The sequence below is a fragment of the Massilia sp. NBRC 108631 genome, from assembly GCF_059704565.1.
The window spans coordinates 1-56,451 of sequence record NZ_BAAKJE010000224.1; the positions used below are offsets into that span (position 1 = coordinate 1).

Below are 56,451 nucleotides of genomic sequence, written 5' to 3' on the forward strand. Positions count from 1 at the left end.
GGCGGCGCCGTTCACCAGGTTGGCGCCGCCGCGCCGCAGGGTCTCCTGCAGCACCTGCGGATTGGTCGCTACGAAATTGGACGGCGCCATCATGTCCAGCAGCTGGCGGGTGGTGAAATTGACCACGTTCTCGTGGTGCGGCGACACCCCGCGCACGCCGGTGGTGGCGCAATGCCACCATTGCTGCTGCAGCAGGAAGCCCTGCACCAGCACCGAGTAGGGCCACTGGCGCCAGGCCGGGTCAGTGAAGCGCTTGTCTTGCGGCAGCGGCGCGATGCAGGCGTGCGGCTGCGGCGCTTCCTCCTGGCTGGCCTGCAGCGCGTGCTGCTGCCAGCGCGCCAGCTGCTGCCAGGCGCGCTGCGCCAGGCGGGAAACGTGGGATGGCGACAGCGCGAGGTGGCCCAGCCAGTCCGCGTAGGCCATGCCCAGTGCCACTGGCGACACGTAGCCGGTCAGCTTGCCCAGGCCGGCGTTCAGCAGCAGGTCCAGCGGCGCCGGCTCGGCCGGGGCGGAGCGGTCCGTTTCGCCCTGCCAGGCGCTGGCGCGGCGTTCGCCGGGGGCGCGGCGGCCGGCGGGGGGCCGGGAGGGGAAGGCCGCCAGGGCCATGCTACTGGGAGAGGTGTTCATGCGGGCGCTCCGGCTGAGGAAGCTGGCAGTGTGGGCCAGGCGCGGCGGGCGCGCCATGACCTGGATCAAATGGCACGGAAATGCGGCACAAGTTGGCCGAATTTGATCTAGATCGGAGAATTGGCGCGCCGGGCGGCGTACAACAACTACAGGCAGCCGCCGGCCGCCGCCATTTTTAACGTCGAGAGGCAGCAATCATGGATACCGACTTTCATTTGAAGCGCCAGGTCGAGAGCGAACTGGCATGGGACCCGGAGATCGGGCACGGCACGATGGCCGTGGCGGTCTCGGACGGCACGGTCATGCTGAGCGGCTTTGCGGCCAGCTACGCCCAGAAGCTGGCCGCCGAGCGGGCCGTCAAGCGGGTGGCGGGCGTGCGCGCGGTGGCTAACGAGCTGGTGGTGCAGCTGGGCACGGGTGAGCGGCCCGACCCCGAGATCGCCGCCGACGCGGTGACCGCGCTGCGCCTGCAGTTGCCATCCGCCGCGACCGAGTTGCGCACGGTGGTCGACCACGGCCACCTCAAGCTGGAGGGCTGCGTGCAATGGCACTACCAGCGCGAGCGGGCAGAGCAGGCAGTGCGCCACCTGATCGGCGTTAAGAGCGTGCTGAACCAGATCCGCGTGGTGCCCCCGGCCCAGCCTGGCCAGGTGCAGCACCAGATACTGGCCGCCTTCCACCGCGACGCCACGCTTGACGCCAAGCGCGTGCACGTGGAGGCGAACGGGCACGAGGTAGTGCTGAGCGGCGCGGTGCGCTCGTGGAGCGAGCGCCAGAGTGCCGAGCGCGCGGCCTGGCAGGCGCCCGGCGTGTCCTCGGTGGACAATCGCATTGCCGTTCTTTGACTGCAGCGTTTCCCCCCAACTGCATAGGAGTACATCATGTTCCAGCACATCCTTCTGCCCACCGACGGCTCTGACATCGCCGCCGCCATGACCGCCAAGACGCTGGCCTTCGCGCGCAGCTGCGGCGCGCGCGTCACAGCCCTGCACGTGGTGCTCGACTTTCACACGCTGACCTATCACACCGACATGCTAGCCGACACCCGCCAGCGCTATGAACAGGAGAGCGCCGCGCACGCGCGCGCGCTGCTCGACGATGTCTGCAAGGCGGCGCGCGAGCAGGGCGTACCCTGCGAGAGTCTTGTGGTGCAGGCCGCGCAGCCGCACGAGGCGATCGTGCGGACCGCCCGCGACCGGGGCTGCGACCTGATCTGCATTGCCACGCATGGCCGGCATGGCATCAAGGGATTGCTGTTGGGCAGCGAAACCCAGAAAGTGCTAGCCCACAGCGAGATCCCGGTGCTGGTGCTGCGCTGAGGACGTGGCCATCCACAACCTGAGAGCGAAGGGGCTTAAATGACAACAAAGATCTTGCCGTCTGTTCCGGTGCTGGGCCAGCCCGCCATCGACACCGCCCACCTGGCCCTGGCCGGGCGCGTTGTACAGATGACGGCAGGCAGCGACGGCGAGCTGGAAGCCGGGCTGCCGGCGCTGGTAGACGAGATCGAGGCCGATTTCCGCGCCGAGGATGCGCTGATGGAGGAGATCGCGTTTCCTGGCATCCAGGCGCACCGCGAACAGCATGCGCGCGTGCTGGCCGCCCTGCATCACGTCGACCCGCGCGATCCGGCGGCTGCGCGCAGAGCGCTGGGGCTGCTGATGGAATGGTTCCAGCTGCATGTGGCCACCATGGACAACGTGCTGGCCATTGCGCTGGAACTGGCCGCGTGCGAGCCAGCGCAGTTCAGCGCCGCCAGGAACGCGGACGGCGTCCAGTCCCAGCCGGGCGCCGCACCGGACCGGTGAGCCCCCGCCGGCAGGCCGCCGCTAGCCAGCGCTCAGCACAGTATGGCCGCCGGCATACAGGGCCTCCACCAGCGCCGCGCGGCGGCTCAGCACGACGCGCTGGTTGATCGAGCCCTTGTCGGTCTGCTCGCCGGCCGCCACGGACGGCGCTTCCTCCAGCAGCAGTATGCGCTCGATGCGCGAGGCCGAACCGGTGGCCTTGGCGTTTAGCTGCGCCAGCAACTGCTGGAAGTGGCGGCGCACGGCCGCGCTGGACAGAATAGCGGCGGCGTCGGCCTCCGCCCCCAGGCCGGACAGCGCCAGGCACTGGTCCAGGCGCGGGAACACCAGCAAGCCTATGCTGTCGCGGTCGATGCCGGCCACCACCACGTCCTGGATGTAGGGTGCGCCGGCGCTGATCACGCGCGCCCGCAGCGGCCCCACGCTGACAAAGGTGCCGCTGCTGAGCTTGAAGTCCTCGGCGATGCGGCCGTCGAACATCAATCCCAGTTCCGGCAGGTCCGGATCGACGAAGCGCACCGCGTCGCCGCTGCAGTAGTAGCCCTCCTCATCGAAGGCGGCGGCGGTGGCTTCAGGCGCGCGCCAGTAGCCGGGCATCACGTGCGGGCCTCGGAAGCGCGCCTCGTACTTGCCGTCCAGCGGCGCCAGCTTGACTTCGCAGGCCGGCGCCGGCAGGCCGACGTAGCCCGCCATCATCACCGGACCGGTGGTGAAGGTGCAGGAGGGCGCCGTTTCCGTCATGCCCAGGCCGGCCATGATGCGGATGCGCTGGCCGCACTGCTGCTCGCTGACCTGCTCCAGCGCATCCCACGCCGCCTGCGACAGGCCGGCGCCGGCGAAGAAGAACAGTTCCATCTGCGAGAAAAAGTGGCGGCACAGCGCCGCATCGTCGCGCAGCGCGGCGGTGAGCAGCTCCCAGCCCTTGGGCACGTTGAAGAACACCGTTGGCGCGATATCCTTCAGATTGCGCACCGTGGTGGCGAAATCGCGCGGGGTGGGTTTGCCGTCGTCGATGTAGTAGCTGCCGCCGTTGTACAGCGCGATGCCCACGTTGTGGCTGCCGCCGAAGGTGTGGCTCCACGGCAGCCAGTCCAGCAGCACCGGCGGCCTGTCGCCGAAGGCCGGGAAGCTTTGCAGCAGCATCTGCTGGTTGGCGCACAGCATGCGCTGGGTGGTGGTGACGGCCTTGGGCAGCTTGGTCGAGCCGGAAGTGAACAGGAATTTGGCGATGCTATCCGGGCCGGTGGCGGCGTTGGCCGCGTCCACCGTGCCCGGAGCCGTCGCCAGCAGGCTGGCCAGCGGCGTGCTGGGACGGCCAGCGTCGCCATGTCCGGCGACAATCTCGACGCCGTCCGGCACCGTGGCGGCCAGCGCGGCGGCGCAGGCGCCGGCGTCGGTGGCGTAGATCATGCCGGGCGTCAGGTGGTGCACGAAGTGGGCCAGCTTGGTGTAATCGGAGCCTTGCAGCGAAGCGGCCGGCGACACCGGGCAATACGGTATGCCGGCGTACAGCGCTCCCAGCGCCAGTTGCAGGTGTGCCAGGTCGTTGCCGGACCAGATCATCAGCGGGCGCTCGGCCGACAGGCCGCGGTCGAGCAGGGCCTGGCCGACCGCGCGCGCCTGTTCCAGCATCTGCCGGTAGCTGATGTGGCGCCAGGCGCCGTCCGGGCCGCGCTGCGCGGCCAGCGTCCGCTCGGGGTGCTGTCCGGCGCCACGCACCAGGCAGTCGGTGATGCGGTCCGGGTAGGCCCCCAGCGGCTCCTGCGACGCCAGGCGCCAGACGCCATGCGGACCGGCTTCGATCCGCACCGGCGCGCTGCCGACGCGCACCGGGCGGTAGCGCGACAGGTCCAGCTCGGCGGTGGCGGCGGCAACGGCGGCGACAGGGAAGGACTGCGTCATGGCATGTCCCCCATTACACCGGGTAGTGGCGGTGGCCGCTCTGGATGGTGATCCAGCGCAGGTCGGTGAATTCGGCGATGCCGGCCTTGCCGCCGAAACGCCCGTAGCCGCTGGCCTTGACGCCGCCGAACGGCATTTGCGCCTCGTCGGCCACGGTGGAACTGTTGATATGGCAGATGCCAGATTCGACGCGGCGCGCCAGTGCCAGCGCGCGCGGGATGTTGCGGCTGAAGATGGCCGCCGACAGGCCGTATTCGCTGGCGTTGGCTTCGGCCAGCGCCGCCTCGTCGCCGCCGACCCGGATGATGCCGACAATGGGGCCGAACGATTCTTCCTGGTACACCGCCATGTCCGGCGTGATGTGGTCGATGATGGCAGGCTGCAGCACGTTGCCGTCGCTGGCGGCGGCGCCGCATACCAGCGTGGCGCCTTTGGCCAGGGCATCGGCCACCATGGCCGCCACGCGGGCCGCCGCGCCGGCATCGACCATGCCGCCCAGGACCGCGCCTTCCTGCCCCGGCTTGCCGGCGCGCAGGCCGGCGGTCTTGGCGCGCAGCTTGTCGACGAAGGCGTCGGCCACCTTGCGGTCGACGATGATGCGGTCGGTCGACATGCAGATCTGGCCCTGGTTGAAGAAGGCGCCGAAGGCGGCCGCCTGCACCGCCTCGTCGAGGTCGGCGTCGTCCAGCACCAGCAGCGGGTTCTTGCCGCCCAGTTCCAGCACCACCGGTTTCAGCTGCTGCGCCGCCTGTTGGGCGATGATGCGCCCGACCTTGGTTGAACCGGTGAAGTTGATGCGCTTGACGGCCGGATGGGCGATCAGGCGCGCCACCACGGCGGCGGCGTCCTGCGGCGCATTGCTGATGACGTTGACCACGCCGGCCGGGAAGCCTGCGTCCTCGAACACGGCGCCGATCAGGCGGTGCAGGGCAGGGCACACTTCGGACGATTTCAGCACCACCGTGTTGCCGCAGGCGAGCGGGGTGGCGATGGCGCGCGTACCGAGGATGACCGGCGCGTTCCACGGCGCGATGCCCAGTACCACGCCGCAGGCCTGGCGCACGCCCATGGCCATCAGGCCCGGCACGTCGGAGGGAATCACTTCGCCGGCGATCTGGGTGGTCAGCGAGGCCGCTTCGCGCAGCATGCCGGCCGCCAGCATCACGTTGAAGCCGTACCAGCCCGGCACGCCGCCTGCTTCGGCCACGCCGGCCGCGATGAATTCAGGGCCGCGCGCTTCCAGGCAGTCGGCCGCCTTGAGCAGCAGGCGGCGCCGCTCGCCCGGCGCGGTGGCGGACCAGCCGGGGAAGGCCGCCTGCGCCGCAGCCACGGCGGCGTCGGCGTCTTCCAGGGTGGCGGCGGCGGCCACCGAGGCGGTGTCGCCGGTGGCGGGGTTCAGGCGCTGGCAGGTGGCGCCGTTGGATGCGGCCTGCTCCAGGCCTCCAATCAGCAAGCGTGCTTCAAGCATGGCGTATCTCCTTTGTGTTGTGTGGGCGGGGGCTGCTGTGCGTCTTATGCGCGCTTGTAGGTTTGCAGGCCCGGCTTGATGGTCTTGTCGTCCAGGAACTGCTTGAGGCCCTGGGCGCGGCCTTTTTCCGGATCGCGGTAGTTGGACTGGTCAACCTTGGCATACAGATAGTCCTCGTTCTGCTCCCACGTCAGTTCGCGGCAGCGCTTGAAACCGTGCTTGGCGATGCGCAGCACCGTCGGCGACTTGGCCAGCAGCTTCTCCGCCAGCTCGATGGTGGCGGCGCGCAGCTCGGCCAGCGGCACGCTCTTGTTAACCAGCCCCATGGCGGCGGCCTCCTTGCCGGTGAAGGTGTCGCCGGTCATGATGTAGTGTAGCGCCTGGCGGTGGCCCATGGTGTCGGCGACGGCCTTGCTGACCAGGTTGCCCGGCGGGATGCCCCAGTTGATCTCGGACAGGCCGTACACCGCGTCGTCGGCGGAGATGGCCAGGTCGCAGGCCACCAGCGGCGAGAAGGCGCCGCCGAAGCACCAGCCGTTGACCATGGCGATGGTCGGCTTGCTGTACATGCGCAGCAGTTTCCATTGCCACTGCGAGCAGTCGCGGCGCAGCTTTTCCTGGAATATCTCCGGCTTGCCGTCGTTCTCGCGGAAATACTCCTTCAGGTCCATGCCGGCGGTCCAGCTGTCGCCGGCGCCGGTCAGCACCAGCACCTGCATCTCCGGGTCCAGCTCCAGGGTCTCCAGCACGTCGATCATTTCGCGGTTCAGCGTCGGGCTCATGGCGTTGCGCTTCTCCGGACGGTTCAGCGTCACCCAGCCGATGCCGGCGGCGACTTCGACTTTGACGGTGCTCCAGCGGTTCTCATATTGGCTCATCTCATACTCTCTTATGGTAGGTTAATATCAGGTTGCCTGATACGTGACTTATAATATATTCTGCTTGGCCTGGAATGCAAGCGCTTTCTTGAACGCTGTTTGAACTTGTTGAAGACCATGAAAAATGACCAGCCCGCCGCGCCCGGCAAACCCACCGGCATCGCCTACCTGATCGGCCGCATCGACCACGTGCTGAGCCGCCGCCTGCGCGACAGCCTGGGGCTGCTGGGACTGAGCGCCGCCCAGTACACGGCGCTGTCGGTGCTGGACACCCAGAAGCAGCTGTCGAACGCGCAGCTGGCCGAGCGTTCCATGATCTCGCCGCAGTCGGCCAACGAGATGGTGAAGGCGATGGAGGCGCGCGGCTGGATCGTGCGCCAGGCGGACGCCCACCATGGCCGCATCATCCATTTGCGCTTGAGCGACGAGGGCAGCGCCTTGCTGCGCCAGGGGCACGCCGCCGTGGCGCAGCTGGAGCAGGCCATGCTGGCCGAGCTGGGCGTGGACCAGCGCAGCGAGCTGCATGCGCAGCTGCGGGTGCTGTTGCGCTCATTGAGCGCCATTGTGCTTTGACGGACGCCATTCCAGGTGCTCCAGCCCGGAAGCGATGATGGCCGCCGCCGCGGTCGGCGGCCGGCACGCCGCTGCGGCGCAGCACCGCGCGCGCGGCCTCGAGGCCAAGATCGGTGGGCGACACGTGGCTGAAGGCGCCGCAGTAGTCGGCCATGGGTGTGCGCAGGCCGTCCAGCATCCACAGGTCTTCGACACTGCGGAAAAAGCCGGGTTTGGTGTGCGCGCTCATGGCCAGTAGCCGGGGCGCAGCTGCTCGGTGGGACCGGCATAGCCGTGCGCCAGGGCATAGGCGGCCAGCGCCTGCGGCGCCTCCTGGCCGCCGAAGATGGACCACAGGAACATGCGGCCAAACAGCTCGCAGCGTTCGCGCGGATTGCCGTCCAGCGCCGGGTCCTGCGCCAGCGCCGCCTTGAGTGCGGCCCGGCTGTTCTCGTGCACCACCATGCGGCTGCCGCCGCCGGCGCTGGTGTCGAACACCATCAGGCGCGGCTGGGAGGTGTCCTCGCTCCAGCGCCACCAGTCGGCCAGCATGCCGCCGGGGCCGCGCCCGGGCCGGCCGTGGCGGGCGAAGCCGGTCCAGTAGCCGGCCATGGCGTCCGAGACCTCCTTGCGGCCCGGCAGGTTGGCGCCCGTGAAGGAGCGGAAGGGATCGAACTCGCCGTCCAGGTCGCGGAACACGAAGGCCACGTCCAGCACGTGCGCCGCGCCCAGCAGCACGCGTGGCGCTATCAGCGGTATGGCCGGCTGTTCGTCCCAGTCGAAGCGGTAGACCCAGACGTCGCGATGGCCTGAGGCCAGCATGGCGTTGGCCGGCTCCAGCGCGCCCGCAGCCTGCCACAGGGCCGACATATAAGCGGCGTGGCGCTGGTAGCGGACGCGGTCGCGCATCAGGGGGATAGTGCCGAACACCTTGCGCACGTAGTCCGGGTTGTTGGACATGAAGAGCTTGTATTCGTCCCGGTTGGTGCCGATGATGACCGGCACCGCGTTGTAGCGGCGGCGGTCGGTGAACACCTCGGGCAGCGGCATGGCCGGCAGCACGTGGCCGTCCTGCAGCACGCAGGGCGCATCGTAGAAGCTCAGTGAACCCGGCTTGACAGGGGCCAGCAGTGCCTCCGGCGACAGGCCTCGCACGTAGGCCGCGATGTCGGCGGCCGGCATGGAGGCAATCAGCGCCTTGGCGGCGGCGCGGTCGGCTGCACGGCCGTCGCGCTGCAGCCATGCGCACAGCAGTTCGCGCGAACTGAGGGCGTGGCCGGGCGGCGCGCCTTCCGGGCCTTCTTCAGCGTAGTTGCGCGCCTGCGCCATGGTGTAGCTGGCTGTCAGCGGCGACTGCAGGATGGCGCGCTGGAACAGGCCCGTGGCCAGCGGGCTGGCCAGCATGGTGTAGGTGTTCAGGCCGCCGGCCGATTCGCCGAACACCGTGACGTTTCGCGGGTCGCCGCCGAAGGCCGCGATGTTGCTGCGCACCCATTGCAGCGCGGCGATCAGGTCCAGCGTGCCGAAGTTGCCCGAGCGGTCAGCGCCGGTGTCGCCGTCCTGGGCCAGTTCCTCCAGGCTGAACCAGCCGAGAATGCCGAGGCGGTAGTTGGCCGACACCACAATCATACGGTCCTGGCCGGCCAGGTTGCGCAGCGTGGTATAGGTGGCGGCGGTGCCGGCCGAGTTGGCGCCGCCGTGGATCCAGAACATCACCGGCAACGCGGCCGCTTGCGCCTCGGCGGCCGTCATCCGCGGGGCAAACACGTTCAGCGTCAGGCAATCTTCCGAACCGGCCAAGCGGCCCCATTGCGCGGGCGGCAGCTCCAGCGTGATGCCGCCCAGTTGCACGGCGGGCTGACTGAACGCCAGCGCCTCACGCACGCCGCTCCACCGCCCCGGTGGACGAGGCGCCTTCCAGCGCAGCGGGCCAACCGGCGGCTGCGCATACGGAAGGCCGAGCCAGGCGTGGGTCTGGTGGCGGTCGTCAAAGCCCAGCACGTCGCCCAGAGTAGTGCTGCGCAACGATCCAGGCGCGGGCACGGCAGCCGTCCGGGTCGCATGCGGTGCTGCGTTGGGCCCTGCGGCGGCTGGCGCCGGCGCGGACGGAGCATCGGCGGCGCTTGCAATGCGGCGTCTGCGGCGCCACAGCAGGGCGGCCGCCAAGCCCAGGGCTGCTGCGGAGTACAGCAAAATGTCAGGTATTATCGCGGGCATGATAGGCGTCCTTTTGGTGGGGGAGTAGGTGGTGTGACCGGGCGCGCGTGTCGTCCAGTTTGAAGGCGCGTACCAGCTGCGCCAGTTCGGCCGCCTGGCTGCGCATGCCGGCGGCGGCGCCGGTGGCATGCTCGACCAGTTCAGCGTTGCGCAGCGTGGCCCGCTCCATTGCCAGCAGGGCGGCGCCGGCCTGCTCGATGCCTGCCTGCTGCCGGGTGCTGACCGTCGCGATGCGGCCGATGATGGCGCTCACCTGCCGCACGCTGCCTACAACCTCCGCCATGGTGGCGCCAGCGCGCGCCACCAGCCGGTTGCCCGCTTCGACCTGTGCCACGGAGTGTTCAATCAGCGTGCGGATTTCGCGCGCGGCGGTGGCGGAACGCTGGGCCAGGCTGCGCACCTCGGCGGCTACGACGGCGAAGCCGCGTCCGTGTTCGCCCGCACGCGCCGCTTCCACCGCCGCGTTCAGGGCCAGGATGTTGGTCTGGAAGGCGATCCCGTCGATGACGCCGACGATTTCGCCGATGCGGCGCGCCGAAGCGGTGATCGAGTCCATGGTGCGTATCACCTCTGCCGCAGCCTGGCCGCCGTCCCCGGCTACTGTGGTGGCGCTGGCGGCAAGCGCGGTGGCTTGCCGGGCATGGCCGGCATTGTCGCGCACGGCCACGGCCAGCTGTTCCACGCAACCGGCAGTGGCGCGCAGCGACGCGCGCTGGCCATCGCTGCGGCGGGCCAGGTCCTGGTGGCCGCCGGCGATATCGTCCGCCGCGCCGGCGATGTGGTCGGCGCCCTGGCGCACCTTGCCGACCATGGCAGCCAGTTCGGTGCGCATGGTGTGCATGGCGAACAGCAGGCTGGATGCGTCGCCGCCGCGCAGCACAACGCCGCCCGCCAGGTCGCCGGCGGCGGTGCGGCCGGCGATGCTGACCGCATAAGCGGGTTCGCCGCCCAGCTGAGCGAGGATGCCGCGCGTAAGCCGCCAGCACAGCAGGCCGCCCAGCAGCAGGGCGCCAAGGCCCAGGCCCAGCATCCAGGACCGCGCCATGGCGTCGGAGGACCGGCTCTGGGAAGCTGCCTGCTCGTTCTGGCGGGCCTCCAGCGCCACCAGCTGTTCCAGCGCCGCCATCCAGCGTGACTGGACCGGCAGCAGGCGTTCCACCAGCACGGTGTAGATGCGGTCGGACTCGCTTGCCATGGCGAGGTCCACGGCTTGCAAGATCGGCGTGCGTGCTGCCGCATTGTGCTGGCTTATCTGCGCCAGCAGTGCGGTTTCCTCCGGCGTCGCCGTGGCGGCCAGCAGCCCGCGCAACTGCGCTTCGGCGGCTGCGTAGCGCCTGCCCTGGTCCTGCACCCGTTCGGCTTCCGGCTGCAGGTAGGACAGGGAACCGATCAGCGCCATATTGCGCAATGCGATCATGCGCTCGTACACGGTGTCGCGCATTTGCGTGGCGAGCCGGGTCTTGACGTTGCCGACCAGGGTGATCTGGTCGGTGCGGCGCTGCATCTGCGCCATGTGGCCCACGCCGAGCGCCACCACGGCAACCAGCAGTGCCAGGATCAGGCCGAAGCCCAGGCGCAGGCGGGAACCTATGCTCATGTCGAAAGCGCGCATGGGCTTAGTGGACCCCGGCCACGCTGGCTTGCTGCTCCGGCGCCGGCGCTTCATCCTGCGCTGCCTGTGGCGAGGCCCCGGCATGTTGCGCGGCCTTCTGCGGCATCAGGAAGTAGGCCAGCGCCGGTACCAGCACCAGCGCGCCCACCATATTCCACAGGAACATGAAGGCCAGCAGGATGCCCATGTCGGCCTGGAACTTGATGGGCGAGAACAGCCAGGTGGCGACCGCCACCGCCAGCGTCACGCCGGTCAGGATCACTACGCGCCCGGTGAAATGCAGCGCATGCAGGTAGGCGCTGGACAGGCTGGCGCCGGCGCGCATGCGGGTCAGCATCACGCTCAGCACGTAGAGCGCGTAGTCCACGCCGATACCGACGCCGAGCGCAATCACCGGCAGGGTGGCGACCTTGACGCCCAGGCCCAGCACCACCATCAGCACTTCGCACAGGATGGAAGTGAGCACCAGCGGGAGGATGGCCACCGCCACCGCGCGCCAGTCGCGGAAGGTGGCGTAGCACAGCAGGATCACCGCGCCGTAGACCCAGAACAGCATGTCGCGCATGGCTTTCTTGACGACGATGTTGGTGGCCGCTTCGATACCCGCGCTGCCGGCAGCGAGCTGGAACTGTACTTCCGGCGTGTGGTTGGCGGCGCTGAAAGCTTCCACCGCGTCTACCACGCGGCTTAGCGTGGCGGCCTTGTGGTCCTTCAGGTAAACATACAGTGACAGCAGCGAACAGCCCTGGTTGAACAGTTCGCGCGGGGCCCGCGTCTGCACCGCACCCAGCGCGCCGGCGTTGGGGATCAGGTCGAACCACTTGAAGCTGCCCTCGTTATAGCCGGTGGTGGCAAGCTTGCTCAGCGCCGCCATCGAATTGGTCGAGTCCACGCCGGGCAACTGCTCCAGTTGCCACGCCAGGGTGTCGACGCTGGCCAGCGTGTCGTAGCGGGTGCATTGGTCGGGCGCGGTCTTGACCATCACCACCAGGATGTCCGAGCTGGCCGCGTAGTTGGCGACCATGAAGCCGTTGTCGCGGTTGTAGCGGGAGTCGGCGCGCAGTTCGGGTGCGCCTGGATCGAGGTCGCCGACCTGCAGGTTCAGGCTGTACAGGTAGCCCAGGGCGCCCAGCAGGACGCTCGCGGCCACCGTGATGGCGGCCCAGCGGCGCCTTGTGAAGCGGTCCAGGAAGGTCCACAGCCAGGGCTGGGAGGCGCCGTCGGTGCCGGCGCTGTCGGCCTGCAGGCTGCGCACGGCGGCGCTGGCGCTGACGCCGGTGTAGGATAGCAGCACGGGCAGCAGCACCAGGTTGGTAAAGATCAGCACCGCCACGCCAATGCTGGCGACGATGGCCAGGTCCTGGATCACCTTGATCTGGATGCTGACCAGCACCGCGAAGCCGACCGCATCGCACAGCAGCGCGGTGAAACCGGCCGCGAACAGGCGCCGGAAGGTGTAGCGCGCGGCCACTACCTTATGGGTGCCGCGCCCTACGTCCTGCATGATGCCGTTCATTTTCTGGGCGCCGTGGCTCATGCCGATGGCGAACACCAGGAAGGGCACCAGCACCGAGTAGGGATCGAGTTCGTAGCCCAGCGTTGCCAGCAGGCCGCACTGCCACAGCACGGCCACCAGCGAACACGCCACCACCAGCGAAGTGCTGCGCCAGCAGCGTGTGTACCAGAACAGCACCGCGCCCGCGATGGCGATGGCCAGCAGGAAGAACAGCAGCACCTGCTGCAGGCCGTCGATCAGGTCGCCGACGATCTTGGCGAAGCCGGTGATGTGGATGCGCACGCCTTCCTGCTCGTACCTGGCGCGGATCTGTTCCAGCCGCGCCGACAGGTTGCCGTAGTCGAGCGCCTGGCCGGTCTGCGGGTTCTTTTCCAGCAGCGGCACGAAGACGATGCTGGACTTGAAGTCGGCCGCTACCAGCTGGCCGATTTCGCCGGAGCGGGCCACATTGGCGCGCAGCTGGGCCAGGCTCTCGTGTGAGCCATCGTAGCCGTCCGGGATGACGGTGCCGCCGTCCAGGCCATCCTCGGTAACGGAGGCCCAGCGCGTGCTGGGCGTCCAGAGCGACTTCATGAAGGGCCGGTCCACGCCCGGCAACAGGAACAGTTCATCGTTCAGGCGCTGCAGGGTGTCCATGTAGCTGCGCTCGTAGATGCTGCCGCTGCCCGTTGCCACGGCGATGCGCACCGAGTTGCCCAGGCCGTTCAGGTCAGACTTGTTGGCCAGGTAGTTCAGCACGTAGGGATGGGCGCTGGGGATCATCTTCTCGAAGCTGGCATTGAGCTTGATGCGGGTGGCCTGGTAGCCGAGCATGATGGTCGCGAGCAGGCATAGCAGGATGACCAGCGGCCGGTAGTTGAACAGTGCGCGTTCGCCCAGCTTGCCCGAGGCCGTGTCGAAGTCCTGCAGCCGTTTCACCACCGGCTGTTGTTGCAAATCTTGATCTGTGTGCATGATGATTCAACCGTGTTGGTATGGGGGAGGCGCTAGCGCGGGAGCGCCGGCGCCGATGCGGACGGGATGTCGACGCGGCGCAAGCCGCGCAGGCCGGCCAGCACCAGGGCGCCGCCGGGCGCCTGCGCCACGGCCGCCAGCGGCAGGGCCGGCGGCAGCGCGGGGCCGGCTTGCGGGGCGAAGCTGCGGCCCTGGTCCCGGCTGAGCAGGACGTCGCCGCCCTGGCTGACCAGCACCAGTGTGCCGTCCGCCAGCTCGGCGCCCCCGGCCAGCGCGGCCTGGACGCCGGTTTCCACCTTGCTCCAGCTGGCGCCCTGGTCTTCGGTCCGGAAGGCGTTGCCGCGCAGGCCGAAGGCAATCAGCGCACCGCCCCGTGCTGCCAGCAGTCCGAAGTAGCTGCCCTTGTAGGGCGTGGCGAGCGCGCTGAAGCTGGCGCCCTGGTCGGTCGAGCGCAGCAGCAGGCCTTGTTCTCCGGCGATGTAGAGCGCGCCGCCGGCGGCGCGCATGCCGTACAGGTGCAAGCCCTTCGGATTGGCGGTTCGGCCCTGCCATGGCTGCCAGGTGGCGCCGCCGTCGGCGGTTCTGAACAGCAGGTTGTAGGCGCCCAGCGCGTAGCCGTGGCGCGGGCCGTCGAAGTGGACGTCGAGGAAGGGCTTGTCGGGACCGTCATCGACCAGGCGCTGGGCGTCTGCCCGGACGCGCGCCTGATCCGGCCCCGTAGCTTCAGCAGCCGCACGCAGCGCCAGCTGGGCGGCCTGGATGCCGTCCAGCTGCTTGCTCCAGGTGGCGCCGCCGTCAGTGCTGTGCAGGACCACGCCCTGGTGGCCGACGGCCCAGCCGCGCTTGGCGTCGACGAACTGCAGCGCCGTCAGGCTGACGCTGACCGGCACGCTCGCCTGGCGCCACGTGGAGCCGGCGTCATCCGAATACAGGATGGTGCCGCGTTCGCCGGCCGCCACGATTCGATGGCCGGCAACGCCCACCGTCAGCATCGCCGCATGCAGCGCCTTGGGCGTGACCGGGGCCGGCTGCCGCAGCGCCGCCGTAACGGCAGTGGCTGCCGTTCCGGCTGCTCCGGCGGCAGCCGCCGGCACCCGGCCGCCGGCGCTGGCGGCGTGCGCGTCATCTGCGCGGGCGAACGGCGCCAGCGCCAGTGCCAGCACCAGCGCGGTGCACGCCGCCAGCGCTGCCGACGCTGTTCGTGCCGGCGGAGGTGCGGCGGCAGCCTTGGCCATCGTTGCGTGGCCGGCGCATGGGGTCAGTCTGTTCATCGAACGCTCTCCATTTAGCGCGAGCCCTGATTGGCCAGTTCTTCCGGGCCGAAGTAGCTGGCCGGCAGGCGCGGGATCATTTTGTACTGCGACGACAGCTCATTGGACGCCTCGTTCAGCAGGTAGGCGCCGGTCTGCACGTTGTAGGTGCCCCACATGACGTTGCCCACTACGGCCGGCACGTCCGGCGCCAGCAGCGTCAGTGTGTAGTTGCCGCGCCAGATCTGGCCCTGCGCGTCGTAGCCGTCGACCAGGATGATCTGCCAGGTGTCCTCATCGAGGTAGTAGCGGCGCTTGGCCACCACGTGGCGCTTGCCGGGGACCAGCGTCGCTTCCACTTCCCATACGCGGTGCAGCTCCCAGCGCACCAGGTCCGGGTTGAGGAACTGCGGTCCCACCAGGTCGCCGATCTTGGCCGACGCGGCGCGGTTGTTGTTGTACGGGATGTACATTTCCTTCTTGCCAATCAGCTTGAGCTCGTGGTGGTCCACCGGCCCGAACAGCATGAAAGCTTCGTCGAACAGGCCGATGCCGGAGGTGACCGAGTCCGGTGTGTCGTAGGACACCGACGGCGCCCGCCGCACGCGGCGCTGGCCCACCAGGTACTGCCAGATGGCGCGCGGCTGCGCCTCGCTGATGCCGTCATGGACCAGGATGCCTTCGCCCGCTTTGGAGGCCGGCGCGCGCGTGATCAGGCGGCCCATCTGGTAGATGCCGTCGAACTTCTCCAGGCTGCCGTCCTTGAAGTAGTAGGGCCGCATGATGGTCTGCTCGGCCTCGGTGGCGGTGGCGCGCTTGCCGTCCGGGGTGACAATGGTGGTCCGCAGCGGGAACACGGTGGTTTCGCCGGTCCAGGCCAGGCGGTGGTTCATCAGCGCCTCGTAGCCGGTCTTCGGAATGGGAAAGGGAATGCCGCCGAACGCGCCTTCCACGCCGAAGCCGCCGTCGATGGCCTTGGCGCGGGTGGCGTTCTTGAACGTGTTGTCATATACCCAGCCCGGTGCGCCGCCGGTGCGGTGGGTCGGGTACACGTCGAGCCGGTAGTTGGGGTACTTCTTCAGCAGCGCCACGGTGGCGGCCGACAGCCTGGCCGCGTGCTGGTCGACGTTGTTGCCGGTGATGGCCAGCGTCGGCTTCTCGCCGGAGAAGGGATCTGCGCGGAAGTCCCCGGCCTTGAAACCGGCGGGCACTTTGGCGTAGGCACCGTCCCAGGCCGGGATGGTGCCGTCCTTGTTGGCGGCCTTTTCGGCGCCCAGCGGCGTGAGCGTGGAGCGCAGCTTGGCCGCGTCTTCCGGCGAAACGGCGGCGCCGGCGTGCGGCAAGGCGAAGGCTAGCGACAGGGCGGCGGCTGCGAAAGTCAGGGTCGTCTTCATCATGGTCTTTTCCTTAGAATGCGCGTTTGATGTTGAAGGAGATGTAGTCGCGGTCGGCCAGCGACTGGGCGTAGCTCAGGACGGGCGTGTTGGTGGCTGGATTGTTCTTCAGGAAGGTGCCGCTGGAGCCGAGGAAGCGCACGTAGCTGATGCCGAACTTCCAGTCCTGGCGGTAGGTGCCGTTGACGCCGATGTTGAAGTCGCCGCCGTGCGAGCTGCCGCCGTTGAAATTGAACACCGCGCGCGAGCGGCCGTCGATGTTGTAGCCGAGGCCGATCGGGATCGAGATGTCCAGCCCGTCCATCACCTGGTAATAGGCCGGTTCGAAGATCACGCGGGCCGAGGTGGCGTCGCGCGTGGTGTTGGGGTCGAGCGAGCCCTGGAAAGCCACGCTGGTGGCGCGGTTCCACGCCAGTTCGCCCAGCAGCGACGCGCCCTGGAAGAAGGGATTGGTCGGCATCACGTAGATGGCGGACAGGTTCATGTGCGCCGTGTTGCCGACCGCGTAGGCCGGGTTGCCGCGGTTGTCGGCGAGCTGGCCGACGCCGGCGCGAGACAGGAAATCGGGCGTGGGATCGCTGACTAGCGGCGAGTTGCGGCGCACCGAGATCTCGGCCGCGACGTTGGCGCCCAGCAGCACGGTGCTGGCGCTGGCGCCGAAGGTGCGCACGCCCTGCGCGTACACCGCCTGCACGGTGGACGGCGCGCCGGGCGGAAACGCGGGGGCGAAGCCCAGGTAGAAGTATGGCGTCTTGTCGTGGTAGCGCGCGGCATACAAGCCGTATTCGACGTCCGAGCCGGCAGGGGTGTACTTAAGCTGCAGGCCTCCCTGGCCGGCGTTTTTCGCCTTCATGTCCGGCACGGTGCGGAAGGCCGGCGCGCCGCTGTCGGTGGGCGCCACCAGGAAGGCGGTGCTGCCGGCGCCGGCCGCGTCGTAGGAGCTGAGGTAGCTGCCCACGCCCGGAATCTGTGTGGCGCGCCATTCGAACTGGTAATAACCGCCCAGCGAGACGTTGGGCAGCAGCTGCAACTGGCCGGAAACCTGGTTCACCGGACGCAGGATCTCCTTGAACTGTGCGCCCGGCACACTGAGCAGCTTGACTAGGTCCACCGGCCCCTGCGCGTTGGCGATGCCGTTGGCCCCGAAGAACAGGCTTTCGCCGTACTGCAGCGTGTGGCGGCCCACCCGCACGGTGCCCGGCAGTGCGCCCAGCGAACCTTTGGCGAAGACGAAGGCGTCCAGCAGCTCGGCGTTGCGGCCATGCAGCAGGCGGGTCCCCTTGGCGAAGCTGTTGCCGCCCTGGCCGGCCAGCGCGACTGCGTTGCTGGCAGGGGAAGCGTTGCCGTTGCTGCGGTTGTAGACGCTGTCGTACCAGCCGGCCGCGCTGACGCGCATGCCCAGCGTGCGGGTGCCGGCGTCGAACTCGGACAGCCAGTCGATGCGGCTGGAGACTATGCCCTTGTTGCGGAAGTTCTGGTTGCCGTCATCCAGGTTGTAGCCGGTGAAGTCGCCGGGCCCGGCCGATGGATAGCCGCCCGCCAGCAGGCCGGCGTCGGCGTCCTTCAGGCGGTAGGCGGCGCTGTATTTGAAGGTGTTGTTCCAGCTGACCTTGAATTCGGGATTGCCGGTATCGAATTCGTGGGCATGGACCGGCAGGGCTGCCATCGCGGCCAGTGCCAGCAGGGTCGGGCTCAGGCGCGTCGTCGCGTGCCGTTTGTTCGCGTGCATGTTGTCTCCTGGTTATTGTTTTTATGGCCGCTGGCGCGCGGCCGGGCGTATCCTCAACGGATCAGATAAAGGTCGAAGCCAGCCCGCCATCCACCGCTAGGTTCACGCCGCTGATCCAGCGCGCGTCGTCGCTGCACAGGAAGCCGATGGCGGCTGCCACTTCGTCCGCGTAGGCCGGGCGTTTCATGCGGTGCGCGTCGCGCTGCACGCGCTCCTGGCCCAGCATGGTTATGAAGTCGCCCAGGATGGGTGTGAACACCGGGCCGGGCGCCACGCAGTTCATGCGCACCGAATGGGCCAGGAACCATTTCTGCGACTGGGCGGCGCTCCACACGATCAGCGCCTCCTTGAAGTACTGGTAGCAGGTGTCGGCCGGCACCGGGTGCGCGTCCAGCCATGCCTGGCCCTCCGCGTAGCCCTGCACGGCGGCCAGCTGCTTGTGCAGTTCCAGCCGCTGCGGCCACTCGGCGCCGAGAATGGAGGCCACGTTGACGATAGCGCCGCCGGCCGGCATGCGCGGCAGCACGGCTTCGGTCAGGTGGCGCAGGCCGAGGTAGTTGACCTTCGCCAGCAGCGCTGGATCGGCGGTGCCGGGCACGCCGGCGATATTGCACAGCGCGTCCACGCGCTGCGGCAGCTGGGCGGCGGCGGCATCGATGCTGGCGGTCGACGCCATGTCGACGGCGATAAATCCGTCCAGCGTGAGGCCGGCTTCGTTGCGGTCCATGCCGATCACGGTGGCGCCTTCGAAGCGCGCCAGGCGCGCCACTTCGGCGCCGATGCCGGAAGCGGCGCCGGTGACGACGATGGTCTTGTTGCGTAACTTCATATGCTCTCCTTGTTGGTGTGGTCTGTCGCTTCAGAACGGGTAGCGCGGCGCTTCGGTTTTCACCGTCATCCACTGCCACTGGGTGAACTCGTCCCAGTCGGACGTGCCGCCATGGCGGCCGCCGTTGCCCGAAGTGCCGCAGCCGCCGAAGGGCGCGTGCGCCTCGGCCAGCACGGTCTGGTCGTTGATGTGCACGTGGCCGGCCGGTACCCGGTCGGCGATGAACATGGCGCGCGCCAGCGACGGCGAGATCACGCCGAGCGCCAGGCAGCCGGTGGTGGCCGACGCCAGCGCGATGGCTTCCTGGTCTGTGTCGAACGCGGTGACCGAGGCCACCGGGCCGAACAGCTCTTCCTCGAAGCAGCGCATGCCGGGCCGCACGTTGGCCAGCACGGTTGGCCGGTAGAACTGGCGCTCGTAGCTGCCGCCGGCCAGCAGCGTGGCGCCGGCCGCCACGCTGTCTTCGACGATGGCGTGCAGCCGCTGCACCTGGCGCGCGTTGATCAGGGGCCCGAGCGCCACCTGGCCGCCCATCGGGTCGCCCACCGGCAGCGACCTGGCCTTGGCCAGCACGCGCTCGATCACGGCGTCGGCGATGCCGCGCTGGAGCAGGATGCGGCCGGCGGCCATGCAGATCTGGCCCTGGTGCAGATAGGCGCCCCAGGCCACGTTGGCGGCGGCGATGTCGGGATCGGCGTCGTCCAGCACGATCAGCGAGTTCTTGCCGCCCAGCTCCAGCGACATCTTTTTCAGGTTGCGCCCGGCCAGCTCGCCGATGCTGCGGCCCACGGCGGTCGAGCCGGTGAAGGCGATCATGGCGATGTCGGGATGGCTGCACATGGCCTGGCCCGCCTCGGCGGCGCCGGGCAGCACCTGCAGCACGCCCTTGGGCAGGCCGGCCGCTTCGAACACCCGGGCAATCAGCACGCCGCCGCTGATGGGCGTTTGCAGATCGGGCTTGTGCACCACGGCGTTGCCGGTGGCCAGGGCCGGCGCGATGGAACGGATCGACAGGATCAGCGGGAAGTTGAACGGCGAAATCACGCCGACCACGCCGTGCGGCATGCGCCGCGCAATGCTCATCTGGCCGGCGGCGGAGGCCAGCAGCTGGCCCTTGGGCTGGGTCAGCATGGCGGCCGCTTCCTGCAGGTGGGCGCCGGCTTCGCGCAGCTCCAGGTCGGCCTTGGGGCGGATGGCGCCGGTTTCGCGCACGATCCAGGTGGCCAGTTCGTCGTGGTGTCCGGCGATCACGGCGGCGGCGCGGCGGAAGATGGCGGCGCGTTCCTTGTAGTCGCTGGCGCCCCATGCCGGCTGGGCGGTGCGCGCCTGGCTGGCGGCGCGCGCCACGTCGCCGGCGTTGGCCAGGCCGACACGGCCCAGTTGTTCGCCGGTTGCCGGCTCGGTGAAAGTGTGGACGCCGCCGTGGGCGGCGATCCAGTCGCCGTTGAAGATGCGGTCCTGCCAGACCGCGGGGCGCAAAAGCGCGTTAGCGTCAGTCATGCTGTCTCCTGTTGTTGATGGATGGTGGGGAAGTCGGCCTGTTTGCGCCCGGTGAGCACACAAGTTGCATTCAGGTCCGCTTGCCGTTCTTGCCTTAGCTATTACAAGTTGCGTGCCAGCGCGCCGCAAGGTTTGGCCGCTGCGCCGCAATACGCACGCTGCTCGCTATGAGGACGGCGCCATTCCCTGGCCCGGCATGGCGCGGCGCAGCATGGGACGAGGCTTCCGGGCGACTGATGAAATGATCAAATGAGAGGATTGCCGATGTATGATTTGGTGAAAGACAAGGAAGGCGGAGACATGAGCAAACCCCATCGCGTATCGCTGGCGGAGGTGTCGCGCGCCACCGGCAAGATGCTGCAGCACGGCGACAGCCAGCACCTGAGCGCCGGCGCGGCGCCCTCGCTGGAGGACCTGACGCAAAGCCTGCACTTTTCGCCGGGCGACGGCCGCATCTGGCTCAACGGCCAGCGCATGCAGCTGCTGCACACCACCTCGCTGGGCGCGCTGCGGCGCGAGCTGCTGGAGAGCATAGGCGCCGAGCGCACGCGCGGCCTGCTGACGCGGGTGGGCTATTCGGCCGGCGCGCGCGATGCGCAACTGCTGCGCGAGCGCTGGCCGGACGCAGAACCGGGCTCGCTGTTCGCGGCCGGGCCGCGCATGCATTCGCTGGAAGGCGCGGTGAAGGTGGAACCGGTGCATTTCGAGTTCGACTTCGAGCGCGGCACCTACCACGGCGAATTCCTGTGGCACCACTCCAGCGAGGCCGAGGTGCATATGGCCGATTTCGGCATCGGCACCGCGCCGGCGTGCTGGATGCAGACCGGCTATGCCATCGGCTACACCAGCGCGATGATAGGGCGGCTGACCGTCTACCGCGAGATCGAATGCACCGCCATGGGCCACAAGCACTGCCGCCTGATCGGCAAGCCGGCCGACGAATGGGATAACGTGGAGGAAGACCTGCGCTTCCTGAACGCGGAGCCGTTTGTCAGCACCACGGCCTACGGCGGCCCGGGCCAGCACCAGCAGGCGGCCGAGCTGCCGGGAGACGATGGCCGCGCCTACGGCGAAAAGGAGATGGTGGGCGTGTCATCGGCCTTCAACGCGGCCTGCCATATGCTCAAACGGGTGGCGCCCACCGCCGCCACGGTGCTGTTCACCGGTGAGTCGGGCGTGGGCAAGGAGCTGTTCGCCTACATGCTGCACCAGATCGGTTCCCGCAAGGAGCAGCCTTTCGTGGCGGTCAATTGCGCGGCGATCCCGGAAACGCTGATCGAGTCCGAGCTGTTCGGCGTGGAGCGGGGCGCTTTCACCGGCGCCACCCAGTCGCGGCCCGGCCGCTTCGAGCGCGCCTCCGGCGGCACGCTGTTCCTGGACGAGATCGGCACGCTCAGCCTGGTGGCGCAGGGCAAGCTGCTGCGCGCGTTGCAGGAAGCGGAGATCGAACGGGTGGGCGGCGTGCGCAGCGTGAAGGTGGACGTGCGGCTGGTGGCGGCCACCAATGTCGACCTGCGAGAGGAAGTGCGCCTGGGCCGCTTCCGCGAAGACCTGTTCTTCCGCCTGAACGTGTTCCCCATCCGCCTGCCGCCGCTGCGCGAGCGGCGCGACGACATCCCGCTGCTGATGGGCTACTTCATGCGCCACTACGGCCAGAAACACCAGCGCCGCGTAACCGGCTTCACCGCGCGCGCGGTCGACGCGCTGCTCAACTACCACTTCCCGGGAAATATCCGCGAGCTGCAAAACCTGGTGGAGCGCGGCGTCATCTACGCTGACGAGGATGGTCCGATCGACCTGCCGCACCTGTTCACCAGCGGCGAGGAAGCGCAGACCTCCTATTTCTCGCTGGCGCAGACCGGGCGCCTGACCAGCCACGGCACGCCCGCAACGGCGGAGGCGGAGGCCGCGCCAGGCGGCGCCTTGCTCGATGTGCTGCCGGCCATGTTGCGCCAGCAGGCGCAGCAGGGGCAGGGAGAAGGTCAGGCATGGTCGCTGGACCACCTGGAAAGCACGCTGATACTGGCGGCGGTGAAGCGGGCCGACGGCAACCTGTCGGCGGCGGCGCGCATGCTGGGCATTACGCGGCCGCAGCTGTCCTACCGCATCAAGAAGCTGCAGCAGGTCCAGGAATAGATCACTGCATGTAGATCTTCTGCAGCAGGCGGATCAGCTGCGCGCGCTCGTCGTCGGTGAGCGCGGAGGTGGCGTCCGCTTCCAGCTCGCTGGCGGTCTTTTCCGCCCTGGTGCACATGCTCAGGCCTGCGGGCGTCAGCGCCAGCGTCTGCGAGCGCCGGTCCAGGGGGCTGCGCTGGCGCAGCAGCAAGCCGCGTTCCTGCAGCCTGTCCAGCAGGATGGCCAGGTTCGGCGGCGATACGTTCACCGCATCCGATAGCCGCTTCTGGTTGATGTTGGGATTCGCCTTGAGCAGGCTCAGAACACTGAAATCCACCGGCCGCAGCTGGTACTTCGCCATGCGCTTTTCAAACAGCGGCAGGATGTTGATGTAGGCGCGCCGGCAGTTATAGCCCACCAGGCCGGACAGGGTGCTCTGGTCCAGCGGCTGATCCGCCGCCTCCTGGACGGCGTCGATCAGGTCGAGTTTCTTGTTGGGCTGCTTGGTCATGCCCCGATTCTAGCAAAGATGCCGCACGCCGGCCATCCAAAAGCTTGCAATGTGGCGAAAATGCGTATAGCCTATAATCATTATAAATCATAACTAAACTTCGAAAACCCCACCCATCGAGGAGACAGGATGAAGACCGCCGCAATCGCTACCGCGTTCAGTACTGCGTTCGCTACCGTATTTACGGCCATGCTGGCCGCCAGCCCGGCCCAAGCCCAGGACACCATCCGCATCGGCGTCATCGCGGCGCTCACCGGGCCATTCGCCAACACCGGCAAGCCGTTCGAGGACGGCATCAAGACCTATATGCAGCAATACGGCGACAAGGTGGCCGGCAAGAAGATCGAAATCATCTACCGCGACGACGGCGGTACCAACGTCGACCATTCCAAGCGGGCCGCGCAGGAGCTCATCACGCGCGACCGCGTCAGCTTCCTGATCGGCTTTTCGCTGACCCCGAGCGCCCTGGCGGTGGCGCCCATCGCCACCCAGGCCAAGATGCCGATGATCGTGATGAACGCCGTCACCAACGGCATCACAGCCAAGTCGCCCTACATGCTGCGCACCAGCATGACGATGCACCAGATGACCGGCCCGTTCGGCGAATGGACCGCCAAGAACAAGATCGGCAAGGTGTACACCCTGGTGAGCGACTACAGCACCGGGCTGGACGCCGAGGCGCGCTTCAGCAAGACCTTCAGCGCGGGCGGCGGCAAGGTGGTGGGCACGGCGCGCGTACCGCTGGCCAATCCCGACTATTCGCCCTTCATCCAGCGCATCAAGGATGAAAAGCCGGACGCGCTGTTCTTCTTTGCACCCGGCGTGGAGGACGGTGTCGGCCTGCTGAAGGCTTTCAGCGACAAGGGCCTGGACAAGGCCGGCATCAAGTTCCTCGGCGTGGGCGACATGACCAGCGAAACGCCGACGCTGGAGGCGCTGGGCGACCGCGCGCTGGGCGCGGTGACGGTGCTGAACTACGCCCCCACGCTGGACAACGAGGCCAACAAGGCCTTTCTGAAAGCCTACGCTGCGGCCAATCCGGGCCGTCCACCTGCCACCTTCGTCACCGTGGCGGCGTACGACACCATGGGCATGATCTACGAAACCATCCGCGCGCTGGGCGGCGCCGTCAGCGGCGACAAGGCCATGCAGGCGCTGTCCGGCATGAAGCGCGACAGTCCGCGCGGCCCGATCAGCATCGACCCGGCCACCCGCGACATCGTGCAGAACATGTACATCCGCGAAGTGAAGAAGATCAACGGCAAGCTGGTAAATGAGCCCATCGGCGTGCTGCGCGACGTCAGCCCTAACTGAGGAGAGCGGCCATGACCATCGAACGACGTAAGCCGAAGGGCGCGCCGCTGGCTGCGCTCGGCCTGGCGGCAGCGGCATTGGGCGCCTTGGGCGCCTGCGGCAGCCACAGCGGCGGAGCCGCCCCCGGCGGCGCGGTGACGCTGCCGCAGTTGACCGCCGCCAGCGGCGCCAAGCTGGCCTCCTGCGCTGATTTGGCCGGCAAGATCAATTATCCCAACACGTCCATCGCCAGCACCGCGCCGGTAGCGGCAGGCGTGCTGACGGTAGCCGGCAAGCCGTTGCCCGCGCACTGCCTGGTCAAGGGTGCGATGCACCGGCGCGTCAGCCCTGTGGACGGCAAGGGCTACGCGATCGGCTTTGAAATGCGGCTGCCGGTGGACTGGAACGGCCGCTTCTTCTACCAGGCCAACGGCGGCCTTGACGGCGCCGTAGTCACGGCGTTGGGCGAAGTGGGCGGCGGCGGGCAGCTGGACAACGCGCTGAACCAGGGCTTCGCCGTGATCAGTTCCGACGCCGGCCACGGCGCCGCCACGCCGCTGTTCGGAATCGACCCGCAGGCCCGGCTGGATTACGGCTACCAGGCATCCGGCAAACTGGCGCCGATGGCCAAGAGCGTGATACAGACCGCTTACGGCAAGGGGCCGGACCGCTCCTACTTCGGCGGCTGTTCCAATGGCGGCCGCCACACCATGGTGGCTGCGGCGCGCTACGGCGAGCAGTTCGACGGTTACCTGGTCGGCAATCCCGGCTTCCGCCTGCCGTTGGCCGCCATCGCCAACATCGCCGGCGGCCAGGCCTATGCCTCGCTGGCCAGCACGCCGGGCGACCTGGGCTCCGGCTTTACGGCGGCCGAACGCACGCTGGTGTCGAATGCGGTGCTGGGCAAGTGCGACGCGCTCGACGGCGCCACGGACGGGCTGGTGCAAGATACAAGCGCCTGCCAGGCCGCCTTCAGCCTCGAGCGCGACGTGCCCGTGTGCGGCGCGCAGGGCCGCGACGGCAGCTGCCTCAGCGCGGCGCAAAAGACGGCAATCGGACGGCTGTTCTCGGGTGCGGTCACCAGCACCGGCACCAAGTTCTATTCCAGCTTCCCGTACGATGCCGGCCTGGGCGCCGGCAACTGGGCGTTCTGGAAGTTCTTCAGTCCTTTGCAGCTCGACTCCGGCGCGGTGGCGATGATCTGGAAAGTGCCTCCGGCGGACCCGGCCACCTTCAACGGCGCGGCGTTCGCCCTGGGCGCCAACATCGACACGCTGCTGGCGCAGGTTGCCGCAAGCGACGCCACTTACACGGAAAGCGCGCTGTCCTTCATGCTGCCGCCGCACCTGGCCGACTACAGCACCATCAAGAACCGGGGCGCCAAGATGATGGTCTACCACGGCACCAGCGATGCGATCTTTTCCAGCGACGACACCACCGCCTGGTACGACAATCTGCGCGCCGCGAATGGCGGCGACGCCTCCGGCTTCGCGCGCTTCTTCCGGGTGCCGGGCATGAACCACTGCTCCGGCGGCCCGGCGGCCGACCAGTTCGACATGCTGACGCCGCTGGTCAACTGGGTCGAGAAGGGCCTGGCGCCGGAGCGGGTGCTTGCCAGCGTGCGCGGTGCGGGCAATGCGGGCGGTGCCAATACCGAACTGCCGGCGTCCTGGTCCGCCACGCGCACCCGGCCGCTATGCCCGTATCCGCAGGTGGCGAAGTACAGCGGCAGCGGCAGCATCGAGGATGCGGCGAACTTCAGCTGCAAATAGCGTCCCCGGCGCGCCCGGCGCACCCGGCGTACACAGGGGGCGTCGGGCGCGGAGAGCCATGCCCCGCGCTCGCGGCCCTTACTTGCCCGGGTCCTTCTGGCTGGCGAATTGGTCGAACTCGATGTTGTACACCTCGTTGCCGACCTTTTCGACCTTGCGCACGTAGACCGTCTGCACGATGTCGCGCGTGGCCGGATCGATGGAGATCGGGCCGCGCGGGCTGTTGAGGCGCATGTTCTTCAGGATGGCCATGGCTTGGTCCCCCTCGATCTTGCCGTTCAGCTTGCGCGCCACCTCATAGATCGCGGCCATGCCGTCATAGGCCGCCACGGCCATGAAGTTGGGCCTTCCGCCATCCGGATTGGCGGACGCGAAATTCTTCAGGAAGGTCGCATTCTCGGGGGACTTATGGGCAGCGGAGTAGTGGAACGTCGTGATCACGCCCAGCGTGGCGTCGCCCATCGCCGGCAACACGTGGTCGTCGGTCAGGTCGCCGGTGGCGATCACCTTGATGCCGGCCGCCGCCAGGCCGCGCTCGCGGTAGCCTTTCATGAAGGCGATGCTTTGCTCGCCGGCCGGCACGAAGATGAACACGGCGTCCGGCTTGGCGTCCTTGATGCGCTGGATGTAGGGCGCGAATTCCGGATTGCGCAGCGGCACCCGGATCGCTTCCGTCACCGCGCCGCCGCTTTTCACGAATTCAGTCTTGAAGGCCGCCTCGGCGTCGATGCCGGGGCCGTAGTCCGCCACCAGCGTGACCACTTTCCTGATGCCGTTCTTCGCCGCCCAGGTTGCCATCGGCGCGGAGATCTGCGGCAGCGTCATCGAAAAGCGCGCGATATAGTTGGACTTGGTGGTGATCACCGAAGTGGCCGCGTTCATGATGATCATCGGCTTCCTGGCCTGCTCGGCGATGGGCGCGACGGCCAGCGCCTCGGGCGTCAGGCCGAAGCCCGCCAGGAAGTCCACCTTGTCGCGCACCACCAGTTCCTGCGCCAGCCGCTTGGCGACTTCGGGTGCGGGGCCAGTTGTGTCCTTGAGGATGATCTCGATCTTCTTGCCTGCGACGGAGGCGCCGTGCTGCGCCATGTACGCCTTGATGCCGCCCTCCATCTGCTTGCCGTAATCGGCGAAGGGACCGGAGAAGGCGGCGATCACGCCCACCTTGATGGTGTCCTGCGCTTGCGCCAGCGGCATGGCGCTCCACGCGGCCGCGGCAAGTGTCGCAATTGGTACAAGTTTGCTGATCGTCATGCTGGTCTCCTTGATGTAGTTGTTGACAGTGTATCGCCTGATCCATAGTATCCAATATATGTGCGATTAACAAGCGAATGTTCGGTGATCGCACATTCATGAGTAAGAACCAAAACAATACTGGAGACTGGAATGAAGAAAGCAATCCGATGCGCTGCGGCGCTGCTGGCCGGTGCGGGGGCATCCGCCGCCATGGCGCAAAGCAATGTGACGGTGTACGGCCTGGTGGATACGGGCCTGGTGTACACCACCAACGTCAACGCCGCTGGTGGCAACATGACCAAGATGCCGTCGCTGACCGGCTCCTTCCCGTCGCGCGTGGGCTTTCGCGGCACCGAGGACCTGGGCGGCGGCCTGCAGGCCGTATTCACGCTGGAGACCGGGTTGTCGCTGGACACCGGCGCCATGGGGCAGGGCAACCGCATCTTCGGCCGCCAGGCCTCGGTGGGATTGAAGGGCGCCTTCGGCACCGTGACGCTGGGCCGCCAGATCAACATGACCTACCTGGCGATGATCAAGGCCGACGTGCTGGGGCCCAACCTGTTCGCCATCGGCAGCATTGACGCCTACCTGCCGAATGCGCGCAGCGACAACGCAGTGGGCTACCTGGGCAACTTCAACAACTTCGTGGTGGGCGCCACCTACAGCACCGGGCGCGACGCGTCCGCCGCCGGCGGGCCGGCAGCCACCAACTGCCCTGGCGAGGTGGCCGGCAATTCCAAGGCTTGCCGCCAGGTCACCGGCCTGTTCGGCTACGAAGTGCCGGAGTACGGCCTGAACGTGTCGTACGACATCCTGTACGGGAACACCGGCGCCGCCGCCGGCCTGACCAGCAGCAGCAACAGCGACAAGCGCATCACCGTGAACGGCTACCTCAAAGTGGGGCAGGCCAAGATCGGCGCCGGGGTAGTGGACCGCAGTACGAGCGCAGTCACGGGCTTGAGCGAGTCCGACCTGTACTATCTGGGCTTGAGCTACCCGGTCACGCCGCTGGCCACCTTCGACGTCCAGGTGGCGCGCCGCGACACCAAGCGCAGCGCCTCGGACGTGAGCATGCTGGTGGGCCGCATGACCTACTTCCTGTCCAAGCGTACCGCGGTGTACGGCGCGATAGGCCGCATGAAGAACTCCGGCACTTCGGCCGTGGCGCTGGATGCCGGCGGCACCGTGGGCGCGGGGATGACGCAGAACGGCGTGATGGCCGGCCTGCGCCACCATTTCTGACCGGCCTAAGGCAGCAGTATCGAGAGTTCCTGGGCGCCGCGCAGCAGCACCGGCAGGAACTCCTGCTCCAGCTGCTGCACGCTGACGCGCGACGCCTGTGCGCCGACGTTGAGCGCCGCCAGCACCGAGCCCGAGGCGCCGCGCACCGGCACGGCGATGGAACGCAGTCCCAGTTCCAGCTCCTCGTCGTTGATGGCGTAGCCGGCCTGGCGCACGCCGGCCAGGATGTCGCGCAGGCGCTTCTGGTTCACCACCGTGTTCTCGGTCATCGGCTTGAGGCGGGTGGTGGCCAGGTACTGGTCCAGTTCCTTGGGCGGCAGGTGCGCCAGCATCACGCGGCCCAGCGAAGTGCAGTAAGCTGGCAGGCGGCTGCCGGTGTTCAGCGCCACCGACATCACGCGCGAGGTGGCGGCGCGCGCCACGTACAGCACCTCGCCGTCGTCCAGCACCGCCAGCGAGCTCGATTCGTTCAGCGTGCGGCTGATGCTGTTCAGGTAGGGCTGGGCCGACACGGTCAGCGGTGTCGACGACAAGTAGGAGTAGCCCAGGGTGAGCACCTTGGGCCGCAGCGAGAAGTTGTTCAGCTCCGCATCCACGTAGCCCAGTTCGCGCAGCGTGTGCAGGCAGCGCCGCACGGCCGCGCGCGGAATGCCGGTCTTCTGGCTGATGTTGGCGATGGTTTGCGGCTTGCGCGAATCGCTGAAGGCCTGCAGCACGGCCAGGCCGCGCGCCAGCGAGGTCATGAAGCTGGGATCGGTGAGCGCGTCGATCTGCTCGGAGATGGTGGGCTCGCGCTGAGGCTCCGGCTGATGATCAAGTTCGGGACTCGGCTCGCCGGCATTGAGTTTGGTAGTCTTGGGCATGGCGTGATTCTAATGCAGTCGGCGGATTCGATAGGCGTTTTTTTGTTGACCTGCGCAAGAGGGCGTTGCTAAACTGAGTGTGCGATAAACAATCATAAGTGCGGTAATCGCACATGGAGACAAGATGAATCAAGAATACCTCAGTGGATATCCCGGCGGATGCCTCGGCGGGAGGCAGACATGCTAGCCAACTTCGCCGGCGTACTATTTGACGGCATCGCCTACGGCAGCCTGCTGTTCCTGATCAGCGTCGGCCTGTCGGTCACGATGGGCATGATGAACTTCATAAACCTGGCCCATGGCGCCTTCGCCATGCTGGGCGGCTATGTCAGCGTGACCGTGCTGTCGCGCCTGGGCGTGCCTTTCCTGGCCTCGCTGCCGCTGGCCTTCCTGGCCTCCGCCGTGGCCGGGCTGGTGCTGGAGCGGCTGCTGTACCGCCGCCTGTACCAGGCCAGCCACCTGGACCAGGTGCTGTTCTCCATCGGCCTGACCTTCATGTCGGTGGCCGGCGCCACCTGGCTGTTCGGCCCCACGCAGCAGCCGGTAAGCTTGCCGGAATGGCTGCGCGGCCAGGTGCCGCTGCTTGGGCTGGAAGTGGGCGCCTACCGCCTGTTCTTGATCGGCGTGGTGGTGCTGGTCACGCTGGCGCTGGGACTGCTGATCGAACGCACCCGCTTCGGCGCGCAGATCCGCGCGGCAGTGGACAACCAGACCGCCTCCGCCGGCCTGGGCATCAACGTCGGCATGGTGTTCAGCCTGACCTTCGCGCTGGGCTCCGGCCTGGCCGGCCTGGGCGGCGGGCTCGGCATCGACGTGCTGGGCCTGGACCCGACGTTCCCGCTCAAATACATGGTCTACTTCCTGCTGGTGGTGGCCGTGGGCGGGGCCGGCACCATCAAGGGGCCGCTGCTGGCGGCGCTGATCCTGGGTGTGTTCGACGTGGCCGGAAAATACTATGTGCCGCAGGTGGGCGCTTTCGTCATCTATGGGCTGATGGTGGTGCTGCTGATCCTGTTCCCCGCAGGCCTGATCCGGAGGAAAGCATGAACGCCTTTTCCCAAGCCGCCGTCAAACCGGCGCCCGCCGCCGAACAGGCGGAAAACATGCATCCGCAGAACCCGAGTGCGAAAAATATGACCACGCTCCGCTTGCCCAACGACCGCTGGAAGGCGCTCGAAATCGCCTTCTGGCTGCTGCCGGTGGCCGCCTACTTCGCCTTCCCCGGCTACCTGGTGCTGATCAGCCAGATCATGATCGTCGGCCTGTTTGCGCTGTCGCTCGATCTGCTGCTGGGCTACGCGGGCATCGTCTCGCTGGGCCACGCCGCCTTCTTCGGGCTGGGCGCCTACACCGCCGGGCTGCTGTCGGTGCACGGCTGGAGCGAACCGTTCAGCGGCCTGCTGGCCGGCGCCGCAGTGGCGGGGCTGGCCGGCTTCGTGATGTCCTTCCTGGTGGTGCGCGGCCAGGACCTGACGCGCCTGATGGTCACCCTGGGCATCGGCCTGATGCTGTTCGAAGCCGCCAACAAAGCCTCCTTCCTCACCGGCGGCGTCGATGGCTTGTCCGGCATGGTGGTCGGCAAACTGTTCGGCGTGTTCGAGTTCGACCTGAACGGCAATGTGGCTTTCTGTTACAGCCTGGCCGTGCTGTTCGTCGTGTTCGTGGTGCTGCGCCGGGTGGTGAACTCGCCCTTCGGCCTGAGCCTGATCGGCATCCGCGAGGGCGCGCGCCGCATGCCTGCGCTGGGCGTCAACGTCAACCGCCGGCTGGCGGCCGTGTTCACGCTGGGCGCCACCGTGGCCGGCCTGGCCGGCGCGCTGCTGGCGCAGACCACACAGTTCGTGGGCCTGGACTCGCTGGGCTTCCCGCGTTCGGCCGAATTGCTGATCATGCTGGTGCTGGGCGGCACCGGCCGCCTGTACGGCGCGCTGATCGGCGCCGCCGTGTTCATGCTGGCGCAAGACTATATTTCCGGCCTCAATCCGGCCTACTGGCAGTTCTATATCGGCCTGCTGCTGGTGGCCATCGTGCTGTTCGCGCGCGGCGGCATCCTGGGCGGGCTGGAGAAGCTGGCCGCCCGTTTCACACGCAAGGAGCAGCCATGAGCATGGAGACGAACATGAGCACGAGCGCGAACGCCGACATCACGCTGCGCACCGAAGGCCTGAGCAAGCGCTGGGGCGCCTTCGCCGCGAACAGCGATGTCAGCCTGAGCTTCGCGCCGGGCGCGCGCCACGCGCTGATCGGCCCCAATGGCGCCGGCAAGACCACCTTCATCAACCTGCTGACGGGCGGCCTGATGCCCAGCGGCGGCAAGGTCTACCTGGGCGGCGAGGACATTACGCAGCTGCCGCAGCACCAGCGGGTGCAGCGCGGCATGACGCGCACCTTCCAGCTCAACACCCTGTTCGCCGGCATGACGGTGCTGGAGTCGGTGGCGCTGGCGATCTGCGAGCGGCGCGGCCTGCAATCGGTGTGGCACAAGACGGTGGCCAGCCTGACCGACGTGATCGACGAAGCCATGGCCTTGCTGGTCACGCTCAAGCTGGCCGACCAGGCCAACAGCGTCACGCGCAGCATGGCCTACGGCAAGCAGCGCCTGGTGGAGATCGCCCTGGCGCTGGCCACCAAGCCGCGCATCCTGCTGCTGGACGAGCCGGCCGCCGGTATTCCGCAGGCGGAGAGCAAGGAACTGTTCGAGGTGCTGGCCCAGCTGCCGCGCGACGTGACGGTGCTGTTCATCGAACACGACATGGGACTGGTGTTCCGCTTCGCCGACCGCATCACGGTCATGGTGGGCGGCAAAGTGCTGACCGAGGGCACGCCGGCGGAAATCGCGGCCGACCCGCGCGTCAAGGAAGTTTATCTGGGGGAGGCCGAACATGGCTGAATTGCTGGCGCTCGACAAGGTGACTGCCGGTTACGGCGAATCCATCGTGCTGGAAGACGTATCGTTCGCCCTGAGCGAGGGCGACAGCCTGGCCCTGCTGGGCCGCAACGGGGTAGGCAAAACCAGCTTGCTGGTGACGCTGATGGGGTTGACGCGGCTGCACGGCGGCGCCATCCGCTGGGCCGGCGCCGACATCGCCCGCATGCCCACCTACCGGCGCTCCCGCGCGGGACTGGGCTGGGTGCCGCAGGAACGGCATATGTTCCCCTCGCTGACGGTGGAGGAGCATTTGACGGTGGTGGCGCGTTCCGGCCGGTGGAACCTGCAGAAGATCTACCAGCTATTCCCGCGCCTGTTCGAGCGCCGCAGCAACATGGGCAACCAGCTGTCCGGCGGCGAGCAGCAGATGGTGGCCATCGCGCGCGCACTGATGACCAATCCGCGCATCCTGCTGCTGGACGAACCGATGGAGGGCCTGGCGCCCATCATCGTGCAGGAGCTGGTGAAGGTGATCCGCCAGCTGGTGCGGGAGGAGGGCATGTCGGTGATCGTGGTGGAACAGCACGCGCGGCTGGCGTTGTCGCTGACGCAGCGCGCCATCGTGCTGGACCGGGGCCGCATCGTGCACGACTCGGACAGCGCCAGCCTGCTGGCCGAAGGCGACAAGCTGGACCGCCTGGTGGCCGTAGCCTGATCTACTTCGGCTTGTAGATGCCGGCGCCGACGGTGTACTTATCCTCGGCCTGGCGGATATAGGAAGTCTTGTTTTCCAGCGCCTTGGTGACGGGATTGACCCAGACATAGTCGACCCAGCCGGGTTTCTTTGACTGGGCCACTTCCCGCATCTGCTGCACGAACTGCTTGCCGTCGGCGTCCTTCAGCTGGGACATGTCCTTGCCGTTCATGCGCGGCGTGGTGGCATGGCACACCATCATCATCTGCGCGTCCTGCACGAATACATACAGGTCGCCCTGGATAAAGCCGGCCCTGGGATCGGCGAAGTCCTTGCAGGCTTCCTCGATGCCTTTCTTCTGGATGGTGGCCACGGCCTTGTCCACCAGCGCGATGGCGTCGGCCTTGGTGGCGTTTTGCGCGGACGCGGGCAGCGCGGCGGCCAGCAGCCAGGCGCCGGCGAGGTGGGCGAGCGGGGAACGATGCATGGTGTCTCCTTCTAGTGTGGGAACGGCGGTCCTGCCCATGTATATTGCACCAGAATCGCCGTGCCGGAACCGTTTCGTGTGGTCCTTTCCGTTGTTTTACGGCACCAGTTTGAGCGCCGTTTCGGCCGGCCGCACCCGCCCCGGCTACCCCCCGATTCAATTGAATCACTCTTGCCACGAAGCAGTAACTCAGGTTTAATGCCCGACGGAACATAGTAATTTATTAATTTATCCGTTTTTGCATGTATGTCGAGGGCTGGGCCAATGTCTGTGTTGCAAGAAAATTTTACTCAAGATAAACGAATTCTTCAGTTGATCACGCCGCTCGGCCCACAGCGCCTGCTGGCGGAATGCCTGCGCGGCGAGGAAGCGCTGAGCCAGCCTTACTCGCTGACAGTGACGGCGCTGTCGACCGACGCCACCATCGCGCTGAAGTCGCTGCTGGGCCAGCCGGTGCTGCTGCAACTGATGACGGCCGCCAGCCGCGAGCAGCTGCGTCCCTTCCACGGTCACGTGACGGGCGCGCGCATGCTGGGCGCCGACGGCGGCCTGGCGCGCTACGAACTCAGCATCGGCCCCTGGTACGCCTTCCTCGGCCTGGGCCGCGACAGCCGCGTGTTCCAGGACATGACCGTGTTCGACATCCTGGACGCGCTGTTCGGCGGCTGGGCGAACCCCGGCCGGCTGGTGCCGCAGTGGCGCTACGACGTGGCCGACCGCGCCTTGTACCCGAAGCGCTCGCTGACCTGCCAGTACCAGGAATCCAGCCTGGCCTTCGCCGAACGCCTGATGCACGAGGAGGGCCTGTTCTATTACTTCGAGCACGAGGGCGCGCCCGGCAGCCCGGCGCTGGGCGGCCACACCATGGTGATTGCGGACCACAACGGCAGCTTCCAGCCGAATGCCCAGGCCAGCGTGCGCTTCACCCAGCCCGGCGCGGTCATGAAGGATGACGCCATGGACCGCTGGCGCAGCGAGTTGAACTGGAAAGTGGGCGGCGTGGAAGTGGCCAGCTGGGACTACCGCAGCACCGGCATGCGCCCGGTGAGCGCCGGTGCCGGCAACGCAGCTGATCCCGCCAGCCGGGATACGCCCGGCGCCTATGCCTATGTGTCGCGTGAACACGGCCAGCGCATTGCCGACCGCCAGGCCGAAGCGCTGGCGGCAGGCCAGGCCATCTATACCGGCGCCGGCACCGTGCGTACGCTCAGTCCCGGCACCACCTTCACGCTGGACGAGGGCGTGCATGCAGGCGAGGGCGAGAACAGCTACGCCATCGTGCGCGTGGTGCACCTGGCGCACAACAACTTGAGCAGCGAAGTGCGCGAAGCCGCGCACCAGGCGCTGGGCGCGTGCGCGCTCGCCGCCGCGGTGCTGCGCGAGCAGCAGCAATCGCTGGGCGGCCTGCATGCGGTGGGCAGCGGCAAGGGCGAGCGGCCGCTCTACCGCAACCGCGTCGACGCCATCCCCAGCGCCGTGCCATACCGCCACAGCGGCCGCGATGGCCACGGCGTGCTGTTGCATCCCAAGCCCACCGCGGGCGGCCAGCAGACCGCCATCGTGGTCGGTCCGCCGGGCGCCGTGATCCACACCGACCGCGACCACCGCATCAAGGTGCAGTTCCACTGGCAGCGCGGCGAACAGAGCCACAGCCGCCTGGCCCATCCGGCGCCGCAGGGCGACAGCGGTGCGCCCGGCGACGACAGGGCGGGCACCTGGGTGCGCATCGCCACCCCGCTGGCGCCGGTTGCCGGCGCCAACTGGGGCTCGGTGGCGGTGCCGCGCATCGGCAGCGAAGTGCTGATCGATTTCATCGACGGCGACATCGACCGCCCGGTAGCGATCGGCAGCCTGTACAACGGCAGCGGCCAGACCGATGCGCAGCACAACAAGGTGGGCCAGGGCGCTGGCGCCGCCACCGGCAATGCGCCGCCCTGGTTTCCCGGCGAGGCCGGCGCGCACGCCCATCCGGCCGCGCTGTCCGGCATCAAGTCGCAAGCCATGCAGGCCAGCCAGAGCGGCACCGGCGCCTACAGCCAGCTGGTGTTCGATGACCATGCGGGCGAACCGCGCGTGGCCCTGCAGCGCCACGCCGCCGCGCACGCCGGCACGGACGAACTGAACCTGGGCCACTTGCGGCACCAGTCCGACAACCAGCGCCTGGCCCCGGCCGGCTTCGGCGCCGAACTGAAATCCGCGCACAGCGTGGCGCTGCGCGCCGGGCAAGGCATGCTGCTGACGGCCGATGCGCGCCAGGGCGCCACCGGCCAGCAGCTCGACTCGCGCGAGGCGCAAACCCAGGTCGAGCAAAGCTGGCAGCTGCAGCAGCAACTGGCCGGCACGGCGCAGCAGCACAACGCCAAGCTCAAGGACGAGCCGGAACCGGCCAAACTGGACGCGCTGGCCCAGATGGGGCACAGCGCCGAGGTGCTGCGCGCCAGCGGCGCCGGGCAGGGCGGCGAGGCCGGCGGCGCAGGCCAGGCCACGGCCTACAGCGAAGCGCACCTGCAACTGTCCAGCCCGTCGGGCATCGCCGCCGCCACGCCGGCCAGCGCCATCGTGGCGGCCGGCGGCACGGCCAGCATCACGGCCGGGCAGGACATCAATTTCGCCGCGCAGGGCAACGCCTGCAACCTGGTCAAGGACGGCATCAGCCTGTTTACCTACGGCAAGGCGGGCAATGCCAGCAAGCCGAACCAGGAAACCGGCATCCGGCTGCATGCAGCCAGCGGCAAGTTCAGCATGCAGAGCCAGAACGGCCCCACGCGCGCCACGGCCGACAAGCTGATCACCGTGGCCAGCACCGCCAAGAGCGTATCGGTGGCCGGCAAGACCCACGTGCTGCTGACCGCGCAGGGCGCCTACATCAAGCTCGAGGGCGGCAACATCATGCTGCACGGCCCGGGCACAATAACCTTCAAGGCCAGCATGAAGGAGCTGACCGGGCCGCAGAGCTCGAGCAGCAACCTGGCGCTGCCGCCGCTGGGAAAACTGGCGGAATGTCCTTCCAAACAGGCGGAAGCGGCAGGTGGAGGCGCCAGTGCCATCTAGGCTGGAACAACTGCGTGCCGGCGTTGATGCGTTGACCCCGCTTTTCGTACTGGTGGATCCCATGGCCGGCGAGCCCCTGTCCGGCATGGGCGCTCCCGGCACGGCCGCAGAGGCGCAGGCGCTGCGGGAACAGGCATGGGACAGGGAAATAGCGCCGGTGCCGCTGGCCGGCACGATCGCCTTGCCCCCGCGCCAGCACCCGTATCTGGTGCAATTGCGCGGTGCGGACGACCCGCTGCTGGAGGCCACCCTGGAATTGGCGGAGGAGGAACGGCTCGCCGCGCAGTCCAAAGGACTGGACGGCGAAGGCCGGGCGGTGCACCGCATCGGCGGCTGGCTGCAAAGCAGCATGCATTTCGAGCAGCTGGGCGCGCGCCTGTCTGCGCTGTGCCGGGTGAACACCGATGCCTATACCAAGGCCACCTATCTGCGGCTGGCCGACCGGCGCGCGCTCGACCTGCTGTGCCACGTGGCCGGCGAGCACCGCGTTGCCAGCCAGCTTGGCCGCGTGCAAAGCTGGACCTACCTCGACGCCTTCGGCGCACTGCGCCGCCTGCGCTCGCCCGGCGAGCTGCCGCAGCCGCTGCGCCTGGACGCGGCCGAATGGCGCCGGATGGAAGGCGGCGAGATGCTGCACCGGACCATCGCGCAATGGCTGGGAGAGCTGAGCCGCAAGGACGGCGCCACGCCCCGGGAGCTGTACCCGGCCGCCGGTGGCGCGGTGAGCGAGGCTGCCAGCGCGGCGCGCAAGTGGCCGCACCGCTTCCAGAACAGCAGCGACCAGGTGGTGTGGGCCACCCTGTCCCTGCTGCACCCGGAGCTGGCGCGGCTGCCTGGGGTACAAGCGCTGCTCGACGATCAGGGCACGCAGGACGAGCCTCCAGAGCCCCTGCGCTACCTGCACCGCGATCTCGATGCCATCGCGCTGCGCGCCGGCGCCGCAAAATCTATGCAAATCGACAGAAATTCAGGAACATCATGGTAACGAACACAGGCTGCGACGTCTGCAGGAAGAGCTCCCTATCGCTATTGTTTTTGCGGCCCAGTCCTATAGCAAAAAGTAAACTGATTGCCGCCACCGGCGCCGACAAAGTCGCGGCCGACGCTGCCGTCACCGGCGGGCTGCTGCCCATGCCCTTGCCCCGCCAGTCGCGCTTTGCCTTGCGGCTGCTGCGTGCAGGCTATGTACACATCTATGTGGAGAGCCCGCCGGCCGGCGTGCCGAACTGGCTGGTCTACCGGGTGACGGAGCACGCCGATCTGGTGCCGGAAAGCCACGAGCTGTTTTCGCAGCCGGACGCGCCGGTGCCATGCAAGCGCCCTGAGCATATCGCCACGGGCATGAAGGTCGCCGGCATTCCGCAGGCGCACAAGATCAAAGAGCTGTGGGTGGCGTACAGCGTTGCATTGTGGAGCGACAAGCTGCGCGACAAGAACAAGGCGGACCCGCTGGTGATGCAGAAGATCTCGCTGCAAAGCTGCGGGCCGAACAGTTTCGTGCCGACGGCCTATAGGCTGAAGGAGCAAGTGCTCGAGTGCGCGCTCGGGACGCTGAAGATTGACGGCGCGACCGACCACGATTTTCCATTCAACAGCATCGCCGGCAAGGTGGACGAGCTGGCGGCCAACTTGACGCTTGCCGCCGCCAAGCATCCCAAGACGGCGGGTAAGGAAATGGCGATCGTGCTGCGCGACCCGGTGGGCATCGCCACCGAACTGAATGCCCTGCGGATACGCAGGAATAGTTTTGTCAAGAGAGAGATTGAAAAGCCGGAAAATCTGCACCCGCTGAACAGCTCCCACACCGTGCTGGGCTTAAAACAAAGCCTGGTTGACGAGGCCGATCTCACCAGCTACGACGATGTCAGTCCTTTGCGCACGAAAAAGTCTTTCGATGCTCAAAGGCACTTGTGGCCGAAGGACGCCTACGCCAGGCCCCTGACGGAAGAGGAAAGGCAGACGCTGATTCGCAGTACGCAGTGCCGTGGTGCACTTGGTAACTTCCTGTTGTCCGGCTACCAGTCGGCCTTTGAAAAGGAAGAACTGGTGCGTGTGGTTTTCGCGGACCACGACGCACGGGCTGCCGCCTGGACAGAGAAAAAGGCCAAGAAGAACTGGGCCAAGTTCACCTCGTACTACGACGAGGAAGAGCGGGCGGCGTGGGTCAAGCAGTTCGAAGCGAAGATGAAGGCGGACCACTATGACCCGATAGAGCTTCTGGAGCAGGACTGGTTCGCCGCCACACGGGATGCGCAGACCTTGACGTACTTTGCGCGGCATTTTGACTCGAATGTGTGCAGCCTTCCTTATTCTTCCGAGAACAGCAGGATAAACGAGCCGGGTCCGTTCATTGTCGGTCCGGTGATGAAGCGTTACGCCGCCTTGCTCGACCTGCCGATAACCGCAGAGGATTCAGTGGCGCTGCGTGCCATGGTGGGCAATATGGACCGGATGATCAAGCAGGTCCATGTGCAGTTGACTGGCGACCCCGGTGCCGAAGGCATGCGTGACAAGACGTACGATCTTGTCAAAGGCTTTAGCGAACTGCAAAAAGCCAAGAACGTCATGGGCTCCCATGGCTGGCTTGGCCACTCGCTGGCGCTGTTCAGTGTCGGCCAGCTCAGCGCACTGAGTGGGGCCGCACTGGCGCTCGCGTCGCACGCGGGAAATAAGACAGGCGCGACCGCCAGCATGCTCGGCAAGCTTCAGAGTTTGTCCCTGGTGCAAAGTGCGCTGGAAATTGCGGTGGAGGGCGCGTTGAAAGGCAACGCACCGAAATTGCCGGTGCTGGTCACGATGAAGGTCAACGCCGACGACGCGCTCGCCATTTTCGCGGCGCGGTCAGGCCAGCCGCTTGGCATCAGCAAAACGCGCATCAAGAAGGCGCGGGCCAACCACACCAAAATCCAGTTGACGTTGCTGACCGACACGGATGCCATCAAGGCAGCGAACGGCAAGGTAGCCGACGTGGCCAACAATCCCGCTGCCGGCACGGTCAAGATGGGTAGCGCCGCCACCACGGCAGCGGTCGCGAAAGCCGGCAGCTCGGTATTCACGATGTCGGAAGAAACGTTCCTGCAGCTGTACCAAGGCCAGGCCAGCACAGCCGCAAAGTCTGCCAATCTGATGCGCTCCGCATTGCCCAATATGGCGCAGAGCGCGACCGGCTCGCATATGGTGGCGGTAGCGAAGACGCTCGATGCGCGCCTGGCGCTGGCCAGCATGGTGATCCAGACGATAGGCGTGATGAACGGCCTGGCAGCGGTGAGCAATGCAAAAGACGAATCGGCGGCGATCGATGCGAATTACGGCATGATGGATAGCGTGTTCGGGTTTACCGGGGGCGCCCTGGCACTGTGGACCGTTGCTGCTGAGATAGATATTTCAAAGCGGTTGGGCCCGGCGGCCGCCAACCTCAGTGTGAAACTGGCCTTGTTGCGGATCGCGGGCAATTTAACGGGTGTTGCAGGGGGCGCGATTAATGCGATTGCTTCCAGGAAGAAAAGCAAAGACCAGGCTGAGCTTGGAAATACGCTGGTTGCCGACCTGTACACAATTTCGGCGTACGCGTTCGCAGGCACGGGGGTGACCTCGGGCGCGCTGACTATCGGTGCCGTAGCAGGCGCGCTCGAGACACGCGCCATCGGTGGCGCGGTGGTCAGAACAGTTGCGACGCGGCTTGCGGCCAACGCGGTTCTTGGCACCGTCGCGGGAGTAGGGTTGACGGTATCGGGTGTCGGTTTGCTGCTGCTTGGCGCCGGCGTTGCGATTCAGGTCGCTGCAATTGTGCTGACGCCAAATGAACTGCAGCGATGGCTGGGACGAAGCTACTTTGGCCGGGATGGCGGTTTTATAGTCCAGGGGAAAAGAGATGACATGTTCGCCAAAGGCGACTGGAGAGCAGAGCGGGCAGCGCTTGATGAGGTAATGAAAAACACCGCGGAGGAGCAGAAGGCTGCGATTGCGCAGGCAAATTCGGGGTGCAGCACATGAGCGCCGATAACACCGGGAAGACGGGCAATGTGTCCGGTGTCCTGCATCGATTCGAGCGCAGCCGGAGAGCATCGGAACATGGGGTGGCGCTCGGTTTGATAAAGAACGTTTTTGACGACGCGATTGAATACACCGCCATAGCTCCGGGCATGAGGGGCGTGGTGATGCTGGGCGGGGTCCTGATTGCGGCCTTTGCGTTCTGGTTCGGCCAGCTCTTCTTGTTTGACATACTGGAGAGAGGGAAGTTTCGGCTGTTCGAGATTTTTGCCGTGTTCTGCACATCCCTGTTCTTTATATTCGGTGCCTATTTCGGCATCAAGTACATCCGGTTCGAGCTATTTCGACCTGAAGATGAGCCGACGATTTTTGACAGGAAGAACCGTAAGGTTTACCGGATTTTCCGGGAGACCTATTCGGGCTTCCGGGGCGTTCTCAGTCGGTGGCCAACCAAGACTGCCGAGTACGATTGGGATCTCATCGACGCCGAGCATCACGCTGCGGTAAGCACAACCGGCTCGACGATTGCGCGGCAACACGGCCTTATCTTTGTGGTGCGGACCAGCGCCACCGATCCGACGCCGATGGACAGTTTTGCGATCGGCAACAGTACGCTGATGGGGGAGGTGACCGTTCCGGCTGCGTGGGAGCATATCCGGCGCTTCATGGAAGAAGACGGCCCGCACTTGCCGCCGGGTGAAGTACTGGCGCGGGCCAGCAGCACGGCATCGTTTTGGCAGTGCATGGCGTCGGCCGGACCCTACGGCAAGAGATTTCGCATCTGGTGGCGCGAGCAGAAGGCGATGATGGTACTCGGGCTGATCTTCTTCCCCATCGTCTTTCCTCTCATGACGCTGGTGGGCATATTCAGGTGGCTGAGCTACAAGACGGCCGCGCCAATCAAGTGGTCGCCTTCAGTACGCGCGGCAATCGGGGCAGCGTGACACTGTGGGCATGGACGGGCGCATTGGAAACCCGCGCCAACAGAACGGCAACGGTTTGGCATTGCATGGCCGCCACAGGACCCTACGGCGCAAATTTTCGCAATCGACTGGGCGCTGTCGGTGAGGGCTGCGATAGGCGCCGGGCGACGACAGGACGATGCTGCGGCCCCGCAGCAAGTGCCGAGCTGACCGCCGGGCGCCGAAGCCTCAAGCGTCGCGGCTTGCCAGCGGGGCGCGGCTTTGGTCGTTGTTTTCCTGTACCAGCTTGGTCAGCAGTTCCATGAACTGCAGCTGCTCCGGCCCGGTCAGGGGCGCCAGCAGGCGGCGGCGCAGGCGCTGCGAGCCGGGGATCAGGTCGGCCAGCAGCTGCTCGCCGGCAGGCGTGATGGCGAGCGCGCGCTGGCGGCGGTTGGTCGGGATCACCGTGCGGGTCAGCAGGCCTTTCTCGGCCAGCCGCGCGCAGACCGTGGCGCCGGTGGACGTGTCGATGCCGCTGGCGGCCGACAGCGTGACCTGGTCGATGCCCGGATTGCGCTCCAGGTTGCGCAGCATGGCGTATTGCACCGGGGTCAGCTCGCTCCCCATTTCATCGTAAAAAATCGATACCGAGATCTGCTGCGCACGGCGCAGCAAGTGGCCAGGGTGCTCGTACAGATTGGTCAGTTTGCTTTCGGTTTCTGGCATGGCGTACCGTAAAAAAGATTTCGAGCCGGGTGTTTACTTCTCCGGTTTCCAGTCTATACTTTACAACATTCAGTGTACTGAATATCAAAAACAAACAAGGAGACGAGATGTACCCGAAAAATACCTGGTACGTGGCCTGCACCCCGGACGAAATCGAAGGCAAGCCGCTGGGGCGCCAGATCTGCGGCGAGAAGATCGTGTTGTATCGCGGCGCCGGCGGCAAGGTGGCGGCGGTGGAGGATTTCTGCCCGCACCGCGGCGCGCCGCTGTCGCTCGGCTTCGTGCGCGGCGGCCAGCTGGTGTGCGGCTACCACGGCCTGGAAATGGGCTGCGAGGGCAAGGTGATCAGCATGCCGGGCCAGCGCGTGCGCGGCTTCCCGTGCATCCGCAGCTATCCCGTGGAAGAGCGCTATGGCTTCATCTGGGTCTGGACCGGTGAACGCGAGCTGGCCGATCCGGCCCTGATCCACCACCTGGAGTGGGCCGACAATCCCGAGTGGGCTTATGGCGGCGGGCTGTATCACATCAATTGCGAATACCGGCTGATGATAGACAACCTGATGGACCTGACGCACGAGACCTATGTGCACGCGTCGAGCATCGGCCAGAAGGAAATCGACGAGGCGCCGGTCAGTACCCGCGTCGAGGGCGAGCAGGTCATCACCAGCCGCTACATGGAGAACATCATGGCGCCGCCGTTCTGGCGCGCCGCGCTGCGCGGCAACGGCCTGGCCGACGACGTGCCGGTGGACCGCTGGCAGGTGTGCCGCTTCACGCCGCCCAGCCACGTGATGATCGAAGTGGGCGTGGCGCACGCCGGCAAGGGCGGCTATGATGCCGCACCCGAGCACAAGGCTTCCAGTATCGTGGTCGACTTCATCACGCCGGAAACCGAGACCTCGCACTGGTATTTCTGGGGCATGGCGCGCAATTTCAAGCCGCAGGACAAGGAACTGACCGCCACCATCCGCGAGGGCCAGGGCAAGATCTTCGCCGAGGACCAGCAGATGCTGGAGCTGCAGCAGGCCAACATCCTGCGCCATCCCGATCGCAAGCTGCTGATGCTGAATATCGACGCCGGCGGCGTGCAGTCGCGCCGCCTGCTGGACCAGTGGCTGCTAAAGGAGCAAGCGCAACAGGGCAAGCAGGAGCGGGCCGCATGAGCACCGAACTCCTGCAGGTCCGCGTCGAGCGCAAGCACCAGGAGGCGCAGGACATCTGCAGCTACGAACTGGTGAGCGCGGATGGTGCGCCGCTGCCGTCCTTCACCGCCGGCGCCCATATCGACGTGCACACCGGCGCGGCCGGCCTGGTACGCCAGTACTCGCTGTGCAATCCGCCGCACGAACGGCACCGCTACCTGATCGGCGTACTGCGCGACCCCGGCTCGCGCGGCGGGTCGCAAGCCATGCACGACGAGATCCGCGCCGGCGCCACGCTGCGCATCAGCGCACCGAAGAATCACTTTGCGCTGGCCGATGCGCCATACAGCCTGTTGCTGGCCGGCGGCATAGGCGTGACGCCCATCCTGGCGATGGCGGAAGCGCTGTCGGCGCAGGGCGCGCCCTTCGAGATGCACTATTGCACCCGCTCGCCCGAACGCACCGCCTTCCGCGGCCGTATCGCCGCCGCCCTGTTCGCGCCGCAGGTCCATTTCCACTACGACAGCGGCGACGCCGCGCAGAAGCTGGATCTGCCAGCCTTGCTGGCCAGGCTGGACCGGCGCACCCGCATCTACCTGTGCGGCCCGGCCGGTTTCATCGACTATGCGAAGGCCACCGCGAAGGCGCACGGCTGGCCGCAGGAGCAGCTGCATCTGGAATACTTCGGCGCCGGCGCGGTGGAAGCGGCGGTGTTGGAAGGCGACCGGCCGTTCGAGGTGAAGCTGGCGTCGAGCGGCATGGTGTACGCGATACCGGCCGGCAGCACCGTGCTGCGCGTGCTGAGCGACGCCGGCGTGTTCATTCCCGCCTCCTGCGAGCAGGGCGTGTGCGGCACCTGCCTGACGCGCGTGCTGGACGGCGTGCCGGACCACCGCGACCTGTATCTGGACGAATCCGAGCAGGCCGCCAACGACCAGTTCACCCCCTGCTGTTCCCGCGCCAAAACCGCCACGCTGCTGCTGGACCTATAAGCTAACCTACAACGAGGAGACACCATGCCAGACAATATCAACCACCAGCGCCGCCATTTGCTGCTGGGCGCCGCAGCCCTGTCGGCCGGCGTGCTGCCAGCCGTACCCGCATCCGCTGCCGAACCGCTGAAAATCGGCCTGATCGTGCCGATGTCCGGCCCGTTCGCCTCCACCGGCCGCCAGATCGAGGCGGCGGTGAAGCTCTACCTGCAGCAGAACGGCGCCAGCGTGGCCGGCCGTCCGGTCGAGATCCTGCTCAAGGATGACGGCGGCGTGGCGCCGGATGTGACCAAGCGCCTGGCGCAGGAGCTGGTGTCGCGCGACAAGGTGCAGGTGCTGGCCGGTTTCGGCCTGACACCGTTGGCCTTTGCCGCCGCGCCGGTGGCCACGCAAGCCAAGGTACCGATGATCGTGATGGCGGCCGCCACCTCGGTGATACCGCAGCGTTCCCCCTACATCGTGCGCACCGGCTTCACGCTGGCGCAGGTGACGGCGCCGATGGCACAGTGGGCGGCCCGCAACAAGATACGCAACGTGGTGACACTGGTGAGCGACTATGGACCGGGGCTGGACGCGGAGAAGGTGTTTGTGAAGGACTTTGCCGAAGGCGGGGGCAAGGTTGGCGACAGCCTGCGCGCGCCGCTGCGCAATCCGGATTACGCGCCGTTCCTGGCGCGCGTGAAGGACTTGAAACCGGACGCGCTGTTCGTATTCGTGCCGTCGGGCGAGGGCGCCGCCGTGCTCAAGCAGTTCACCGAGCGCGGACTGGCCGCCGCCGGCATTCGCCTGATCTGCACCGGCGACGTGCTGGACGACGACCTGATGGCCAGCATCGGCCCGGCCGCCGCCGGCGTGGTCAGCAGCCATCACTACTCGGCGGCCCACCCGTCGGCCGAAAACAAGGCTTACGTGGAGGCGTTCGGCAAGGCGAACAAGGGCATGCGGCCCAACTTTCACTCGGTCGGCGCGTACGACGGCATGCATTTGCTGTACCAGGCGCTGAAGCAGACCAGGGGTGACAGCAACGGCGACAAGCTGCTGGCCGCCATGAAAGGCATGGCCTGGACCAGCGTGCGCGGCCCGGTCAGCATCGACGCCGCCACGCGCGACATCGTGCAGACGGTATACATCCGCCGCGCCGAGCAAAGCGGGGCGGCCTGGTACAACGTGGAGTTCGACCAGGCCGAGAAGGTGCGCGATCCCGGCGTGTAGCGGGGATGCGCAGCGCGGGTCAGAGCGCGGCCATAAAGCTGCGCACCGCCGCCGCGAAGGCCTGCGGCTGCTCGACGCAGGCCAGGTGGGACGCGTCATTCAGCACCAGCAGCCGAGCCCCGGGCACGGCCTCCGCCAGGGTGCGTGCCATTTCAGGCGGCGTGCCCTGGTCCAGTTCCCCGGCGATCACCAATACAGGCGCGGCGATCGCGTGCAGCCGCGCGGTGGTATCGAGCGTGCCAACCGCGTTGCAGCAGCCGATATAGCCTTGCACGTCCGTGCTGACTACGCGGCGCCGGAAGCGCGCCACGGTGGCCGCCTGCGTGCTGCGGAAGCCGTCGTGGAAGTAGCGCCCCATCACCGCGTCGGCGATGGCTTCGATGCCCTGCGCGCGCACGGTGGCGATGCGCTGGCGCCATACCTCGCGCGCCGCCTCGGGATAGCCCGAAGTGGTGTTGGCCAGCACCAGTGCGCGCACCAGCGCCGGATGGCGCAGCGCCAGCTCCTGGCCCGCCATGCCGCCCATCGACACGCCTATCCACACCACCGGCCCGGTATCGAGTTCGCGCAGCAGGGCGGCGGCGTCGTCGGCCAGGTCGGCCATGGAATACGCGCCGTCGGGCGCTGCCGAGCTGCCGTGGCCGCGGTGGTCGTAGGCGATCACGCGGCAGTCGGCGGCCAGCTGGTTCGCCAGCGCGTCCCACATGGTCAGGTCGCAGCCCAGGGCATGGCTCAGTACCACGGTATGGCGCGGCGCCTTGCCGCTGCGCGGGGCGCGCACGGTGTAGTGCAGCGCAGGCTGGCCGGCACTGCGGCCTTCGCGGCCCACGCCCGGATGGCTGGCGGCGGCGGGCGCCGCCGCTTCCAGCACATAGCCGATCTGCGGCCCGAGCTCGCGCAGGATGGCCTGCGCGTGGGAGAAGGCGGTGTTGGCGGCCGGTACGCCGGCGTAGATGGCCGACTGTATCAGCACTTCCTTCAGTTCGTCCGGCGACAGGCGGTTGCCGGCCTCGCCCAGCAGCGCGGCGCGCACGTGCAGTTCGAACTCTTCCCAGCGGCCCAGGGCGATGGTGATGGAAAGGACGATGGCGCGGCGGGTCTTCTGCTCCAGGCCGGGCCGGCCCCAGACTTCGTTCCAGGCAAAGCGCGTGATCAGGTTCTGGAAGTCGGCGTTGAAGCTGTTGGCGTTGGCCAGCGAACGCTCAACCCAGGCGTCGCCGAGGATGGCGCGGCGGTGGTTCAGTCCGCGTTCGAAGTCGTGGTCGATAGGGTCGAAGCTCATTTGGTGGTCCTGTCGTGCGTGTCGGGATTGGCGCCGGAATAGGCGTGGGCGCCGTTCAGCGTTGCGATGTCCATGCGCAGGCCGTGCAATTGCTGCTGTGCCAGGCGCCGGGCCGGTGCGGCGGCGGTGGCCGGATCGAACAGCGTGGCCAGCGCGGCCGGGTCGACTTGCCGGCGCAGCTGGTCGTCGGCCCGCACTGCTTCGGCCAGCGCATCGGCAAGGTGACTGCCACTGGCAAGCGCCTGCGCGCTCATGGTTTCGAGCAGGCTGTGTGCCGCCGGACGGCCGATGCTGCCGGCTAGCCAGGCCGACGCCGCCTCGGCGAACACCAGCCCCTGCAAGGCATCGATGTTGCGCAGCATGCGCGCCGGGTCCACCTGCAGGCCTGCGAAGGCGTCGTTCAGCGCTTGCAGTGCGCCGTGCGCGCTGAGGAACAGGCCGGGCCATTCGGCCAGTTCGGCCTGCCAGTTGCCCAGGCCGCGCTCATGCTGCTGCCCCATGCTGGCCAGCAGCGCCGCCGCGTGCTGCGGCGTGCGGGTGGCGGCCGCCAGCGCGATCATGGCCGATACCGGGTTGCGCTTGTGCGGCATGGCGGACGAGCCGCCCCGGCCATTGCCGGACGGTTCCGCCAGCTCGGCGATCTCGCCTTGCGCCATCAGGCTGATGTCGGTGGCGATCTTGCCCAGGCTGCCGGCCAGCACCGCCACCTCCAGGCCCAGGCGCACCCATTCGTCGCGCTGCGTGTGCCAGGCGGCGTCGGCCAGCTTCAGGCCCAGGTCTGCGGCCACCAGTGCTGCCACGGCCGCGCCTTGCTGGCCCATCACGGCCAGGGTGCCGACCGCACCGCCCAGCTGCAGCTGCAATGCGCGCGCGGCGCATTCGCGCAGGCGGGCCCGCGCGCGCACCAGCGGCGCCAGCCAGCCCGCCAGCTTGAACCCGAAGCTGCTGACCTGCGCCGGCTGCATCAGGGTGCGCGCCAGCACCGGCGTGTCCACGTGCCGCTCCGCCAGCTGCAGCAGCCGGCCGCACAGGTCGTGCAGGCCGTCGTCCAGCAGCTGCAGGGCGTCGCGCGTGGCCAGTACCATGGCGGTGTCGATCACGTCCTGGCTGGTGCTGCCCCAGTGCACGCGCGAGGCGGCTTCTTTGTCGTACAGCGCCACGGTGCGGGTCAGCTCGCGCACCAGCGGAATCGCCAGGCTGCCGGCGCGCCTTCCGGCGTTGACGATGGCCGGGATGTCGTACAGCTGGGCATTGCACACGCCGGCAATGGCGCGCGCGGTGGCCGGCGGCAGCAAGCCCGCTTCGGCCTGCGCCAGCGCCAGCGCCTGCTCGAAGCGCAGCATGGCCTGCACGATGGCTGCGTCGTCGAACACGGCGATCATGTCCGGCGTGGTAAGGAAACTATCGAAAATGGATACGCTCAAGGGAACCCCGCTGCCAGGTCAGACATAGTCGAAGAATGCGGTTTCCTTGTCGGACTGCATCCAGATGTCCCAATGATAGACCCCGGGCGCGGTCTTGCGCGCTATCAGGGTGTGGCGCCGTTCGGCCGGCACCTGCTGCAGTATCGCCGACTGCGCCAGGCCGGCGTCGTCCTCCAGGAACACGGCGCTGAACTGGTGCTTGACCAGGCCGCGCGCGAACACGGTGATGAAGGTGGCCGGCGCGCCGCTGCCCGGCGCCGCGCACTGCGACAGGCGCAGGCTGAACTGGCCCTGGTCGCCGCTGGGCACACGGCGGAAGCCGGGCAGCGCCTGTGCCGCCTCGGCGCCGGCGGCCTCCGGCTGCCAGGCTTCGATCTGGGCGTCGTTCACCGGCACACCGTCGCCGTCGTAGATGGCGCCGCTGATGGTGATGGTGGCGGCCGTGGTCTCAAGCTGCCCGGCGGCGCTGGCGTCGACCGCCCACTGCCAGGCTTCGTGCGAGAAGGGACCGATGGTTTGCGAAGTCGTAATCCTGGTCATGCGCTGCTCCTCAAATGCCCATGGGCGTGGCGCCGCGGCCGCGCAGTACGATATCGAATTCATAGCCCAGCATCTTGTCGCTGTCGGTGTGCTCCAGGCTATAGCGGGAAATCAGGCGCTGGCGCGCGTCCAGGTCGGGGATGCTCTGGAAGATGGGGTCGTAGTCGAACAGCGGGTCGCTGGGGAAGTACATCTGCGTGACCAGGCGCTGCGCGTACACATTGCCGAACAGGGAAAAATGGATGTGGGCCGGACGCCACGCCTTGTCGTGGTTGCCCCACGGGTAAGGGCCGGGCTTGATGGTGATGAACCGGTAGCGGCCATCGTCGCCGGTCATCATCTTGCCCCAGCCGTTGAAGTTGGGGTCCAGCGGCGCATTGTGCTGGTCGCGCTTGTGGCGGTAGCGGCCGGCGGCGTTGCATTGCCACACTTCCAGCAGCGAGTTGCGCACCGGTTTGCCGTCTTCATCGACCACGCGGCCGGTGACGACGATTTTCTCGCCCAGCGGCTCGCCCTGGCCGTGCGCCGTCAAGTCCATGTCGTTGGGCAGCAGGATGCGCGGGGAAGGCTGCAGATTGTCCTGCACCGGCTGCTCGGCGCGGATGCGCAGCAGCGGCTGCGTGGGGCCGCGCTTCAGCGTGGATTTGTATGGCGGGTAGATCAGCTCCGGGTACACGCCGGGCGCGATGGCATCGAATTGCAAGGCAGGCCTCCAGTGGTTTGTTGTGCCTTGAATGTTATGAAAGGCCGCGCGGCGCGACAATACGCCCATGTCGAGCGACATTCGCTATGCGCCCAAAATGTGCGATACTCGCACAAATCAGCAAATATCTTATCCATGGACACTGCAGACGAATCGCCGGCCAAGCGCGACATGGTGGCCGGCCTGGAAAAAGGCTTGCAAGTGATCGCCGCCTTTGACCAGGAGCGCAGCCGCCTGACCATCGCCGAGGTGGCCGAGCGCACCGGCCTGACGCGCGCGGCGGCGCGCCGCTACCTGATCACGCTGACGCACCTGGGCTATATGCGGCACGAGAACAAGCAGTTCGCGCTGACGCCCATGGTGCTGCGGCTGGGCCAGTCCTACCTGCATTCGGCGCGCCTGCCGCGCATCGTGCAGCCCTTGCTGTACCGGCTCGCCTATTCTCTGGGCGAGGCGGCCTCGGCCGGCGTGCTCGATCACGACCAGCTGGTGTGCGTGGCCGCCGTCAGCGCCGGGCAGCTGGTGTCCGTCACGCTGCAGCCGGGCACCCGGGTGCCGGCTTACTGCACCGCCAATGGACGCGTGCTGCTGGCGCACCTGCCTCAGGCGCAGATCGAGGCCTTCCTGGAGCGCGCCCAGCCCGAACGCATTACCGAGCACACCATCGTCAGCAAGGAGCGCCTGGCGCTGGAGCTGGCGCGGGTGCGCGCACAGGGCTATGCGCTGGTGGACCAGGAACTGGAACTGGGCTTGCGCACCATGGCCGTGCCGCTGAAGAACTTCCGGGGCGAGATCGTGGCGGCCATGAACATCAGCGTGCACGCCGGACGCATGCCGCTGGAGCAGATGGTGGAACGCTGCCTGCCGGCGCTGATCAAGATCCAGGTGGAGCTGAACGCCTTGCTGTAGATTGCTGCGGGCAGCGCTCAGGCGGCCCGGAAGGCCTTGGGCGTCAGTCCCATGCGTTTCTTGAACAGGCGGCTGAAGTAGGCCGGGTCCTGGAATCCCAGCTCGTAGGCGATGCTGGCGATGCTGGCGGGAAGATAGGTCAGCTTGCGGCACGCTTCCAGCATCAGCCTGTCCTGCGCAATGTCGAACGCCGACTTGCCGGACAACTTGAGGCACAGCCGGTTCAGCCGCGTGGGCGTGGCCCGCAGCGCTGCCGCATACTGGCCCACCTGCCACTGCTCCCTGTAATGCTGCTCCACTTCCGCCCGGAAGCGGCTGAACAGTTCAAAGTCGCTGCGGCCCGACTGGTCGGCGAAGCGGCGCTCCGCGTGCACGCGCACCAGCAGCAGCAGGGCGCTGCGGGCCAGCCATTCCAGCATCAGCGTGTGGCCGTGCCGCGGCCAGGCCGCTTCTTCCAGCAGCTGGCGCAGCAGCGGCTCCAGCCGCGCGCACTCCGGGGCACTGGACAGGTCGAGCGCCAGCGGTTCCACGAACAGCGGCGAGTACAGGTCGCCGTGGCTGCCTCCGGCCGCGAACAGCACGTTCTGGTCCACCGTCAGCACATAGCCGTGCGCCTCGGCTGAAAAATCGAAGCCGTGCACCACGGAGGGATGGATGGTGATGGCGGCCGGCGCGCGGCGTTCCCACACGGCGCCGCCGATGCTGGCGCGGACTTCGCCACCGAACAGGAAAAGTACCTGAAACAGGCCGGCGTGGGTATGCTTGTCGATGTGCCAGTGATGTAGGCGGCTGCGCGTTTCGATCAGCTCGATATGCACGAATTCGGCGCCGTCGCCCCGTGTTTGCTCGCCGTACAGGGCGAACTGGGGAATTTCCGGACGGGACGGTTTCGTGCTGCGGGACATGGGCGGGGCGGGCGGTGAAAGTGGCTGGGTGTCGAAATAGTACAAGTTTTATGCGATTTCCTCCATTTTTTTTCGCCGCCCCCGGCGCTACGATGGCTGCACATAACAACCAACCGGAGACACCATGCGTACCCAGGTAGCCATCATCGGCGCCGGCCCAGCGGGCCTGCTGCTATCCCATCTGCTGCATCTGAACGGCATCGAATCGATCGTGCTGGAGTCGCGCAGCCAGGCCGAGATCGAAGCGACGATACGCGCCGGCGTGCTGGAGCAAGGCACCATGGACATCCTCAACAACGCCGGCGTTGGCGCCCGCATGCGGGCCGAGGGCGCGCTGCACCACGGTTTCGAACTGGCTTTCAGCGGCCGCCGCCACCGCATCGACCTGACCGAACTGACCGGCAAGTCGATCACCGTCTACCCGCAGCATGAGGTGATCAAGGACCTGGTGGCGGCGCGGCAGGCGGCGCAGGGGCAATTGCTGTTCGAGGTGAGCGGGGTACAGCTGCATGGCGTCGAAACCACCACGCCGTCGGTCACTTACAGCCACGGCGGGGGGGCGGCGCGCATCGATGCCGATTTCGTCATCGGTTGCGACGGCTACCACGGCGTGACGCGGCCGGCCATGCCGGTGCAGGGACGGCAGGATTACCAGCGCACCTATGGCTTCGGCTGGTTCGGCATCCTGGTGGAGTCGGCGCCCTCGTCAGAAGAGCTGATCTATGCGCGCCACCCGCGCGGCTTCGCGCTGGTCAGCACCCGCTCGCCCACGGTGCAGCGGCTGTACTTCCAGTGCGACCCCGCCGACCATGTCGACAACTGGTCCGACGACCGCATCTGGGCCGAGCTGCATGCGCGGCTGGAGAACCGGGACGGCTGGAAAGTCCAGGAAGGACGCATCTTCCAGAAGAACATCATCGGCATGCGCAGCTTCGTGTCCACGCCGATGCAGGCTGGCCGGCTATTCCTGGCCGGAGACGCGGCCCACATCGTGCCGCCCACCGGCGCCAAGGGCATGAACCTGGCGGTGTCCGACGTGCACCTGCTGGCGCAGGGACTGGAGCAGTTCTACCGCCAGGGAGCCGACGAGCGCCTGCAGGGCTACACGGCGGGCGCGCTGAAGCGCATCTGGCGCGCCGAGTACTTCTCCTGGTGGATGACCAACCTGCTGCACACCTTCCCCGACGCCACCCCGTTCAAGCGCGAGGTGCAGCGCGCCGAACTGGAATGCCTGGTCAGCTCGCGCGCGATGGCGACCGCCCTGGCGGAAAATTATGTCGGGGCATTCTGAGCGGGACGGCTATGGCGCAGCGCGGCGCGCCAGCCAGGCTTCGTAGCGCAGGCGGGTTTCCGGCGCCGTGGGCGGGTACAGGCCGATGATGGTTGCACCGCGCCGCACTTCGTCCAGCACGAAATCCTCGAAGCGCTCCATCTCCACCGCGTCCCGGGCGATTTCATCGGCCAGGTGGCGCGGGATGCAGACGACGCCGTCGCTGTCGCCCACCATGATGTCGCCCGGGTACACCGGCACGCCGCCGCAGCCGATGGGCGCGTTGATGTCCAGCGCGTGGTGGCGCAGCAGGTTGGTCGGGGCCGATGGGCCGGAACACCAAGCCGGCATGTCCAGGGCCGCGATGCCGGCCGCGTCGCGCAGGCCGCCGTCGGTGACAATGCCTGCCACGCCGCGCACCTGCATGCGTGTGGCCAGGATGCTGCCGGCCGAGGCCACCGAGACGTCGCCCCGGCAGTCCATCACCAGCACGGCGCCAGGCGGGATTTCTTCCACCGCCACGCGTTGCGGATGGCGTGGATCGAGGAAGGCATCAACGCCGTCCAGGTCTTCGCGCGAGGGAATGTAGCGCAGCGTGAACGCCGGTCCCGCCAGGCGCTGGCCCGGCTTCAGGGGCCGCGCTCCCTGGATGAAGACGTTTCGAAAACCACGCTTGAACAGCAGCGTGGTGAGGGTTGAGGTGCTGACGGTTTCCAGCGTGGCCAGTGTGCCGGGTTGCAGGGATTGATCCATGGTTTCCTATCCGCGTGTGAATTTGGTGTTGTCGAAGCGCACCTCGCTGCTGCCGATGCCCTTCTGCTGCAAGTACTGGTCCCATTTCGCGCTGTTGCTGGTGTGCGCATCGGTGGCTGGGTCCCGCGCCTGAAGGTAATCGCCGAACTTGAAATAAATCCTGCCGCTGTCGGCCTTGATAGGCGTGCGCCCGGTATCGATGGCGCCATGCCGGGCGGTGGTCGCCGCCACGATCGCGGAGCCGCCGGCGAAACGGATGTCCAGGCCGAAGCTCTCGCCGGAGCGCACGATGCCCAGGGCAGTGGTCACTTCCTTGCCGTCCGTGCCCTTCAGGCGGGCCAGCACGTCGAACAGGCCGTTGTCGGCTTTGCCGTCGATGCCGGCCGCGTCGGCCGTATCCTGCACATAGACTTTCACCAATGTATCGAGGCCTTCGGCGTGGTACTGGGCGACGATGGTCTTGGCGCCTGCCGGCAGCGTGGGCGTGACGTTCGCGGAAAAGTGCTCGCGCGTGGCGGCAACGGTCTGCCTGTACGGTGCCAGGGTCTTCAGCTCGTGGCGGTAACCGTGGCCATTACCGGACACATATCTGGCTTTCAGCGCGCTGAAGGCGAGTGTACCGGCGTAGGGCGAGGGGAACGGCGCCTCGCCTTCGGCCTCGAACAGGGCGCTCAATTCCTCCTTGGGCGTAAAGCCGGACTTCATCATGCTGTCGAGTAGCGGCTGCATGGCGTCGGCCCACAGCTGGTAGCCGGCGGCGCCGGGGTGTAGCTGGTCCGGCATGATGGACTTGGGGATGCGCCCGTCCTGGCCAAGGAAGACGGCGCCGATGTCCAGGAAGCGCACGGTCTTGCCGTCGTCCAGCCTTGCCAGGTCGCGGTTCACGGCATCGATGGTAGCCATGCGTCTTGCGGCTTCTTCCACCGCTGCCGGGGTAACCGGCCCGCCCTTGGGGTCGCGCGGGCCGCGCGGGAAGATGCCCAGCACCAGTATCCGCGTGTCAGGCAGGCGGGCACGTATCATGCCGACGATCTTGCGGTTGGCGGCGGCGATTTCCTCGGCGTTGTAATCAAGGCTGTTGTTGGTGCCCATCATCAGTACCGTCACCTTGGGCGCTATGCCTTCCAGCTCGCCGTGCTCGATCTGCCAGATCAGGTTCTGGGTGCGCGCGCCGCCGATGCCGAAGTTGGCCGGCTGGTATTTGCCGTAGTACGCTTCCCAGATATGCGGTGCGCGCTGCCAGCCGGCCGTGATCGAGTCGCCCAGGAACAGCAGCCCGACCGGGCCGCTTTTGGCGCGTGCCAGGAAACGGGCGTGCAGCTCAAGGAAGGTGCCGTTGTCCTGCTTCTGGAATGCTTCGGAGGCGCTGAGCTTGGGCTTTGCGGTGATTGGCGCAGTGGTCTGCGCAGGGGCTTGCGCCGCTGCAGGCGGGAGCGACAGCGGGCCGGCCACCGCGGCAAACAGGGCGGCGAGCAGGGCGGCGGCCAGCCGCGTGCGCTTGCGGAATGCGGCGGCCATCATGCGTGCTCTCCTTGCGCTGTGACTTGCGCCACGGGACCGCCCAGCCAGACCGAGACGAACACCAGCGGCACCAGCAAGGCGCCCAGCACGAAGAACGGCGTGTAGTTGCCGCCCGCCGTCAGTTCAGGCACCAGCTGCATGCAGATGATCACGCCCAGCACGGCCGAGGTGCCGCTGAGGCCAGCCAGCGAGCCGACCGTCTTGCCGGAGAAGAAATCGCTGGGCAGGGTCTGGATATTGGTGATGGCGGCCTGGAAGCCGAACAGGATCACGGCAATAGACAGCACGGCCAGCAGCGGCGTGGCGGCCCTGGCGCTGAACAGCAGGGCGGGCAGCATCAGCGCCAGTCCGAGCCCGATCACGGTCTTGCGGGCACGGTTGACGCTCCAGCCGCGCTGCAGCAGCCGCCCGCACAGCCAGCCGCCGGACAGTGCGCCGATGGCGGCGCCCACGTACGGCACCCAGGCGAAGATGCCGATCTGTTTCACATCGAAGTGGAACTTCTCGTTCAGGTACAGCGGCAGCCAGGCCACGAACAGCCACCAGACCGGGTCGATGAAAAAGCGGGCGGCAATCACGCCCCAGCTCTGGCGGTGCCGCAGCAGCTGGCCCAGCGTGGGAACGTATTCGGCGGCCCGCGCCGTTTCGCTGCGCTGGCCCGTCAGGATGTAGCCGCGCTCCTCCTCGGTAATCCAGGGATGGGCATTGGGGCCGGATTTGTAGATGATCATCCAGGGAATGACCCAGATGAAGCCGAGCACCGCGATCAAAAGGAAGGTGGTTTTCCAGCCGAAGTAGGCGTACAGGATGGCAATCAGCGGCGGCGCGATGATGGAACCGAGCGAAGCGCCGGCGCCGAAGATGCCCTGCGCCAGCGCGCGCTCGCGGATGGGGAACCATTCTGCCACGGCCTTGGTCGCGCCCGGCCAGTTGCCCGCTTCGCCTACGCCCAGCAGCACGCGGAACAGGCCGAACGACAGCGCCGAACGGGCCACAAAGTGCAGGCCGATGGAGACTGACCACACGATGATGGACAAGATGAAGCCGATGCGCGTGCCCAGCGCGTCGAACAGTTTGCCGAACAGCGTCTGCCCGACGGCATAGCCGACCAGGAACACGGTGACGATGTTGGCGTAGTCGCGTTTGTCCATCCCCAGTTCGGCTGCGATGCCCGGCCACATGACCGCCAGCGCGGAGCGGTCTATATAGTTGATAATTGTCGCGACGGCCACCAGTGTTATCACCAGCCAGCGCAAACCTGCCATTGTCTTCATGCACGAGTCTCCAAGATGTCTCTGTATTGTTTTGTTTTGCGGCCCGCCCGCGGCGGGGCGGTGCGCACTCTTGTCGTTCTTGCTGCAGGCGCGGCTACCGCAAGCCCAGCCACCGCAAGCCCAGCTACCGCAGGCCCAGCTGGCCGCGGGTGGGCAGGCCTTCGCAGTCGCCCCGGTACTGCACCACGCGCGCGCCAATGGCGTTGCCGCGCGCGGCCGCTGCTGCCAGCGGCAGGTCTTCGAGCAAGGCGCTGATGACGCCCACCGCGAAGCCGTCCCCGGCGCCGACGGTGTCGACCACGTTAGCCGGCGGCACCGGTGCGCCGGGAGCGACGCCCCGGCCCTCCGCGCTGGCGTAGTAGGCGCCCTGGGGGCCCAGCTTCACCACCACCTGCCGCGCCCCGCGCGCCAGGTAGAAGTCCGCGATGCCGTGCGCTTCGGCGCAGCCGGTGAGCAGCTTGCCCTCGGCCAGGCCGGGCATGACGATGTCGGCCAGGCCGGCCAGCGTATTCACGGTTTCGACCATGGCCGCCTCGG

At 67.3% G+C, this 56,451-nt stretch carries 47 protein-coding genes (1 of these 47 only partly in view); 21 read left to right on the forward strand and 26 right to left on the reverse strand.

Annotation, left to right across the window (positions count from 1 at the left end; genetic code table 11):
- The coding region (locus tag AC6H42_RS24085) for a poly-beta-hydroxybutyrate polymerase N-terminal domain-containing protein (RefSeq protein ID WP_497549130.1) at positions 1 to 627 on the reverse strand (627 nt) is incomplete at its 3' end.
- 197 nt (positions 628 to 824) lie between these two features.
- On the opposite strand from AC6H42_RS24085, the gene AC6H42_RS24090 reads away from it, so the two are divergent.
- The 3 genes from AC6H42_RS24090 to AC6H42_RS24100 are packed head-to-tail and all read left to right on the forward strand — an operon-like array spanning position 825 to position 2,435.
- The gene (locus AC6H42_RS24090) at positions 825 to 1,472 is read left to right on the forward strand and encodes a BON domain-containing protein (RefSeq protein ID WP_057156310.1); all 648 of its coding nucleotides are present in this window, start codon (positions 825 to 827) and stop codon (positions 1,470 to 1,472) included.
- Positions 1,473 to 1,508: 36 nt separating this feature from the next.
- The gene (locus AC6H42_RS24095) at positions 1,509 to 1,946 is read left to right on the forward strand and encodes a universal stress protein (protein WP_497549131.1); all 438 of its coding nucleotides are present in this window, start codon (positions 1,509 to 1,511) and stop codon (positions 1,944 to 1,946) included.
- Positions 1,947 to 1,985: 39 nt separating this feature from the next.
- A complete protein-coding gene (locus AC6H42_RS24100; RefSeq protein ID WP_157201001.1) occupies positions 1,986 to 2,435 on the forward strand; it encodes a bacteriohemerythrin in 450 nt (149 codons plus the stop codon).
- A gap of 21 nt (positions 2,436 to 2,456) precedes the next feature.
- On the opposite strand, the gene AC6H42_RS24105 is transcribed toward AC6H42_RS24100, so the two are convergent.
- From AC6H42_RS24105 to AC6H42_RS24115, 3 genes are read right to left on the reverse strand one after another with little or no spacing between them, the layout of a single operon-like run.
- On the reverse strand, positions 2,457 to 4,337 hold the full coding sequence (locus AC6H42_RS24105) for a feruloyl-CoA synthase (RefSeq protein ID WP_497549132.1): 1,881 nt from the start codon (positions 4,335 to 4,337) through the stop codon (positions 2,457 to 2,459).
- A 13-nt stretch (positions 4,338 to 4,350) separates the two neighbouring features.
- Positions 4,351 to 5,805, reverse strand: coding sequence for an aldehyde dehydrogenase (locus AC6H42_RS24110; RefSeq protein WP_057156314.1), 1,455 nt, complete (start codon positions 5,803 to 5,805; stop codon positions 4,351 to 4,353).
- A 44-nt stretch (positions 5,806 to 5,849) separates the two neighbouring features.
- Positions 5,850 to 6,683, reverse strand: a complete 834-nt coding sequence (locus AC6H42_RS24115; RefSeq protein WP_057156315.1) for a p-hydroxycinnamoyl CoA hydratase/lyase — start codon at positions 6,681 to 6,683, stop codon at positions 5,850 to 5,852.
- Between the two features lie 117 nt (positions 6,684 to 6,800).
- Here AC6H42_RS24115 and AC6H42_RS24120 point away from each other — a divergent pair, with 117 nt between their 5' ends.
- Complete coding sequence (locus AC6H42_RS24120) at positions 6,801 to 7,256, forward strand: MarR family winged helix-turn-helix transcriptional regulator (RefSeq protein WP_057156738.1); 456 nt, start codon at positions 6,801 to 6,803, stop codon at positions 7,254 to 7,256.
- A 225-nt stretch (positions 7,257 to 7,481) separates the two neighbouring features.
- Here AC6H42_RS24120 and AC6H42_RS24125 read toward each other — a convergent pair whose 3' ends face one another.
- The 8 genes from AC6H42_RS24125 to AC6H42_RS24160 form a co-directional block, all read right to left on the reverse strand.
- Positions 7,482 to 9,260, reverse strand: a complete 1,779-nt coding sequence (locus tag AC6H42_RS24125) for a carboxylesterase/lipase family protein (RefSeq protein ID WP_497549133.1) — start codon at positions 9,258 to 9,260, stop codon at positions 7,482 to 7,484.
- A 172-nt stretch (positions 9,261 to 9,432) separates the two neighbouring features.
- Positions 9,433 to 11,049, reverse strand: coding sequence for a methyl-accepting chemotaxis protein (locus tag AC6H42_RS24130; RefSeq protein WP_497549134.1), 1,617 nt, complete (start codon positions 11,047 to 11,049; stop codon positions 9,433 to 9,435).
- A gap of 19 nt (positions 11,050 to 11,068) precedes the next feature.
- Positions 11,069 to 13,534 (reverse strand): efflux RND transporter permease subunit, encoded by a 2,466-nt coding sequence (locus tag AC6H42_RS24135; RefSeq protein WP_497549135.1) that lies wholly within the window; start codon positions 13,532 to 13,534, stop codon positions 11,069 to 11,071.
- Positions 13,535 to 13,566: 32 nt separating this feature from the next.
- Positions 13,567 to 14,805 (reverse strand): WD40/YVTN/BNR-like repeat-containing protein, encoded by a 1,239-nt coding sequence (locus AC6H42_RS24140; protein ID WP_497549136.1) that lies wholly within the window; start codon positions 14,803 to 14,805, stop codon positions 13,567 to 13,569.
- 14 nt (positions 14,806 to 14,819) lie between these two features.
- Positions 14,820 to 16,181 (reverse strand): DUF1329 domain-containing protein, encoded by a 1,362-nt coding sequence (locus AC6H42_RS24145; RefSeq protein WP_229418248.1) that lies wholly within the window; start codon positions 16,179 to 16,181, stop codon positions 14,820 to 14,822.
- Positions 16,182 to 16,191: 10 nt separating this feature from the next.
- On the reverse strand, positions 16,192 to 17,907 hold the full coding sequence (locus AC6H42_RS24150; RefSeq protein ID WP_497549137.1) for a DUF1302 domain-containing protein: 1,716 nt from the start codon (positions 17,905 to 17,907) through the stop codon (positions 16,192 to 16,194).
- A 61-nt stretch (positions 17,908 to 17,968) separates the two neighbouring features.
- On the reverse strand, positions 17,969 to 18,736 hold the full coding sequence (locus tag AC6H42_RS24155) for a coniferyl-alcohol dehydrogenase (RefSeq protein ID WP_057156321.1): 768 nt from the start codon (positions 18,734 to 18,736) through the stop codon (positions 17,969 to 17,971).
- 30 nt (positions 18,737 to 18,766) lie between these two features.
- Positions 18,767 to 20,236: a benzaldehyde dehydrogenase gene (locus tag AC6H42_RS24160; protein ID WP_497549138.1), complete on the reverse strand. Its 1,470-nt coding sequence runs from the start codon at positions 20,234 to 20,236 to the stop codon at positions 18,767 to 18,769.
- 300 nt (positions 20,237 to 20,536) lie between these two features.
- On the opposite strand from AC6H42_RS24160, the gene AC6H42_RS24165 reads away from it, so the two are divergent.
- Complete coding sequence (locus tag AC6H42_RS24165; protein WP_497549139.1) at positions 20,537 to 22,372, forward strand: sigma 54-interacting transcriptional regulator; 1,836 nt, start codon at positions 20,537 to 20,539, stop codon at positions 22,370 to 22,372.
- Between the two features lies 1 nt (position 22,373).
- On the opposite strand, the gene AC6H42_RS24170 is transcribed toward AC6H42_RS24165, so the two are convergent.
- A complete protein-coding gene (locus tag AC6H42_RS24170) occupies positions 22,374 to 22,862 on the reverse strand; it encodes a MarR family winged helix-turn-helix transcriptional regulator (RefSeq protein WP_057156323.1) in 489 nt (162 codons plus the stop codon).
- Positions 22,863 to 22,991: 129 nt separating this feature from the next.
- On the opposite strand from AC6H42_RS24170, the gene AC6H42_RS24175 reads away from it, so the two are divergent.
- Complete coding sequence (locus AC6H42_RS24175) at positions 22,992 to 24,176, forward strand: ABC transporter substrate-binding protein (protein WP_057156324.1); 1,185 nt, start codon at positions 22,992 to 22,994, stop codon at positions 24,174 to 24,176.
- 11 nt (positions 24,177 to 24,187) lie between these two features.
- A complete protein-coding gene (locus tag AC6H42_RS24180; protein ID WP_497549140.1) occupies positions 24,188 to 25,927 on the forward strand; it encodes a tannase/feruloyl esterase family alpha/beta hydrolase in 1,740 nt (579 codons plus the stop codon).
- Between the two features lie 78 nt (positions 25,928 to 26,005).
- Here AC6H42_RS24180 and AC6H42_RS24185 read toward each other — a convergent pair whose 3' ends face one another.
- The gene (locus tag AC6H42_RS24185; RefSeq protein ID WP_373888192.1) at positions 26,006 to 27,124 is read right to left on the reverse strand and encodes an ABC transporter substrate-binding protein; all 1,119 of its coding nucleotides are present in this window, start codon (positions 27,122 to 27,124) and stop codon (positions 26,006 to 26,008) included.
- A 189-nt stretch (positions 27,125 to 27,313) separates the two neighbouring features.
- Between AC6H42_RS24185 and AC6H42_RS24190 the strand changes: the two genes are divergently transcribed.
- The gene (locus AC6H42_RS24190) at positions 27,314 to 28,405 is read left to right on the forward strand and encodes a porin (RefSeq protein WP_057156327.1); all 1,092 of its coding nucleotides are present in this window, start codon (positions 27,314 to 27,316) and stop codon (positions 28,403 to 28,405) included.
- A 5-nt stretch (positions 28,406 to 28,410) separates the two neighbouring features.
- On the opposite strand, the gene AC6H42_RS24195 is transcribed toward AC6H42_RS24190, so the two are convergent.
- Positions 28,411 to 29,268, reverse strand: coding sequence for an IclR family transcriptional regulator domain-containing protein (locus AC6H42_RS24195; RefSeq protein WP_057156328.1), 858 nt, complete (start codon positions 29,266 to 29,268; stop codon positions 28,411 to 28,413).
- Positions 29,269 to 29,448: 180 nt separating this feature from the next.
- On the opposite strand from AC6H42_RS24195, the gene AC6H42_RS24200 reads away from it, so the two are divergent.
- Genes AC6H42_RS24200 through AC6H42_RS24215 form a run of 4 tightly spaced genes read left to right on the forward strand, consistent with a single transcriptional unit; the run spans position 29,449 to position 32,852 of the window.
- Positions 29,449 to 30,315: a branched-chain amino acid ABC transporter permease gene (locus tag AC6H42_RS24200; RefSeq protein WP_057156329.1), complete on the forward strand. Its 867-nt coding sequence runs from the start codon at positions 29,449 to 29,451 to the stop codon at positions 30,313 to 30,315.
- 56 nt (positions 30,316 to 30,371) lie between these two features.
- Positions 30,372 to 31,373 (forward strand): branched-chain amino acid ABC transporter permease, encoded by a 1,002-nt coding sequence (locus tag AC6H42_RS24205; RefSeq protein WP_497549161.1) that lies wholly within the window; start codon positions 30,372 to 30,374, stop codon positions 31,371 to 31,373.
- A 14-nt stretch (positions 31,374 to 31,387) separates the two neighbouring features.
- Positions 31,388 to 32,158 carry an ABC transporter ATP-binding protein gene (locus tag AC6H42_RS24210; RefSeq protein WP_057156742.1) on the forward strand — a complete coding sequence of 257 codons (771 nt, stop codon included), beginning with the start codon at positions 31,388 to 31,390 and terminating at the stop codon, positions 32,156 to 32,158.
- Positions 32,151 to 32,852: an ABC transporter ATP-binding protein gene (locus AC6H42_RS24215; protein WP_057156333.1), complete on the forward strand. Its 702-nt coding sequence runs from the start codon at positions 32,151 to 32,153 to the stop codon at positions 32,850 to 32,852. The genes AC6H42_RS24210 and AC6H42_RS24215 overlap by 8 nt, the downstream gene beginning before the upstream one ends.
- Position 32,853: 1 nt before the next feature.
- Here AC6H42_RS24215 and AC6H42_RS24220 read toward each other — a convergent pair whose 3' ends face one another.
- Complete coding sequence (locus AC6H42_RS24220) at positions 32,854 to 33,318, reverse strand: cache domain-containing protein (RefSeq protein ID WP_057156335.1); 465 nt, start codon at positions 33,316 to 33,318, stop codon at positions 32,854 to 32,856.
- Positions 33,319 to 33,582: 264 nt separating this feature from the next.
- On the opposite strand from AC6H42_RS24220, the gene AC6H42_RS24225 reads away from it, so the two are divergent.
- The 4 genes from AC6H42_RS24225 to AC6H42_RS24240 all read left to right on the forward strand — a co-directional run bounded on the left by AC6H42_RS24225 (position 33,583) and on the right by AC6H42_RS24240 (position 41,303).
- Positions 33,583 to 36,369 carry a type VI secretion system Vgr family protein gene (locus AC6H42_RS24225; protein WP_497549141.1) on the forward strand — a complete coding sequence of 929 codons (2,787 nt, stop codon included), beginning with the start codon at positions 33,583 to 33,585 and terminating at the stop codon, positions 36,367 to 36,369.
- Between the two features lie 61 nt (positions 36,370 to 36,430).
- Positions 36,431 to 37,354: a hypothetical protein gene (locus AC6H42_RS24230; RefSeq protein ID WP_157201002.1), complete on the forward strand. Its 924-nt coding sequence runs from the start codon at positions 36,431 to 36,433 to the stop codon at positions 37,352 to 37,354.
- Complete coding sequence (locus AC6H42_RS24235) at positions 37,348 to 40,362, forward strand: T6SS effector BTH_I2691 family protein (protein ID WP_497549142.1); 3,015 nt, start codon at positions 37,348 to 37,350, stop codon at positions 40,360 to 40,362. Before AC6H42_RS24230 ends, AC6H42_RS24235 begins: the two co-directional genes overlap by 7 nt.
- Positions 40,359 to 41,303, forward strand: coding sequence for a DUF6708 domain-containing protein (locus AC6H42_RS24240; RefSeq protein WP_057156342.1), 945 nt, complete (start codon positions 40,359 to 40,361; stop codon positions 41,301 to 41,303). Before AC6H42_RS24235 ends, AC6H42_RS24240 begins: the two co-directional genes overlap by 4 nt.
- 207 nt (positions 41,304 to 41,510) lie before the next feature.
- Here the strand turns inward: AC6H42_RS24240 and AC6H42_RS24245 are convergent, their stop codons facing one another.
- On the reverse strand, positions 41,511 to 41,987 hold the full coding sequence (locus AC6H42_RS24245; protein WP_057156344.1) for a MarR family winged helix-turn-helix transcriptional regulator: 477 nt from the start codon (positions 41,985 to 41,987) through the stop codon (positions 41,511 to 41,513).
- A gap of 107 nt (positions 41,988 to 42,094) precedes the next feature.
- Between AC6H42_RS24245 and AC6H42_RS24250 the strand changes: the two genes are divergently transcribed.
- Genes AC6H42_RS24250 through AC6H42_RS24260 form a run of 3 tightly spaced genes read left to right on the forward strand, consistent with a single transcriptional unit; the run spans position 42,095 to position 45,333 of the window.
- Complete coding sequence (locus tag AC6H42_RS24250; RefSeq protein ID WP_497549143.1) at positions 42,095 to 43,150, forward strand: aromatic ring-hydroxylating dioxygenase subunit alpha; 1,056 nt, start codon at positions 42,095 to 42,097, stop codon at positions 43,148 to 43,150.
- Entirely contained in the window at positions 43,147 to 44,121 is a 975-nt protein-coding gene (locus AC6H42_RS24255; protein ID WP_497549144.1) for a PDR/VanB family oxidoreductase, read from the forward strand. The genes AC6H42_RS24250 and AC6H42_RS24255 overlap by 4 nt, the downstream gene beginning before the upstream one ends.
- Before the next feature lie 24 nt (positions 44,122 to 44,145).
- Positions 44,146 to 45,333: an ABC transporter substrate-binding protein gene (locus AC6H42_RS24260; protein ID WP_057156349.1), complete on the forward strand. Its 1,188-nt coding sequence runs from the start codon at positions 44,146 to 44,148 to the stop codon at positions 45,331 to 45,333.
- 19 nt (positions 45,334 to 45,352) lie between these two features.
- Here AC6H42_RS24260 and pcaCD read toward each other — a convergent pair whose 3' ends face one another.
- The 4 genes from pcaCD to pcaH are packed head-to-tail and all read right to left on the reverse strand — an operon-like array spanning position 45,353 to position 49,282.
- Positions 45,353 to 46,615 (reverse strand): bifunctional 4-carboxymuconolactone decarboxylase/3-oxoadipate enol-lactonase PcaCD, encoded by a 1,263-nt coding sequence (gene pcaCD, locus AC6H42_RS24265; RefSeq protein ID WP_497549145.1) that lies wholly within the window; start codon positions 46,613 to 46,615, stop codon positions 45,353 to 45,355.
- Complete coding sequence (pcaB, locus tag AC6H42_RS24270; RefSeq protein ID WP_497549146.1) at positions 46,612 to 48,039, reverse strand: 3-carboxy-cis,cis-muconate cycloisomerase; 1,428 nt, start codon at positions 48,037 to 48,039, stop codon at positions 46,612 to 46,614. The genes pcaCD and pcaB overlap by 4 nt, the downstream gene beginning before the upstream one ends.
- 18 nt (positions 48,040 to 48,057) lie before the next feature.
- Entirely contained in the window at positions 48,058 to 48,579 is a 522-nt protein-coding gene (locus AC6H42_RS24275; protein WP_497549147.1) for a peptidase associated/transthyretin-like domain-containing protein, read from the reverse strand.
- 10 nt (positions 48,580 to 48,589) lie between these two features.
- The gene (gene pcaH / locus AC6H42_RS24280) at positions 48,590 to 49,282 is read right to left on the reverse strand and encodes a protocatechuate 3,4-dioxygenase subunit beta (protein WP_057156356.1); all 693 of its coding nucleotides are present in this window, start codon (positions 49,280 to 49,282) and stop codon (positions 48,590 to 48,592) included.
- Positions 49,283 to 49,417: 135 nt separating this feature from the next.
- Between pcaH and AC6H42_RS24285 the strand changes: the two genes are divergently transcribed.
- Positions 49,418 to 50,191 (forward strand): IclR family transcriptional regulator domain-containing protein, encoded by a 774-nt coding sequence (locus AC6H42_RS24285; RefSeq protein ID WP_497549148.1) that lies wholly within the window; start codon positions 49,418 to 49,420, stop codon positions 50,189 to 50,191.
- Between the two features lie 17 nt (positions 50,192 to 50,208).
- Here the strand turns inward: AC6H42_RS24285 and AC6H42_RS24290 are convergent, their stop codons facing one another.
- Positions 50,209 to 51,096, reverse strand: coding sequence for a helix-turn-helix domain-containing protein (locus AC6H42_RS24290; protein ID WP_057156743.1), 888 nt, complete (start codon positions 51,094 to 51,096; stop codon positions 50,209 to 50,211).
- Positions 51,097 to 51,220: 124 nt separating this feature from the next.
- Between AC6H42_RS24290 and AC6H42_RS24295 the strand changes: the two genes are divergently transcribed.
- Complete coding sequence (locus AC6H42_RS24295) at positions 51,221 to 52,387, forward strand: 4-hydroxybenzoate 3-monooxygenase (RefSeq protein WP_497549149.1); 1,167 nt, start codon at positions 51,221 to 51,223, stop codon at positions 52,385 to 52,387.
- A gap of 9 nt (positions 52,388 to 52,396) precedes the next feature.
- On the opposite strand, the gene AC6H42_RS24300 is transcribed toward AC6H42_RS24295, so the two are convergent.
- The 4 genes from AC6H42_RS24300 to AC6H42_RS24315 all read right to left on the reverse strand — a co-directional run.
- On the reverse strand, positions 52,397 to 53,119 hold the full coding sequence (locus AC6H42_RS24300; protein WP_057156361.1) for a ribonuclease activity regulator RraA: 723 nt from the start codon (positions 53,117 to 53,119) through the stop codon (positions 52,397 to 52,399).
- 6 nt (positions 53,120 to 53,125) lie between these two features.
- Complete coding sequence (locus AC6H42_RS24305) at positions 53,126 to 54,640, reverse strand: GDSL-type esterase/lipase family protein (RefSeq protein WP_497549150.1); 1,515 nt, start codon at positions 54,638 to 54,640, stop codon at positions 53,126 to 53,128.
- The gene (locus AC6H42_RS24310) at positions 54,637 to 55,914 is read right to left on the reverse strand and encodes an MFS transporter (protein ID WP_057156365.1); all 1,278 of its coding nucleotides are present in this window, start codon (positions 55,912 to 55,914) and stop codon (positions 54,637 to 54,639) included. The genes AC6H42_RS24305 and AC6H42_RS24310 overlap by 4 nt, the downstream gene beginning before the upstream one ends.
- A gap of 124 nt (positions 55,915 to 56,038) precedes the next feature.
- A protein-coding gene (locus AC6H42_RS24315; RefSeq protein WP_497549151.1) for a sugar kinase crosses the window boundary here: on the reverse strand, positions 56,039 to 56,451 show its final stretch. The gene runs 571 nt beyond the window's last position; 413 of the gene's 984 nt are visible here — the last part of the coding sequence; its start codon lies off the right edge, out of view; the stop codon is at positions 56,039 to 56,041.

Coding starts and splice junctions, on each gene's coding strand:
- AC6H42_RS24090 (WP_057156310.1), top strand. CDS start 825: ATGGATACCGACTTTCATTTGAAGCGCCAGGTCGAGAGCGAACTGGCA.
- AC6H42_RS24095 (WP_497549131.1), top strand. CDS start 1,509: ATGTTCCAGCACATCCTTCTGCCCACCGACGGCTCTGACATCGCCGCC.
- AC6H42_RS24100 (WP_157201001.1), top strand. CDS start 1,986: ATGACAACAAAGATCTTGCCGTCTGTTCCGGTGCTGGGCCAGCCCGCC.
- AC6H42_RS24105 (WP_497549132.1), bottom strand. CDS start 4,337: ATGACGCAGTCCTTCCCTGTCGCCGCCGTTGCCGCCGCCACCGCCGAG.
- AC6H42_RS24110 (WP_057156314.1), bottom strand. CDS start 5,805: ATGCTTGAAGCACGCTTGCTGATTGGAGGCCTGGAGCAGGCCGCATCC.
- AC6H42_RS24115 (WP_057156315.1), bottom strand. CDS start 6,683: ATGAGCCAATATGAGAACCGCTGGAGCACCGTCAAAGTCGAAGTCGCC.
- AC6H42_RS24120 (WP_057156738.1), top strand. CDS start 6,801: ATGAAAAATGACCAGCCCGCCGCGCCCGGCAAACCCACCGGCATCGCC.
- AC6H42_RS24130 (WP_497549134.1), bottom strand. CDS start 11,049: ATGAGCATAGGTTCCCGCCTGCGCCTGGGCTTCGGCCTGATCCTGGCA.
- AC6H42_RS24135 (WP_497549135.1), bottom strand. CDS start 13,534: ATGCACACAGATCAAGATTTGCAACAACAGCCGGTGGTGAAACGGCTG.
- AC6H42_RS24140 (WP_497549136.1), bottom strand. CDS start 14,805: ATGAACAGACTGACCCCATGCGCCGGCCACGCAACGATGGCCAAGGCT.
- AC6H42_RS24145 (WP_229418248.1), bottom strand. CDS start 16,181: ATGATGAAGACGACCCTGACTTTCGCAGCCGCCGCCCTGTCGCTAGCC.
- AC6H42_RS24150 (WP_497549137.1), bottom strand. CDS start 17,907: ATGCACGCGAACAAACGGCACGCGACGACGCGCCTGAGCCCGACCCTG.
- AC6H42_RS24155 (WP_057156321.1), bottom strand. CDS start 18,736: ATGAAGTTACGCAACAAGACCATCGTCGTCACCGGCGCCGCTTCCGGC.
- AC6H42_RS24160 (WP_497549138.1), bottom strand. CDS start 20,236: ATGACTGACGCTAACGCGCTTTTGCGCCCCGCGGTCTGGCAGGACCGC.
- AC6H42_RS24165 (WP_497549139.1), top strand. CDS start 20,537: ATGAGCAAACCCCATCGCGTATCGCTGGCGGAGGTGTCGCGCGCCACC.
- AC6H42_RS24170 (WP_057156323.1), bottom strand. CDS start 22,862: ATGACCAAGCAGCCCAACAAGAAACTCGACCTGATCGACGCCGTCCAG.
- AC6H42_RS24175 (WP_057156324.1), top strand. CDS start 22,992: ATGAAGACCGCCGCAATCGCTACCGCGTTCAGTACTGCGTTCGCTACC.
- AC6H42_RS24180 (WP_497549140.1), top strand. CDS start 24,188: ATGACCATCGAACGACGTAAGCCGAAGGGCGCGCCGCTGGCTGCGCTC.
- AC6H42_RS24185 (WP_373888192.1), bottom strand. CDS start 27,124: ATGCCGCTGGCGCAAGCGCAGGACACCATCAAGGTGGGCGTGATCGCC.
- AC6H42_RS24190 (WP_057156327.1), top strand. CDS start 27,314: ATGAAGAAAGCAATCCGATGCGCTGCGGCGCTGCTGGCCGGTGCGGGG.
- AC6H42_RS24195 (WP_057156328.1), bottom strand. CDS start 29,268: ATGCCCAAGACTACCAAACTCAATGCCGGCGAGCCGAGTCCCGAACTT.
- AC6H42_RS24200 (WP_057156329.1), top strand. CDS start 29,449: ATGCTAGCCAACTTCGCCGGCGTACTATTTGACGGCATCGCCTACGGC.
- AC6H42_RS24205 (WP_497549161.1), top strand. CDS start 30,372: ATGCATCCGCAGAACCCGAGTGCGAAAAATATGACCACGCTCCGCTTG.
- AC6H42_RS24210 (WP_057156742.1), top strand. CDS start 31,388: ATGAGCACGAGCGCGAACGCCGACATCACGCTGCGCACCGAAGGCCTG.
- AC6H42_RS24215 (WP_057156333.1), top strand. CDS start 32,151: ATGGCTGAATTGCTGGCGCTCGACAAGGTGACTGCCGGTTACGGCGAA.
- AC6H42_RS24220 (WP_057156335.1), bottom strand. CDS start 33,318: ATGCATCGTTCCCCGCTCGCCCACCTCGCCGGCGCCTGGCTGCTGGCC.
- AC6H42_RS24225 (WP_497549141.1), top strand. CDS start 33,583: ATGTCTGTGTTGCAAGAAAATTTTACTCAAGATAAACGAATTCTTCAG.
- AC6H42_RS24230 (WP_157201002.1), top strand. CDS start 36,431: ATGGCCGGCGAGCCCCTGTCCGGCATGGGCGCTCCCGGCACGGCCGCA.
- AC6H42_RS24235 (WP_497549142.1), top strand. CDS start 37,348: ATGGTAACGAACACAGGCTGCGACGTCTGCAGGAAGAGCTCCCTATCG.
- AC6H42_RS24240 (WP_057156342.1), top strand. CDS start 40,359: ATGAGCGCCGATAACACCGGGAAGACGGGCAATGTGTCCGGTGTCCTG.
- AC6H42_RS24245 (WP_057156344.1), bottom strand. CDS start 41,987: ATGCCAGAAACCGAAAGCAAACTGACCAATCTGTACGAGCACCCTGGC.
- AC6H42_RS24250 (WP_497549143.1), top strand. CDS start 42,095: ATGTACCCGAAAAATACCTGGTACGTGGCCTGCACCCCGGACGAAATC.
- AC6H42_RS24255 (WP_497549144.1), top strand. CDS start 43,147: ATGAGCACCGAACTCCTGCAGGTCCGCGTCGAGCGCAAGCACCAGGAG.
- AC6H42_RS24260 (WP_057156349.1), top strand. CDS start 44,146: ATGCCAGACAATATCAACCACCAGCGCCGCCATTTGCTGCTGGGCGCC.
- pcaCD (WP_497549145.1), bottom strand. CDS start 46,615: ATGAGCTTCGACCCTATCGACCACGACTTCGAACGCGGACTGAACCAC.
- AC6H42_RS24275 (WP_497549147.1), bottom strand. CDS start 48,579: ATGACCAGGATTACGACTTCGCAAACCATCGGTCCCTTCTCGCACGAA.
- AC6H42_RS24285 (WP_497549148.1), top strand. CDS start 49,418: ATGGACACTGCAGACGAATCGCCGGCCAAGCGCGACATGGTGGCCGGC.
- AC6H42_RS24290 (WP_057156743.1), bottom strand. CDS start 51,096: ATGTCCCGCAGCACGAAACCGTCCCGTCCGGAAATTCCCCAGTTCGCC.
- AC6H42_RS24295 (WP_497549149.1), top strand. CDS start 51,221: ATGCGTACCCAGGTAGCCATCATCGGCGCCGGCCCAGCGGGCCTGCTG.
- AC6H42_RS24300 (WP_057156361.1), bottom strand. CDS start 53,119: ATGGATCAATCCCTGCAACCCGGCACACTGGCCACGCTGGAAACCGTC.
- AC6H42_RS24305 (WP_497549150.1), bottom strand. CDS start 54,640: ATGATGGCCGCCGCATTCCGCAAGCGCACGCGGCTGGCCGCCGCCCTG.
- AC6H42_RS24310 (WP_057156365.1), bottom strand. CDS start 55,914: ATGAAGACAATGGCAGGTTTGCGCTGGCTGGTGATAACACTGGTGGCC.